Annotated in this window: 53 protein-coding genes and 1 pseudogene (1 of these 54 cut by a window edge); 25 read left to right on the top strand and 29 right to left on the bottom strand. The window is 66.9% G+C overall.

Annotated elements, in window-relative coordinates; all coding sequences use genetic code 11:
• Positions 1-5: 5 nt before the first annotated feature.
• From DN771_RS12190 to DN771_RS12175, 4 genes are all read left to right on the top strand, one after another.
• A complete protein-coding gene (locus DN771_RS12190) occupies positions 6-854 on the top strand; it encodes a GNAT family N-acetyltransferase (protein ID WP_116997651.1) in 849 nt (282 codons plus the stop codon).
• Positions 855-1,395: 541 nt separating this feature from the next.
• Entirely contained in the window at positions 1,396-2,010 is a 615-nt protein-coding gene (locus DN771_RS12185) for a class I SAM-dependent methyltransferase (RefSeq protein WP_162941854.1), read from the top strand.
• A gap of 114 nt (positions 2,011-2,124) precedes the next feature.
• A complete protein-coding gene (locus DN771_RS12180) occupies positions 2,125-3,066 on the top strand; it encodes a phosphotransferase (protein ID WP_116997649.1) in 942 nt (313 codons plus the stop codon).
• Positions 3,067-3,267: 201 nt separating this feature from the next.
• Positions 3,268-3,753: a VOC family protein gene (locus DN771_RS12175; protein WP_116997648.1), complete on the top strand. Its 486-nt coding sequence runs from the start codon at positions 3,268-3,270 to the stop codon at positions 3,751-3,753.
• Between the two features lie 51 nt (positions 3,754-3,804).
• Here DN771_RS12175 and DN771_RS12170 read toward each other — a convergent pair whose 3' ends face one another.
• The 6 genes from DN771_RS12170 to DN771_RS12145 form a co-directional block, all read right to left on the bottom strand.
• Positions 3,805-4,182 carry an MmcQ/YjbR family DNA-binding protein gene (locus tag DN771_RS12170; RefSeq protein ID WP_162941853.1) on the bottom strand — a complete coding sequence of 126 codons (378 nt, stop codon included), beginning with the start codon at positions 4,180-4,182 and terminating at the stop codon, positions 3,805-3,807.
• A 323-nt stretch (positions 4,183-4,505) separates the two neighbouring features.
• A complete protein-coding gene (locus DN771_RS12165) occupies positions 4,506-5,123 on the bottom strand; it encodes an arsenate reductase/protein-tyrosine-phosphatase family protein (protein ID WP_116997647.1) in 618 nt (205 codons plus the stop codon).
• A gap of 263 nt (positions 5,124-5,386) precedes the next feature.
• On the bottom strand, positions 5,387-6,007 hold the full coding sequence (locus DN771_RS12160) for a dihydrofolate reductase family protein (RefSeq protein WP_116997646.1): 621 nt from the start codon (positions 6,005-6,007) through the stop codon (positions 5,387-5,389).
• A complete protein-coding gene (locus DN771_RS12155) occupies positions 6,007-6,513 on the bottom strand; it encodes an SRPBCC family protein (RefSeq protein ID WP_116997645.1) in 507 nt (168 codons plus the stop codon). Before DN771_RS12155 ends, DN771_RS12160 begins: the two co-directional genes overlap by 1 nt.
• 3 nt (positions 6,514-6,516) lie before the next feature.
• Positions 6,517-6,867: an ArsR/SmtB family transcription factor gene (locus DN771_RS12150; protein WP_116997644.1), complete on the bottom strand. Its 351-nt coding sequence runs from the start codon at positions 6,865-6,867 to the stop codon at positions 6,517-6,519.
• A 51-nt stretch (positions 6,868-6,918) separates the two neighbouring features.
• Complete coding sequence (locus DN771_RS12145; RefSeq protein ID WP_116997643.1) at positions 6,919-7,311, bottom strand: VOC family protein; 393 nt, start codon at positions 7,309-7,311, stop codon at positions 6,919-6,921.
• An 87-nt stretch (positions 7,312-7,398) separates the two neighbouring features.
• Between DN771_RS12145 and DN771_RS12140 the strand changes: the two genes are divergently transcribed.
• A complete protein-coding gene (locus DN771_RS12140; RefSeq protein ID WP_162941852.1) occupies positions 7,399-7,602 on the top strand; it encodes a hypothetical protein in 204 nt (67 codons plus the stop codon).
• A 97-nt stretch (positions 7,603-7,699) separates the two neighbouring features.
• Here the strand turns inward: DN771_RS12140 and DN771_RS12135 are convergent, their stop codons facing one another.
• Positions 7,700-8,545, bottom strand: a complete 846-nt coding sequence (locus tag DN771_RS12135) for a TIGR03619 family F420-dependent LLM class oxidoreductase (protein WP_116997641.1) — start codon at positions 8,543-8,545, stop codon at positions 7,700-7,702.
• A gap of 114 nt (positions 8,546-8,659) precedes the next feature.
• Here DN771_RS12135 and ku point away from each other — a divergent pair, with 114 nt between their 5' ends.
• From ku to DN771_RS12120, 3 genes are all read left to right on the top strand, one after another.
• The gene (gene ku / locus DN771_RS12130) at positions 8,660-9,532 is read left to right on the top strand and encodes a non-homologous end joining protein Ku (protein ID WP_116997640.1); all 873 of its coding nucleotides are present in this window, start codon (positions 8,660-8,662) and stop codon (positions 9,530-9,532) included.
• 49 nt (positions 9,533-9,581) lie between these two features.
• On the top strand, positions 9,582-9,767 hold the full coding sequence (locus DN771_RS12125) for a hypothetical protein (protein ID WP_116997639.1): 186 nt from the start codon (positions 9,582-9,584) through the stop codon (positions 9,765-9,767).
• 186 nt (positions 9,768-9,953) lie between these two features.
• A complete protein-coding gene (locus DN771_RS12120) occupies positions 9,954-10,790 on the top strand; it encodes an LLM class flavin-dependent oxidoreductase (protein WP_116997638.1) in 837 nt (278 codons plus the stop codon).
• 26 nt (positions 10,791-10,816) lie between these two features.
• Here the strand turns inward: DN771_RS12120 and DN771_RS12115 are convergent, their stop codons facing one another.
• From DN771_RS12115 to DN771_RS12080, 8 genes are all read right to left on the bottom strand, one after another.
• The gene (locus DN771_RS12115; RefSeq protein ID WP_116997734.1) at positions 10,817-11,023 is read right to left on the bottom strand and encodes a helix-turn-helix domain-containing protein; all 207 of its coding nucleotides are present in this window, start codon (positions 11,021-11,023) and stop codon (positions 10,817-10,819) included.
• Positions 11,024-11,094: 71 nt separating this feature from the next.
• On the bottom strand, positions 11,095-12,108 hold the full coding sequence (locus DN771_RS12110; protein ID WP_116997637.1) for a hypothetical protein: 1,014 nt from the start codon (positions 12,106-12,108) through the stop codon (positions 11,095-11,097).
• A 46-nt stretch (positions 12,109-12,154) separates the two neighbouring features.
• Positions 12,155-12,718 carry a GNAT family N-acetyltransferase gene (locus DN771_RS12105; RefSeq protein WP_116997636.1) on the bottom strand — a complete coding sequence of 188 codons (564 nt, stop codon included), beginning with the start codon at positions 12,716-12,718 and terminating at the stop codon, positions 12,155-12,157.
• Positions 12,719-12,834: 116 nt separating this feature from the next.
• On the bottom strand, positions 12,835-13,584 hold the full coding sequence (locus DN771_RS12100; protein ID WP_116997635.1) for an SDR family NAD(P)-dependent oxidoreductase: 750 nt from the start codon (positions 13,582-13,584) through the stop codon (positions 12,835-12,837).
• A gap of 145 nt (positions 13,585-13,729) precedes the next feature.
• Positions 13,730-15,616, bottom strand: coding sequence for a 1,4-alpha-glucan branching protein GlgB (glgB, locus tag DN771_RS12095; protein WP_116997634.1), 1,887 nt, complete (start codon positions 15,614-15,616; stop codon positions 13,730-13,732).
• On the bottom strand, positions 15,613-18,834 hold the full coding sequence (gene treS / locus DN771_RS12090) for a maltose alpha-D-glucosyltransferase (RefSeq protein ID WP_227462322.1): 3,222 nt from the start codon (positions 18,832-18,834) through the stop codon (positions 15,613-15,615). The genes glgB and treS overlap by 4 nt, the downstream gene beginning before the upstream one ends.
• Positions 18,831-20,837 (bottom strand): alpha-1,4-glucan--maltose-1-phosphate maltosyltransferase, encoded by a 2,007-nt coding sequence (locus DN771_RS12085; RefSeq protein WP_420810924.1) that lies wholly within the window; start codon positions 20,835-20,837, stop codon positions 18,831-18,833. The genes treS and DN771_RS12085 overlap by 4 nt, the downstream gene beginning before the upstream one ends.
• A gap of 98 nt (positions 20,838-20,935) precedes the next feature.
• A complete protein-coding gene (locus DN771_RS12080; protein ID WP_116997633.1) occupies positions 20,936-21,136 on the bottom strand; it encodes a hypothetical protein in 201 nt (66 codons plus the stop codon).
• A 210-nt stretch (positions 21,137-21,346) separates the two neighbouring features.
• Here DN771_RS12080 and DN771_RS12075 point away from each other — a divergent pair, with 210 nt between their 5' ends.
• From DN771_RS12075 to DN771_RS30870, 4 genes and pseudogenes are all read left to right on the top strand, one after another.
• A complete protein-coding gene (locus DN771_RS12075; RefSeq protein WP_162941851.1) occupies positions 21,347-23,446 on the top strand; it encodes a DNA gyrase/topoisomerase IV subunit B in 2,100 nt (699 codons plus the stop codon).
• Between the two features lie 13 nt (positions 23,447-23,459).
• A complete protein-coding gene (locus DN771_RS12070) occupies positions 23,460-25,898 on the top strand; it encodes a DNA gyrase/topoisomerase IV subunit A (protein WP_116997631.1) in 2,439 nt (812 codons plus the stop codon).
• Positions 25,899-25,984: 86 nt separating this feature from the next.
• Complete coding sequence (locus tag DN771_RS12065; RefSeq protein ID WP_116997630.1) at positions 25,985-27,250, top strand: nucleotide sugar dehydrogenase; 1,266 nt, start codon at positions 25,985-25,987, stop codon at positions 27,248-27,250.
• Positions 27,251-27,329: 79 nt separating this feature from the next.
• Positions 27,330-27,455 (top strand): annotated as a pseudogene (locus DN771_RS30870) (UDP-N-acetylglucosamine 2-epimerase); the annotation flags it as partial.
• A 214-nt stretch (positions 27,456-27,669) separates the two neighbouring features.
• Here the strand turns inward: DN771_RS30870 and DN771_RS12055 are convergent.
• A complete protein-coding gene (locus tag DN771_RS12055) occupies positions 27,670-28,089 on the bottom strand; it encodes an LPXTG cell wall anchor domain-containing protein (RefSeq protein WP_162941850.1) in 420 nt (139 codons plus the stop codon).
• Between the two features lie 186 nt (positions 28,090-28,275).
• Positions 28,276-28,632 (bottom strand): LytR C-terminal domain-containing protein, encoded by a 357-nt coding sequence (locus DN771_RS12050; protein WP_116997627.1) that lies wholly within the window; start codon positions 28,630-28,632, stop codon positions 28,276-28,278.
• Between DN771_RS12050 and DN771_RS12045 the strand changes: the two genes are divergently transcribed.
• The gene (locus DN771_RS12045; RefSeq protein ID WP_162941849.1) at positions 28,622-29,125 is read left to right on the top strand and encodes a hypothetical protein; all 504 of its coding nucleotides are present in this window, start codon (positions 28,622-28,624) and stop codon (positions 29,123-29,125) included. The two genes, DN771_RS12050 and DN771_RS12045, sit on opposite strands and share 11 nt — an antisense overlap.
• A 26-nt stretch (positions 29,126-29,151) precedes the next feature.
• Here DN771_RS12045 and DN771_RS12040 read toward each other — a convergent pair whose 3' ends face one another.
• Entirely contained in the window at positions 29,152-30,759 is a 1,608-nt protein-coding gene (locus tag DN771_RS12040; RefSeq protein WP_116997625.1) for a tyrosine-protein kinase domain-containing protein, read from the bottom strand.
• A 167-nt stretch (positions 30,760-30,926) separates the two neighbouring features.
• Here DN771_RS12040 and DN771_RS12035 point away from each other — a divergent pair, with 167 nt between their 5' ends.
• The 5 genes from DN771_RS12035 to DN771_RS12015 all read left to right on the top strand — a co-directional run bounded on the left by DN771_RS12035 (position 30,927) and on the right by DN771_RS12015 (position 37,082).
• Positions 30,927-32,789, top strand: a complete 1,863-nt coding sequence (locus DN771_RS12035) for a nucleoside-diphosphate sugar epimerase/dehydratase (RefSeq protein ID WP_162941848.1) — start codon at positions 30,927-30,929, stop codon at positions 32,787-32,789.
• Between the two features lie 144 nt (positions 32,790-32,933).
• Positions 32,934-34,337, top strand: coding sequence for an O-antigen ligase family protein (locus tag DN771_RS12030; protein ID WP_116997623.1), 1,404 nt, complete (start codon positions 32,934-32,936; stop codon positions 34,335-34,337).
• Positions 34,338-34,599: 262 nt separating this feature from the next.
• Positions 34,600-35,535: a glycosyltransferase family 4 protein gene (locus tag DN771_RS30770; RefSeq protein ID WP_338032639.1), complete on the top strand. Its 936-nt coding sequence runs from the start codon at positions 34,600-34,602 to the stop codon at positions 35,533-35,535.
• Positions 35,536-35,574: 39 nt separating this feature from the next.
• Positions 35,575-36,078, top strand: a complete 504-nt coding sequence (locus DN771_RS30865; RefSeq protein WP_116997621.1) for an acyltransferase — start codon at positions 35,575-35,577, stop codon at positions 36,076-36,078.
• A gap of 161 nt (positions 36,079-36,239) precedes the next feature.
• Positions 36,240-37,082, top strand: a complete 843-nt coding sequence (locus tag DN771_RS12015) for an FkbM family methyltransferase (RefSeq protein WP_162941845.1) — start codon at positions 36,240-36,242, stop codon at positions 37,080-37,082.
• A 16-nt stretch (positions 37,083-37,098) separates the two neighbouring features.
• Here the strand turns inward: DN771_RS12015 and DN771_RS12010 are convergent, their stop codons facing one another.
• Together DN771_RS12010 and DN771_RS30860 are read right to left on the bottom strand one after the other, a co-directional pair.
• A complete protein-coding gene (locus DN771_RS12010; protein WP_162941844.1) occupies positions 37,099-38,688 on the bottom strand; it encodes an ATP-binding cassette domain-containing protein in 1,590 nt (529 codons plus the stop codon).
• 122 nt (positions 38,689-38,810) lie between these two features.
• Positions 38,811-39,572, bottom strand: coding sequence for a glycosyltransferase (locus DN771_RS30860; protein ID WP_227462327.1), 762 nt, complete (start codon positions 39,570-39,572; stop codon positions 38,811-38,813).
• Between the two features lie 1,415 nt (positions 39,573-40,987).
• On the opposite strand from DN771_RS30860, the gene DN771_RS12000 reads away from it, so the two are divergent.
• Positions 40,988-41,791: a glycosyltransferase gene (locus DN771_RS12000; protein ID WP_162941842.1), complete on the top strand. Its 804-nt coding sequence runs from the start codon at positions 40,988-40,990 to the stop codon at positions 41,789-41,791.
• Here DN771_RS12000 and wecB read toward each other — a convergent pair.
• From wecB to DN771_RS11975, 5 genes are read right to left on the bottom strand one after another with little or no spacing between them, the layout of a single operon-like run.
• Positions 41,788-42,900 (bottom strand): non-hydrolyzing UDP-N-acetylglucosamine 2-epimerase, encoded by a 1,113-nt coding sequence (gene wecB / locus DN771_RS11995; RefSeq protein ID WP_116997616.1) that lies wholly within the window; start codon positions 42,898-42,900, stop codon positions 41,788-41,790. The genes DN771_RS12000 and wecB overlap by 4 nt on opposite strands.
• Positions 42,897-44,021, bottom strand: a complete 1,125-nt coding sequence (locus DN771_RS11990; RefSeq protein WP_116997615.1) for a polysaccharide biosynthesis C-terminal domain-containing protein — start codon at positions 44,019-44,021, stop codon at positions 42,897-42,899. Before DN771_RS11990 ends, wecB begins: the two co-directional genes overlap by 4 nt.
• Positions 44,018-45,031, bottom strand: a complete 1,014-nt coding sequence (locus DN771_RS11985; protein WP_116997614.1) for a polysaccharide biosynthesis protein — start codon at positions 45,029-45,031, stop codon at positions 44,018-44,020. The genes DN771_RS11990 and DN771_RS11985 overlap by 4 nt, the downstream gene beginning before the upstream one ends.
• Positions 45,032-45,075: 44 nt before the next feature.
• On the bottom strand, positions 45,076-46,344 hold the full coding sequence (locus DN771_RS11980) for a glycosyltransferase family 4 protein (RefSeq protein WP_116997613.1): 1,269 nt from the start codon (positions 46,342-46,344) through the stop codon (positions 45,076-45,078).
• A gap of 37 nt (positions 46,345-46,381) precedes the next feature.
• Positions 46,382-47,029 carry a NeuD/PglB/VioB family sugar acetyltransferase gene (locus DN771_RS11975; RefSeq protein WP_205528551.1) on the bottom strand — a complete coding sequence of 216 codons (648 nt, stop codon included), beginning with the start codon at positions 47,027-47,029 and terminating at the stop codon, positions 46,382-46,384.
• 21 nt (positions 47,030-47,050) lie between these two features.
• Here DN771_RS11975 and DN771_RS11970 point away from each other — a divergent pair, with 21 nt between their 5' ends.
• Positions 47,051-47,689 (top strand): sugar transferase, encoded by a 639-nt coding sequence (locus tag DN771_RS11970; protein ID WP_116997612.1) that lies wholly within the window; start codon positions 47,051-47,053, stop codon positions 47,687-47,689.
• Here DN771_RS11970 and DN771_RS11965 read toward each other — a convergent pair.
• Positions 47,673-48,788: a DegT/DnrJ/EryC1/StrS family aminotransferase gene (locus DN771_RS11965; protein ID WP_276113685.1), complete on the bottom strand. Its 1,116-nt coding sequence runs from the start codon at positions 48,786-48,788 to the stop codon at positions 47,673-47,675. The genes DN771_RS11970 and DN771_RS11965 overlap by 17 nt on opposite strands.
• A 495-nt stretch (positions 48,789-49,283) precedes the next feature.
• Between DN771_RS11965 and DN771_RS11955 the strand changes: the two genes are divergently transcribed.
• From DN771_RS11955 to DN771_RS11945, 3 genes are all read left to right on the top strand, one after another.
• Positions 49,284-49,631 (top strand): DUF2510 domain-containing protein, encoded by a 348-nt coding sequence (locus DN771_RS11955; protein WP_116997609.1) that lies wholly within the window; start codon positions 49,284-49,286, stop codon positions 49,629-49,631.
• A gap of 214 nt (positions 49,632-49,845) precedes the next feature.
• Positions 49,846-50,952, top strand: a complete 1,107-nt coding sequence (locus tag DN771_RS11950; RefSeq protein WP_116997608.1) for an ATP-binding protein — start codon at positions 49,846-49,848, stop codon at positions 50,950-50,952.
• Positions 50,953-51,054: 102 nt separating this feature from the next.
• Entirely contained in the window at positions 51,055-52,614 is a 1,560-nt protein-coding gene (locus DN771_RS11945; RefSeq protein ID WP_116997607.1) for an HNH endonuclease, read from the top strand.
• Here the strand turns inward: DN771_RS11945 and vanX are convergent.
• From vanX to DN771_RS11930, 3 genes are read right to left on the bottom strand one after another with little or no spacing between them, the layout of a single operon-like run.
• Positions 52,601-53,257, bottom strand: a complete 657-nt coding sequence (vanX, locus tag DN771_RS11940; protein WP_116997606.1) for a D-Ala-D-Ala dipeptidase VanX — start codon at positions 53,255-53,257, stop codon at positions 52,601-52,603. The genes DN771_RS11945 and vanX overlap by 14 nt on opposite strands.
• Before the next feature lie 5 nt (positions 53,258-53,262).
• Positions 53,263-54,294, bottom strand: a complete 1,032-nt coding sequence (gene vanA, locus DN771_RS11935) for a D-alanine--(R)-lactate ligase (protein ID WP_116997605.1) — start codon at positions 54,292-54,294, stop codon at positions 53,263-53,265.
• Positions 54,282-55,259 (bottom strand): D-isomer specific 2-hydroxyacid dehydrogenase family protein, encoded by a 978-nt coding sequence (locus DN771_RS11930; RefSeq protein ID WP_227462321.1) that lies wholly within the window; start codon positions 55,257-55,259, stop codon positions 54,282-54,284. The genes vanA and DN771_RS11930 overlap by 13 nt, the downstream gene beginning before the upstream one ends.
• Before the next feature lie 135 nt (positions 55,260-55,394).
• Between DN771_RS11930 and DN771_RS11925 the strand changes: the two genes are divergently transcribed.
• Together DN771_RS11925 and DN771_RS11920 are read left to right on the top strand one after the other, a co-directional pair.
• On the top strand, positions 55,395-56,108 hold the full coding sequence (locus DN771_RS11925; RefSeq protein ID WP_116997603.1) for a response regulator transcription factor: 714 nt from the start codon (positions 55,395-55,397) through the stop codon (positions 56,106-56,108).
• Positions 56,109-56,110: 2 nt separating this feature from the next.
• Positions 56,111-57,094, top strand: the 5' portion of a protein-coding gene (locus DN771_RS11920; RefSeq protein WP_116997602.1) for a sensor histidine kinase. 135 nt of this gene lie beyond the right edge of the window; only the first 984 of its 1,119 coding nucleotides appear in the window; its start codon is at positions 56,111-56,113; its stop codon lies beyond the right edge, outside the window.

Here is a 57,094-nt window from a genome sequence, read left to right as displayed (position 1 = left end):
GCCAGATGGCCGTCGACGTCGAGCAGCTGGACGACCCGCACGCGGTGCTGCGGACGGCGGGGGCCTTCCTCGCCGGGGACCCGGTCCGCCACAATCTCATCCTCACGCTGCTCGAGACCCGTGCCCGCGACCCGGAAACAGGCCGCTACTGGGTGATGTCCACCGGTGCCGAGGGCTCGCGGTCGGTGATCGGGGTGGCGCTGCAGTCGCCGACGACCTACGCGGCCACGATCACGCCGATGCCGCGCGACGCTGCCGTGGCAGTCGTCGATGCCGTCGTCGACGCCGGCATCGACGTGCCGGGCGTGATGGGTGAGCCGGCGGCGGCCGCTGCATTCGCCGGGCACTGGACAGAGCGCACTCGCTCGGTCGCCGCGCCGACCGCCGGTCTACGGCTCTACGAGGTGGTCGACGTCATCGATCCCCGCCCGGCGCCCGGTGGTCCGGTGCCCGCCAAGCCGACCGATCGTGAGCTGCTCGTGAGCTGGTTCGAGGCGTTCGCCGTCGAGACGGGGTCGCCCCCGGAGGCGGCCACTGCGGCGGTCGATCGCCGGCTCCCGGCCGGCCACATCTCGCTCTGGCGAGATGGCGGCGAGGCCGTGGCGATGACGGCGGTGTCCGAACCCGTCGCCGGCGTGGCCCGCATCGCGCCCGTGTACACGCCTCGCCGGTTGCGCGGTCGCGGCTTCGCTTCCAACCTCGTCGCCCACCTGTCACGCCGAGTCCTCGACGCCGGGCAGCGCTGCATGCTCTACACCGACCTCGCCAACCCGACGTCGAACGCCGTCTACCGCGCCCTCGGCTACACCGCCGTCGACGAAGCCGTCCGCTACACGTTCACCACCAAATCCTGATTCTCAGCCGTCTCTCGTCGCGTTTCTGCAACCTCAGCAGTACAGGAATCGCTGTGCTACGGCGCGTTGGTCTGCTCCTGAGGCTGGAGTGCCGACGTCGGTCGTCGGTCGCCGGCACCTTGTGGGTGCGACGGGGCGGTTTGGATCGCCGGTTGCGGTTGCCGCACTCTCCGTCACCAACCTCGAGGTCGGCGCGGCTCGTCGGGGATGTTTCGGGGGCTGGATCGTGACGGTTTTCGTCACGATCCAGCCCTGGATCACCGAATGGCACGATCGAGCCCCAGATTCTCGACGTTGTCCAGCGTCCACCCGGCCACTGACGTCGATCACCTCACCGTCGGAGCAGCAGCCGTCACCAGCGACACGGACCGACCTGCGGCGAGGCGCGACGGCCCCGGTCGAAGTGCCGACCCAGCGCGCTCCCCGAGGCCCACCCCGTACGCACTTCCACCGTCCAGAACCCACGAACGCGACAGGAGCGCCCCAAATCGCGACGAATGACGGCTGAGAATGCGAGTTCCGGGGTTCTACGGTGAGGCGGGTGGACGTCGACATCGATCGTGACCTCGTCGCCTACTACGAGGCCGAGGCGCGAGACGGACGCCGTACCGAACAGGGCGAGCTGCGCCGCCGGCTGCGGGCCGAATTCGCCGCGCAACTCGCCGCCGAGCGGCGTGACCACCTCGTCGACGTCGGGGCCGGGCCCGGGCTCGACACGCTGGCGTGGCAACGAGACGGGTACCGCGCAGTCGGCGTCGATCTCGCTCACGCCAACGTCGAGGTGATGCGCCGCGGCGGCGCACCTGCTGTGACGGCGTCGCTGTACGCCCTCCCGTTCCGCACGGGATCGTTCGACGCCCTCTGGACGATGAGCACGTTCGTCCACGTCCCGCACGACCGCTTCGACGCGGCGATCGCCGAGATGATCCGGGTCGTGACACCGGGGGCGCCGCTGGGCATCGGCGCGTGGGGCGGCGTCGACTTCGAGGGCCGCCCCGAGGTCGGCGACCTGCGTCCGTACCGCTTCTTCTCGCTCGCCGCCCACGACCGTTGGCGAGAGATGCTGGCCCGCCACGGCACCGTCGAACGTTTCGACGCCTTCGACGTCGGCGACCGCGGCGGCTGGCACTACCAATTCGCCGTCCTACGTTCCTGACGAATCGGACCGTCGCGACCGCACCGCACCGAACCGGACTACACCGACCGAGCCGGACCGTGAGCGACGGATACCGCCGCCGGGACGGTCGACGCCGGCTGCGACGATGGCCGGGTGCCGGAACGTGTCCACGACGACGAGCCCGACACCGGCGAGACGACCGTGCGGGCGCTGTTGGAGCGCCAGTGTCCCGATTGGGCCGGTCGCCCCGTGACCTACCTCGCCACGTCGGGCACCGACAACGCGATGTGGCGGGTCCACGATCCCCGCGGCGACGTCGTCATGCGCCTGCCGCGGCGGCCCGGCGCCGCTCAGAACATCGACGTCGAGGTCGCCGTCCTGCAGCAGCTGGTGGACTCCCCGCTGACGACGGTGATGCGCACCCCTCGCGTCCGTCACGTCGGGCTGGCCGACCCCGACGTGTTCCCGTTCGGGTGGGCGATCCTCGAGTGGCTGGAGGGTGACGACGCCTGGACCGTGCGAGACACACTGGGCGACGACGAGGAGCGCCTCGCCTGCGACGTCGCGCACGCCGTGCACGCGATCGCCGCCCTCGAGGACATGCCCGTGTCCCGGCGGCGGCCCGGCGATCGCGGTGGTCCGATCGGACCAGTACTGGACGGGATCGAGGCGTGGCTCACCGAGCCACGATGGAACGCGGCGGCGATGATCGACGTCGCCGCAGTGCGCCGAGTGGTGGCAGAGGCTGTGGAGATGAGCGGCGGCGACGGGCCGATCGCAGAGGTGTTCGTGCACGGTGACCTCATCCCGGGGAACCTCCTCGTGAGCGGGGGTCGGTTGACGGCGGTGATCGACTGGGGGAGCGCGGGGATCGCCGATCCGGCCCAAGACCTCGCTCCCGCCTGGTCGCTGTTCGGGGCCCGCGGCCGGCAAGTGTTCGGGGATGCGGTCGGCGCCGACGAGCCGACGTGGCAGCGGGCCCGCCTGTTCGAGGTGCTGCACGCGGTGGGTGGCGTCCTCTACTACGTGCCGCGCGGCCATCCGCTGGGCGACGTGATGTCGCGCACGCTCCACCGGCTCGTCACCGGCGAATGACGGTGCCGGGCGCGCCGAGCCGGTCGCGGATCGTCCCCAAAGTTGGTGACGATCGCCGACATGCTCGTTGCGGCTCGGATGCCACGAGCACGATCTCGCCGGGTCGGACGATGAGTCGCCGGCTCCCGCGTCGTCGGTAGTCGTGACGGCGACGGACCTCGTCGCCGCGTCCACGTCCGACCGCTCACCCGAGGAGTCACGATGCCCACCCTTCGACCGCACCTCTGGTTCGGCAACAACCGGGCGGCGGAGGCCGCCGCGTTCTACGCCGAGCACATCCCCAACTCGTCGGTGACCAAGGTGACGCCGGCACCCGGTGGCCTCGGCGGCCTCGAGGAGGGCGCCGACTTCATCGTCGAGTTCGTCGTCTGCGGCCTACCCGTCGTGGCCCTCAACGCCGGGCCCGAGTTCCACCTCGACGAGGCCTTCTCGTTCTATCTCCTGGTCGACACGCAGGAGGAGGTGGATCACTACTGGGAGCTGCTCACCGCCGACGGCGGCCAGCCCAGCGCTTGCGGCTGGTGCAAGGACAAGTTCGGTGTGTCGTGGCAGGTGATCCCCAAGCGCCTCGAGGAGCTGTCGGGCGACTACACGACCGACGCCAACAAGCGCGTGATGAACGCCATGCTCCAGATGAGCAAGATCGACATCGCCGCCCTCGAACGCGCCAACGCCGACGCCGCCTGACGAGCGTTACGGTTGGTGCCAGGCACCTTCCGTAACGCGCGACGTCGCTCCTCAGACCTCGTAGGCGGCGGCGACCTTCTTCGGCACGCACATCCGCCACGCCTCGACCAGCAGCTCCCGCAGCTCGTCGACGTCGATCGCCGCGAGCCGCACGCACACCCATCGGTACCGCATCTCCGACGGCCGGGGCAGGAAGAACTTGTCCGGCTCCGATGCCACGAGCGCCTCGCGCTCTTCCCTGGAGAAGCCGAACCCCATCGTGGACTCGTCGCGTGAGAACGCGGCGTAGACGATCTGGCCGACACGGAACTTCACCTGGTCGCGCACGAGCGCCTCGTACGAGCGCGGCAACGGGGCGACGATGGCCCGGGCGTCGTCGATCGTCACGCCCACGGTCGGTGCGCCGGCACGGTTGGCAGTCGGGGACATGGGTCCATGGTCGTCCGCACCGCCGCCCGATGCGATTCCCTGCGGGGAATCAGCGCGACGACATGCCATCTGCCGGCCGGCCGCCGAGGCCGTTGGTCCCGTACGACAGAATCGCGAGGTGGACCGCGGTGAGCGCATGCTGATCCCGTGCGATGGCGGGCCCTCGACCAGTCGCCTCGTTCGGTACCCCCCGCCGGTTGAGATCGCCGAGCATGGAGGCACGTACGTCTTGGTCGACGACGGTCCGGTGGAGCACTGGCGATACCAGTTCGTGCCCGCCTCGACCTGATCCACCACCGCGACGCGTCGTGTCCCCGTCAGGTTCAGGGCATCGGCGGACGCGGCGTCCACGGACCGGCGGCCACGAGCTGGTCGATCGCCTGGGATACCTCCGTGACCATCTCGGTGTGGAAGCGCGCCGGCCGGCCGTACGGATCGCTCACGTCGTCTGCGGGATCCGGCCGCAGCATCGCGCTCGCCTGGCGGCCCTGGCCGAGACGCCGGCGCCAGTCCTCGAACGACTCGTCGGAGGTGGGTGCGTCGATAGAGATCGCCCGACGGGCGAGCTCCTTCAGCGTGAACGTGCGTGGCCATGCGCCGGGGTCGAGCGCCACGACGTCTCGCAGGTGCTCGCGCGTCATCGTCACCACGAGATCGGCCCCGTCGGTGCCGAGGATCGAGCGGTCGATGGTGCGCGACGTGTGATCAGCGAGATCGACGCCGACGGCCGCAGCAGCCGAGACGGTCCCGGGGTCCATGCCGGCGGAGTACCGACCCGTGCCGGCCGATGTCACCACCCAGCCGCGTCCGTCGCCGGTGCCCACGCCCTCCAGTGCTCGCGCCAACAGCCGCTGGGCGACGGGGGAGCGGCAGACGTTCGCCGTACACACCACCAGCAGCCGCCGCGGACCCCCACCCGACGACTCGTTCGATCCGACCACGCCGGCAGGTTACCGACGCCTCTCACTCGGCGAACGAACGCTGATCGAGGGGTGTGGATCCGCGGCCAGCCGGAGGCACGCCGAGCGGCCGGGTCTGACCCCTAGTGGTCTGTCGCCGGATTGGTAAGGGTGTCTCGCTTGCTGGATCTCGCCGCTGGCTGCGTTGCTCGTCCTCGAAAGACTGGGTGTATTCCTTCGTCCTCGCGCCTTGCCAGCGACGAGCCCAGCGGCGCGATCCACCTCACCAACTCGACGACAGACCCCTAGCGGTCTCGAACGGTGTAGGTGAGGTGGGTGACCCGGGGCGACGCCACGGTGTCGACGAGCTCGAGGGCGACGCGGGAGGCGTCCACGCCCTCGAACAGCCGGACGCCGGCACCGAAGAGCACGGGTGACAGGGCGATCGTGAACTCGTCGATCAGCCCGGCGTTGAGGTACGACAGGATCGTCTCGCCGCCGCCGGCGATGCGGACGTCGCGGTCGCCGGCTGCGTCCCGAGCGAGCCCGAGCGCGGCCTCGATGCCGTCGTTGACGAAGTGGAACGTGGTCCCGCCCGGCCGCTCCCACGGACCCCGTTCGGTCTGGGTGACGACGAACACCGGCGTGTGGAACGGCGCCTCGTCCGGCCACGCCTGCTCGCCAGCGTCGAAGAGGTGCTTGCCCATCACGCTGGCGCCCGTACGTTCGAACGTCGCCCGGACGATGTCGTTGTCGCGCCCTTCCTCGCCGCCGTCTCCGAGCTTGAGGTTCTCCCGGAAGAACCGCAGCGGGAAGACCCACTGCTGCAGCTCCATCCACTGCTCGCCCATCAGCTCCTCGCTGGACTCAGGGGCGATGTATCCGTCGAGCGACATCGACACGCTAAAGAACACCTTGCCGGCCATCAGCCCGCATCCCCCTTCTCGAGAAGCTCGCCGACGTAGTCCGCGAGATGGCTCAGTGTCTGGTGTCCGCCCTCGACCGCGTGGTACTTCTCGACCGCTTCGTCACGGAGCTGCTTGGTGGGGAAGACCGTGCGCATGTCGATCCTCGTCGCCGAGCCATCGGGCTCGAACGTGAGGACCGTCTCAAAGGCGTTGGGGTCCCCCCGACGTTCGCCATGCAGCATGGCGATCCGTTCCGGCACGGCGATGTCGGTCCACGAGATCCACTCCTGGTAGTCCGTGCCGTCGGGGCCGTGCATCACGAAGTCCCACTCGCCGCCGACGCGGAACTCGAACGACGCCGTCGTCGTCGTGAATCCGTCCGGACCCCACCAGTGCGACAGGTGTCCGACGTCGGTGAACGCTTCGAACACCAACTCCCGAGGGGCGTCGATGACGCGGGAGATGTTGACCTCGCGGTCGGTGGTGTCGATCGTGTCGGGGGCTTGTCGTCTTGTCGTGTTCATCGACTAGTCCTTCTCTTCTTCCTGTCTCTTCTGTCTCAGGTCTTGCACGTAGTTCTCGAGGCGGTCGAAGCTCTCGTTCCAGAACTGCTCGAACCCGCCCGTCCACTCGTGGACCGGTCGCAGCCCGCGGGCGTCGAGGCGGTACAGCGACTGCTTGCCGGACCGGCGGTCTTGCACCAGTCCGACCTCCCGGAGCACCCGCAGATGCTTGGAGGCGCCCGGCTGCGTGATGCCCAGCTCCCGGGCGACCTCGGTGACCGGCCGCTCCCCGCCGCGCAGCAGCGTCAGGATCTGCCGGCGCTGCGGCTCGGCGATCGCATTGAAGACGTCCGACGTCGTCGCAGCCCGTGCCATGCGGAGATCATATGCCCATATCGGCATGCGTCCAACATGCCGTAGCAGGATTCAGGTGGGGCCGAGGAGATCCCAGCGGTTTCCGGCGATGTCGAGGAACACGGCGAGACGCCCGTACGGCTCGCGGCGCGGCTCGGTCACGAACTCGACGCCGGCGGCGGTCATGCGGGCGTAGGCGGCATCGAAGTCGTCGACGCGGAGGAACAGTCCGACGCGGCCGGCGAACTGATTCCCCACGGCGGCGGCCTGCTCCTCGCCGTCCGCTCGGGCCAACAGGATGCCGGTGGTGGCGCCGAGCGGGCGGACGACGACCCATCGCTTCGGTCGTCCGTCGTTGGTCAGCGAGGGGGAGTCCTCGACGAGGTCGAAACCGAGCGCGTCGACGAAGAAGCGGATCGCCGGGTCGTACTCCTCGACGATGACGGCCACGAGCTCGATGTCCACCGGCCAAGCGTAGGGTTCGCCCTGTATCGGCGATGTATGTCCGCCCCGAACTTGCGAACGCCTGTTCGCCGCGCGAGGCTGGTGGAGATGCTCGCGCCACATGAGATCGAGTCCCTCCGACGGTCGGCGGCGATGGCCCCGTTGAAGCCCAGCGACCTCGACCGCCTCTTCACTGCGGCGGCCGAGATGGCGGCCGAACGGGCCGCCATCGCCAAGGTCCTCGACGAGCTGCCCGCGTCGTTCGGCGCCGTTCGCGCCGCCCTCAACGAGCTCAAGCGCATCGTCGGCTGAGCCGACAAGTCCGATCGTCGGCTGAGCCGACAAGTCCGATCGTCGGCTGAGCCGACAAGTCCGATCGTCGGCTGTGTGAGGCAGGCCGGGGGCTGCGTCAGATGCTGGCGACGGCCGCGACAGCTGCGCCCATCAGCGCGTCGAAGTCGGCTTCGCTGGCCCCAGGTCGCGGTGTGGGTACGAGGCGGTGTACCCCGAGCTCGGCGAAGGCGTGCACCGTCTCGTCGGTGAGCTCCACGCGTGGGGTCACGCTGATCTCCAGCTCGCCGAGGTGGTCGGGCCGTTCCACTTCGTCGGCCGCCCGGCGGAGGCCTTCGATCGACGCCGCGGTGTCCTCGGGCTTCTGGGCGAACCCGTACCACCCGTGGCCGCTCGTCACCGCCCGGCGGTACGCCGGCGCGCTGTGGCCGCCGATGACGATCGGAATCGGCTGCTGCACCGGACGCGGGTGGGCGTCGATGCCGGCGAAGTCGCTGAAGCGTCCGTGGTGTTCGGGGTGCTCGTCGTACCACAGGCTCGTCATGGCGGCCAGATGGTCGTCGGTGACGGCGCCTCGTTCGTCGTAGTTGGCGCCGATGGCGGCGAACTCCGGTTGGAGGTAGCCGACGCCGATACCCAACGTCACCCGTCCACCGGACAGCACGTCGAGGCTGGCCACCTCCTTCGCCAGCACGAGCGGGTTGCGCTGGGGAAGGATCACGATGCCCGTGGCGAGGCGGATCGTCGACGTGGCCGCGGCGGCCCAGGTGAGGGCGAGCACGGCGTCGATGCACGGGTCCTGCGGGGCCATCGGCGACGGTGGCACCTGCGGGTCGGGTAAGACGATGTGCTCGCCCGCCCACAGCGACTCGTAGCCGAGCGACTCGGCCGTGCGGGCCACGCCGGCGATGCGCTCCGGCGAGGCGTTGGCCCCGATGTTGATGTTGAACAGGCCGAGCTTCACGCTCGCCAGTATTGCCCAGCCGGTCCCGACAACACTCGGCCACACCGAGAGAGTGCTTGGCTCGTCGGGCGGCGCGGTGGTTCGCGCGTCGGACAGGCAGTAGCGTCGTGACCCATGGCACGCGCACGCGCGGTGTGGACGGGGACGATCGTCGTCGGGCTGGTCCAGGTGCCTGTGCGCCTGCTCACCGCCGTTCGCCACAAGGACATCTCGTTCAACCAGATCGACGAGCGCAACGGCGCCCGCATCCGCTACCGCAAGGTCAGCGAAGCCACGGGCGAAGAGGTGCCGTCGGAGCACATCGTCAAGGGCGTCGAGATCGAGAACCGCGGCTGGGTCGTGCTCGACGACGACGACCTGGCGGCAGTGGCGCCGGCCAAGTCGAAGGAGATCGACGTCTCGGTGTTCGTGCCGGCCGACCAGGTGCCGGCGGTGATGTACGACAAGCCGTACCTGCTGGCGCCGGGCAAGTTCGGCCACAAGCCCTACGTGCTGCTCGCCGAAGCCCTTGCCGAGTCCGGGCGGGTGGCGATCGGGCGGTTTGTGATGCGCCAGACAGAGAACCTGTGCGCCATCCGTTCCGACGGCCAGCGGCTCACGTTGACCACCCTCGTTTTCCCGGACGAGATCGTGAACATTGCCGACGTCGACGACGATCAGAACGTGTCGCTCGACGAGGTGTCGGTCTCCGACCGCGAGGTGGCGATGGCCCGTGGCCTCGTCGATGCGCTGTCGGACGACTGGGAGCCCGCCAAGTTCCGCGACACCTATCGCGGCGAGGTGATGGCGCTGATCACCGCCAAGGCCGAAGGCAAGGCGTTCGTCGCGGCCGATGCGCCCGAACGCGACGACGTGGTCGATCTCGCGTCCGCGCTCGAGGCGTCGGTGGCTGCGGCCCAGGCCGCCCGCCAGCGCCACCCCACGGCCCGCAAGGCGTCAGCCGCCCAGGCCAAGAAGCCGCGCGCCCGCGCCAAGAAGACGGCCTGACGATCCCCATCCCGGCCTAGTCCCGTCGATCGGCGGGTACGCGCCCGGCATGACGAAGCGTGAACTGATCGAACCCCACGAGGGCGACAAGCGCTACGTGCGACGTGACAGCAAGGGCCGGTTCTCCAAGGTCGCCGACGTCGGCCGGTCCCTGGCCCGTGACGTTCGCTCGAAGGCCAAGTCGGTGGTGAAGTCCGGTCAAGGCGACCGGGGCGACCGCCAGAGCAAGAGCTGACGCCTGGCGACCGGGGGGCGCCCACCCCGACGGTGGGCGCCGTTGCGCGCCCGGGTTGGCGTCACCGATGAGTTGTCTCGGCCCGACCCGTCTCCACGTCGTCGAGGTGTGAACGCAGCGTGCTCAGCGGGCTGTCCACCCTCACTGCCCTCGATCAACCCGCAGAGCCCGGCACGGAGGACGACGATGGAGACCGCACGACCCGACACGACATCGACCGCAACCCAGCCGTTCCGGTTCGGGGTCGTTGCGCCGGTGCAGTCCGACCTGACGTCGTGGCGCGAGCAGGTGCCTCGCATCGCCGACCTCGGCTACTCCACGCTGCTGATGCCCGACGTGCCGCGCTGGCAACCGGCGCCCGGACCCACCCTCGCCGTCGCCGCGATGGCCGCCGACATCCGCGTGGGCACGTGGGTATATGCCTCGGCGCTGCACGAGCCGTGGCGCGCCGCGTGGGAGGCGCATTCGCTGACCGAGCTCACCGACGGCCGGTTCGAGATGGGCATCGGCATCGGCCGGCCCGGCATCGAAGACCTCGGTCTGCCGGTGGCCCCACCGACCGAGCGGCTGGCCCGGATTCGCGAGACGGTGCAAGAGCTACGTGACCTCGACGGTCCCGACGTGCACACGCCGCTGGCGATGGCCGTGCGCGGGCCGAAGGCGTTGGCCCTGGCCGCCGAGCTCGCCGACACCGTTGCCATCGCCCTCATGCCCGACGACGAGAGGGCCGAGACCACCCGCGTGGTACAGGCCTTCCGAACCGATCACGACAGTGGCCAGCTCGAGCTGGCGCAGCACGTGGCGGTCGTCGGCGACACGATCGCTCCGTTCATGGCGGGACCAGGCATCGATCCCGCCGCCCTGCGCGCCGCCGACTCGCTGGCGGTGCTCCCCGACGACCCCGCCGCGGTCGTCGAGGAGCTCCACCGTCGCCGCGACGAGCTCGGGTTCTCCTATTTCGTCTTCGGCTCCATCTCCGCCGGAACGCTCGCGCCCGTCGTCGCCGAACTGGCCGGCACGTAGCGGCGCACCGTCTGCCGAGCCGGCGATCAGGCCGCCGGCTCGGCAGGCGAGATGCCCAGGGCGATGCGGTCCAGCGACCCCATGCTCGGCCGGGCCTGGCCCCGCTCGATCTGCGAGAGGAACGGTTGCGACACACCCGCAACGGCCGCGAGCTGCTGCATCGTCATGTTGCGCGCCCGGCGCCATTTCCTGATCGCCACACCGAGCCGAAGGGCGAGCTCGTCCACGGCCATGGCGGCATCGTACCGAGCCGTGCTTCCACCGAACGGGTTTCCGGCCATCGCCGAACACCGGTGATCGATGGTCACCGTCCGAGGAGCCGGCGGATGAACGTAGCGTCGATCGTGCGACGTGGTGGAAGGGGCGGGTGGTGGGAGTTCGACGACAAGTCCACTCCGGGATCGGGAGCAGGACGCGGGTCGCCGAAGACATCGGCGAGCCAGAGCGTGCGCTCGCTGAACCAGTATCGGAGCATCGTCACGTCGCCGTCACCGAGGTCCGAGATGCAGCCTTCGGCGGTGACGAATCCGGCCCACGAGAGATGCACGCCGTCGTACTGCTCGGCGACCGACCGCCAGTCCGGCACGAGATGCCGACCGACGGCGGTCCGTGCCGCGCGCTGGCCCGTGACGCCGAGCAGCGGAGCGACGTCCTGGCGGTGTTGGTTGACGCCGGGCAGCTCCCAACCCGGATGGGGAGCAGCCCGGCGCGGATGGTCGCTCACGAGTCGTGCCCAGTCGGCGGGCCGGCGGATCTCGAAGACGCGAGCCTCGGGCCGTACCGGGAGCCACCACCTCGAGACGGGACCGGTCTCGTACTCCCATGCTCCCAGCATCTCCACCACCGCCTCTGGCGGCGGATCGGCGGAGGTCCAGAGACCACTGAACGTGAACTCGCCCGCGCCGTACACCTCGTCGAGGCGCTCGAACAGCGGCGCGCAGGACTCCAACCAGCCAGCGCCGTCGGTCCACCACAGCTGGCCGGAGCGGTCGAGCGGCGCGTCGAGGTCGTCGCTGAACCGCGTCGCGATCGCCTCGGCGATGGGTACCCGCCGTTGAGCTTGCCGGTAGCCCTCGGCGATCCTGGCGGGTGCGTCGCCGATCCACGGGCCGGCCTCGACGACGACCGCGAAGAGTGCGGCGTCGACGAGGGCGCCGAACGTCATCGATGCGACCGCCTCGACTGTTGCGTCGACCGATTCCCGTTCCGTACCGCGCGCTGTCGGATCTCCCGAGCCGGCGGCGCGCGCCTCGAGAACGTTCAACCAGCACACGCCGAGCGGCGAGGCGAGCACAGAGTCCACGAGATCCTCGTCCACGTCGAGCCCACCGTAGGAGGGGCGGGCCGGTGGTCGATCGTCGAAATCAGTCCGTGGAGGCCGGCGAGATCTGGAGCACGAACTGCCGGCAGACGTACACGCGGTGGTAGCGGGCACGCAGCTCGGCCTCGTGTTCGATCGGTGCGTGGCAGAAGGCGATCACCGGAGCCGACAGCGGCGGGGGAGTCGTGAAGCCGTCGTCGGGCTCGTGGTAGCCCTTGTACACGTGCAGGTACCGGTACTCCTCGGTGAAGCCATTCGCGGTGTACCACCGAAGCGCCGCCTCGTCCTCGCGGGTCCATGCGTCGAGCGTGGTCACACCGGCTGGGAGACGGGCCAGTCCTTCCCGGAGCAGCGCTGTGGCGAGACCGGCGCGCCGGTGGTCGGGATGGACGGCGATGGAGTCGATCGTCGCAGCCGCGCCGTCGACCTCGATGTCGATCAGACCGGCGATGACGCCGTCCACATCGGCGACGAGCCGGATCGCATCCAGCACGAACGGCGTCCGCTCGACCTTGACGTCGTCGTAGTAGGCGGTGTCGAAGAACGAGAGCAGCCGGCATCTGAGCCAGCCGGCCTCGTCATCGTCGTCGTAGTCACGGATGATCATGGGTGCCCTGCATCAGCCTCGCGCGACCGCGTGACGACGCGACGCGAGCAGCAGCGCGATCGAGGGCTGCGCCCGCGGCGTGGCTGCACCGTGGCGCTGGTGACGGCCTCGAGTGCTCAGAGCACCTGGGTCAAGGCGCCGTCGATGGTCAAGATGGCGCCGGACATGTAGGTGTTCGTCACGCAGGCGAGGACGGCGTGCGCCTGATCTTCGGGGACCGACGAGCGGCCCAGCGGGCTGGCGGCCTCGACGGCTGCACGTTGCGCGGTCCACGACTCCGTCCACGGGGTGTCGACGAATCCCGGCGCCACCGCGTTGAAGCGGATCGGTCCGTACGACTTGGCGAGCAGCTTGGTCATGTGGTTGAGCGCGGCCTTCGACATGGCGTAGGCGACCGAGCTGCCGATGGGCCGCAGTCCGGCGACCGACGTGATCGTCGTGACGCTCGGATCGGTGCCCTTGCGCAGGTGCGGGATGGCCGCCTTGGTGACGGTCCATGTGCCGGTGACGTTGGTACGGATCGTGCGCTCGAAGATCTCGTCGGTGAGACCGTCGAGGTCGTCGTGGCGGATCGCCGTCGTCCAGCCGGCGTTGTTCACCAGCACGTCGAGCCGGCCGCAGCGCTCGACGACCTCGTCGATCAATCCGCGTGCCGACTCCCGGTCGGCGATGTCGGCCTGCACGTAGATGCTCTCCGGGCCGAGCTCGGCGGCCAGCGCTGTCCCCGCCTCGACCGATTGCACGGAGTTGACGACGACCGTGAAGCCGGCTGCCGACAGAGCCCGGGCGGTCGCCGCTCCGATGCCGCTCGACGAACCGGTGACGAGCGCAACGCGGCCTGCGTAGGTGCCGTCCGAGTCGGGCATCTCAGATCACCTCATCCGGCAAATTCGACGGTTGGCTGGCGCAACGTTCCGGGTTCATGCCCGGCCGATCGTAGGTGATCCACCGCTCTTCGATGAGGCCGGAGACGACGCGAGCAAGTCATCCGCGGCGGACCGGTCGAGCTCTTCAGGCTCGATCCGTTCCGCTTGGCGCGAGCACGAGTGCGCCGAGCGGCGGCAAGGTCAGCACGACCGAGCGCTGCCAGCCGTGCGAATCGACCGGCACCGTCGTCACCCCACCGAAGTTGCCGATGCCGTTGCCGCCGTAGGCCTCGGCGTCGGTGTTCAAGAGCTCCTGCCACACGCCGTCGGCGGGCACGCCCAAGCGGTAGTTGTGGCGCGGCACCGGAGTGGCGTTGAACACGGCGAGCACAGGACGGCCATCGCCGGTCGGATCGAGACGCAGATAGGCGTACACGCTCTGGTCGGCGTCGGCGCTCTCCACCCACCGCATGCCGTTGGCGTCGCAATCGCCGCGGTGCATCGCCGGCTCCGACGCGTACAGGTCATTGAGGTCCCGCACCAGACGCCGCACGCCTTCGTGATCCGGGGCGTCGTGAAGGTTCCAGTCGAGCGTGCCTTCGTGGGCCCATTCCGTCCGGGCCGCCAGCTCACCGCCCATGAACAACAGCTTCTTACCGGGCTGGGTCCATTGCATGGTCAGCAGGAGCCGTAGGTTGGCGAACTGCTGCCACGGGTCGCCGGGCATCTTGCCGAGCAACGAGCCCTTGCCGTGAACCACTTCGTCGTGGCTGAGCGGGAGCACGAAATGCTCGGAGGCGGCGTACACCGAACGGAACGTCACGTCGCCGTGGCGCCACTTTCGGTGTACCGGGTCGATTCCGAGGTACTCCAGCGTGTCGTGCATCCAACCCATGTCCCACTTGAAGCCGAACCCGAGACCCCCGATGTAGGTCGGTCGGCTCACCATCGGCCAGGCGGTCGACTCCTCGGCCATGGTCGCGACGTCGGGGAACTCGGCATAGACCGTCTCATTGAGCTGGCGGAGAAAGGTGATCGCGTCGAGATTCTCGCGACCGCCGAGCCGGTTGGGGATCCACTCGCCCTCGGCTCGCGAGTAATCGAGGTAGAGCATCGACGCCACGGCGTCGACTCGCAGCCCATCGGCGTGGTAGCGCTCCAACCAGGAGATTGCACTGGAGAGCAGGAAGGATCGCACCTCGTTGCGCCCGTAGTTGAAGATGGCCGACTGCCAATCGGGATGGAAGCCCTGACGCGGATCGGCGTGCTCGAACAGATGGGTGCCGTCGAAACGGGCGAGACCGTGCCGGTCGGTGGGGAAGTGTGACGGCACCCAATCGAGGATCACTCCGACGCCACGCTGGTGCAGGCGATCGATCATCGTCATCAGGTCGGCCGGGGCACCGTAGCGAGCGGTCGGGGCGAAGTAGCCCGTGGTCTGATAGCCCCACGATCCGTAGAAGGGGTGCTCCATGACCGGCAGCAGCTCGACATGGGTGAAGCCGTCGGACAGAACGTGATCGGCCAGCGGCTCGGCGAACTCGTCGTAGCGGGGAAACCGTCCGCTCGACGAGACCGTGCGACCCCACGAACCGAGGTGCACCTCGTAGATCGACACCGGTGCGTCCAGTGCCAGTCGGGGGCCGCGTCCGGCGATCCACTCCTCGTCACCCCACTCGTGGTCCAGGTCGGCAACCACGGCGTCGATCGATGGCGGCTCGCACGTCGCGGCCGCCACGGGATCGCTCTTGTCGATCCACTCGCCCGCCTGCGTCTCGACGTGGAATCGATAGCGGTCGCCGGCTGCTGCGCCGGCGACCCACCCGCTCCAGATCCCCGAGGAGTCGACCTGATGCAGGTCGGCCGGCCCACCATCGAACGTGCCCGTCACCCGCACGGATCGCGCGTTCGGGGCCCAGACGGCGAAGCGCACACCGCCGCCGATCACGTGGGCACCGAGGAACCCGTGCAGCCTCCGGTGCGTACCCTCGGCGAAGAGGTAGATGTCTTGGGATGAGAGTTCGGCGCTCATCGGACGGTGACCGGAGCGAGCATCTCGCCCACTGCGGCGAGCGGCCAGCCGACCCACTGCGGCCGGTGGGCCAACTCGTAGCGGATCTCGTAGAGGCCCTTCTCCAGGGTGAACAGGTTCAGCAGCAACTCCACGTCGTCGCGATCGGGCGGCACGAGCCCGGACGGGGCGATCTCGGACACGTACTCGTCGACGACCCGGCGCTGCAGGCTGGTGGTCCACTCTTGCAGCCACTCGTCGAGCAGCTCCACGCCCCCCTCGGGGACCACACCACGATCAGCCGCGGTGACGGCGGCGTGCCGTCCTGCGTAGTCCAACGATCGCAGGATGCCCGCCACGTCCACGAGCGGGGAGTGCTTGATGAGCCGCTCGGTCATCGGTCGGGCCGGCTCACCCTCGAAATCGATGAACACCACGTCGCGGCCGGTCCACAGGACCTGCCCGAGGTGAAGGTCGCCGTGGACCCTGATGCGAGAGGCCGACAGCTTGGTGGTGCGTAGCCGTTCGAACCGGGCCAGCACGTCGTCGGGCGGCTGACGGAGCGTGGCGACGTGGGCGGCGCCCGACTCGCCCATTCCGTCGAGGGCCGCCGGCGACGGGCGGTTCAACGCCCGTTGCGTGGCGCGCAGCGCAGCACGGACACGTTGCAACAACGACCGCTGATACAGGAGCGTGTACGGCTCGGGAACGAAGGCAGGACCGTCGAGCTGGGCCAGCGCGACGTGGAGCTGCGCGATGCGCCGCCCGAGCAGCCCGGCGAGCGCCCACAACGGAGAGTCGTGGGGGTCGTCGCCGCCCGGCTCTGCTTGACCCCGACGATCGATCTCGCGCGAGAGAACGTCCTGCACCCATGTCCACAGATCGCCCTCGTTGGAGATCGCGTCGTGCACGATCAGCGCCGACGCCGGCTCGTCACCACCGGTGAGGTCCACGTCGAGCGTGGCAACGACTCCTGGAACGTGGGCGAAGCCGGCACGCGTGAGCCGTTCGGGCAGGTCGACATCGGGATTCCGCGATGGCTCGAGGCGACGGATCAGCTTGGCGATCAGCCGGCCGTCGAGGATGGCCGAGGAGTTCGATTGCTCGGTGCCGAGGATGTTGACATGCTCGGCCGCCGGTAGCGCACGCGAGAGTCGCTGGCGCCGCGGCGCTCCGTGGAGCTTGCCGTGCCGGCCCGAGCCGACACGCTTGCGGAACGCGGCCGCGGTGAGCGCGAGCACGCCTTCGGGCACCGCCATCGCGTCGACCATCAGTCCGTCGCCGACGCGGGCGATCACCGCACCGGGTGACGTGTTGGTCAGCGTCGCCGCCAATTGTCCACGAGCGTGCATGACGGGAACCGAGTAGCGCTGGTCGTCGCCTGACGTGAACGACACACGGCCGACGATCACGGCGACGTCAGCGTCCGGGTCGACCGGATTCACGTCGTCGACGGTGACGTCGGTCACCGTGCGCTCCTTGGCGGCGAACCATCGCCGATCGGGCAGCCACGCGGCGATGGCGCGTGTGAGCGTCGGTGTCCGGCGCAGGGCCTCGGACCATTCCCCACTCAGCTGTGGGAGCGGCTTCTCGTCGGCCGGCGGCGTCGGCGCGTCGAGCACGAACCAGAAGAAGCCGTAGGGGGCCAGCGTCACCGACCAGCTCCCTTCGCCGACCGGCGCGAACCTCGTACGGCCGAACACCTCGACCGGAGTGCTGCCGATGTGGTCGCGCAGGTCGAGCTCGACCTGCTGGGCGAGGCGTGACAGGTTGGCGACGCACATGAACGGTTGCTCGCCCGGCATCGTGCGGACGAACGCCAGCACGTGCGGGTTGTCGGGGTCGAGCAGGGTGAGGTCGCCCCGCCCGAGTACCGGCAAGCGCTTGCGGAGGGCGATCATCTGGCGCATCCAGGACAGCAGCGAGGCGTTGCTCTGGGACTGGACTTCGACGTTGACGCTCTCGTAGTGGAAGCCTTGCTCGGTGACGAGCGGCAGGTACAGCCGGTGCGGATTGCAGGTGGAGAAGCCCCCGTTGCGGTCAGCCGACCATTGCATCGGCGTGCGCACTCCGTCGCGGTCGCCGAGATAGACGTTGTCGCCCATGCCGATCTCGTCGCCGTAATAGACGACGGGGGTCCCCGGAAGGGAGAACAGCAGTCCGTTGAGGAGCTCGATCTTGCGGCGATCATTGCCGAGCAGTGGGGCGAGGCGCCGGCGAATGCCGAGGTTGATCCGCATCTGCGCGTCGCGCGCATACGCCCGCAGCATCAGATCGCGTTCCTCGTCGGTCACCATCTCGAGCGTCAGCTCGTCGTGGTTACGCAGGAACGTCGCCCATTGCGCGTCGCCAGGAGGATTCGGCGTCTGCTCGAGGATGTCGACGATGGGCACCCGATTCTCCGTCTGCACCGACATGAACATCCGTGGCATCAGCGGGAAGTGGAAGTTCATGTGGCACTCGTCGCCGTCGCCGAAGTAGGCCGCAGCGTCCTCGGGCCATTGGTTCGCTTCGGCGAGCAGCATCCTGTCGGAGTATCGACTGTCGACGCGCGCTCGTAGCCGCTTGAGGAAGGCATGCGTCTCGGGGAGGTTCTCGCAGTTGGTGCCTTCCCGCTCGTACAGGTACGGCACCGCGTCGAGACGGAGGCCGTCGACGCCGAGGTCGAGCCAGTGGTCGAGCACATCGAAGATGGCTTTCTCGACGGCAGGATTGTCGAAGTTGAGGTCCGGCTGGTGGGAGTAGAAGCGGTGCCAGTAGTACTGACCGGCGACCGGGTCCCAGGTCCAGTTGGACGTCTCGAAGTCCTGGAAGATGATCCGGGCGTCGCTGTAGCGCTGAGGATCGTCGGTCCACACGTAGAAATCCCGTTCCGGCGATCCAGCAGGGCAGCGGCGAGCTCGCTGGAACCAGTCGTGCTGATCGGACGTGTGATTGATGACGAGCTCGGTGATCACCTTCAGATTGCGAGCATGCGCGGCCGACAGGAACCGCCTGAACGAGCTCATCGTGCCGTAGTCGGGGTTCACGACGCGGTAGTCGGAGATGTCGTAACCGTCGTCACGCAGGGGCGACGGATAGAACGGCAGGAGCCACAGCGCGGTCACCCCGAGATCGGTCAGGTAGTCGAGCTTGCTGGTCAGGCCGGCGATGTCGCCCGTGCCGTCTCCGTTCGAGTCGGCGAACGCACGCACGTGCAGCTGGTAGATCACGGCGTCTCGGTACCAATCGGCACTCACGGCGCAACCTCGCCCGATTCGGTCGGGTGGCCCACCGGCCGCACCTCGAACACGTGAGCGTTGGCCGACCACGGCGCGAGGTCGACGTAGTTACGATTGGCGACCCAGCGGTACGTGCCACCGCCGAGCAGGTCGACGACGTCGTACTCGGTCCCGTACGGAAGACCGATGCGAGCGAGGTCCAGGTCGACGAAACCGGCCTGGCGGTTGCTCCCATCGAGATTGATCACGACCACGATCGCCGGCCCCACCCCGTCGGGATCGGTCTTGGAGTAGCAGAGCAGGTTCGGGTTGTCCGCGAGGTGGAACCAAACGGTGCGCAAGTGGTGCAGTGCCGGTTGTGCCCGGCGGATCTCGTTCAGGCGGGTCAGGAGCGGGGCCAGGCTGTGCTCCGCGTTCAGGTCCCACTCACGCAACTGGTACTTCTCCGAGTCGAGGTACTCCTCCGAGCCCTCCCGCATCGGTCGGGACTCCTGCAGCTCGAACGCCGGTCCGTACACGCCCCAGCTCGGCGACAACGTCGCCGCCAGCACCGCTCGAGTGATGAAGACCGGGCGACCGCCGTTCTGGAGCTGTTCGGTGAGGATGTCAGGCGTGTTGGGCCAGGCGTTGGGCCGGAAGTAGTCGACGGTGCGCGACGCGAGATCGGTGAAGTACTCGCGGAGCTCCCATGCCTCCTGTCGCCAGGTGAAGTACGTGTACGACTGGTTGAACCCGACCTTCGCGAGACGCTCCATCACCCGAGGCCTGGTGAACGCCTCGGCCAGAAAGATCGTCTCAGGATGCTCGGACCGCAGTTCGCCCAACGCCCACTCCCAGAACGGCAGTGCCTTGGTGTGCGGGTTGTCGACGCGGAACACGGTGACGCCCTTGTCGATCCAGAAGCGGAAGACGTCGGCCAGCGCCGTCCACAGACCGGACCAGTCGCTCGATTCGAAGTTGAGCGGGTAGATGTCCTCATAGCGCTTGGGCGGATTCTCGGCGAACTGGATCGACCCGTCGGCTCGGCGGCCGAACCATTCCGGATGTTCGGTTACCCACGGGTGGTCCGGCGAGCACTGGAAGGCGATGTCCAGAGCGAGGTGCATGCCGCGCCGTCGGCACTCCTCGGCCAGGTGGGCGACGTCGGCGACGGTTCCCAGGTGGGGGTCCACCGCGTCGTGTCCGCCGGCAGCCGCGCCAATCGCCCACGGGCTGCCGACGTCGTCAGCCGCGGCGAGCACGGAGTTGTTGCGACCCTTGCGGTTCGTCTCGCCGATCGGGTGCACGGGAGGGATGTACACGACGTCAAAGCCCATCGCGGCGATGTCATCGAGTCGATCGACGGCATCGCGCAAGGTCCGATGACCCGTGGCCGGAGCGACTGACGAGCGCGGGAAGAACTCGTACCATGCTCCGAACCGAGCCAGCTCGGGATCGACGTCGACCCGGAGCGGTCGCGGCAAGCGTGCAGCCGGTTCGCGATCGCCGTACCGCCAGAAGATCTCCGTCCACGAGTCATCGCCGAGCGACGAGCCGTCACCGGCGGCGAGCTGCGTCGCCAATTCGCCCAATCGGGCCACATCGGCCTGCGTTCCGTCAGCGGCGGCCTGCCGCAACAGGCCTTGGACGATGTCGACGCCACCGCGGAGGTCGACGTCGACCGCGACACCGGCGGCGACCTTCAGACTGGTTCCCCGTCGCCACGTCTCGGCGCGATCGATCCACCCCACCACCTCGTACTCCCATCGGCCCAGCCGATCGGGTACGAAGGTCGCCGAGAAGCGATCGTTCGTCGTCAGCGTCATCGGCACCTCGCGCCACGGCCGCACGGACCTCGGCGACGGCCGGAAGCGCCAACGCAACGCGGCATCGACCACCTCGTGACTCGACGAGAAGACATCTGCGACCACGTGAACGGTCTCGCCGAGTGTCGCCTTGGCGGGAAAGGCGCCCGCATCGACGACAGGAGCGACAACCTCGATGCTGACGTTCGAAGGCCGGGTCGCCGGCAACCGCGACACCTAGGGCCTACTCGCCGGCCGACCGAGGGCGTTGCGGTGGCATGGCGGCGAGCTGGCGGACTGCGGCGGGATCGAGCGCATGCCTGACCGCGTACCCGTCACCCGACAGCGACAAACCGGTCGCTCCACCGGCTCGCGGGATCGATGGTGCGCCATCTCCCGTCGGTGGATGACGACTGGAGCGAGCGGCTGGAGTTCATCGACGGCGCGATGCCGGTGCCGCCGTATCCCGACTGGAGCCAGACCGACGGCGCGCGGGCGACGATCGCCCGGCTGCTGCGTGCGATCGACGACGCCATCCACCGCATCGAAACCGCCGCCCTTCGCACCGAGTCGGCGCGTGGCGGCGTCAGGGCGAGCTCGTCAACCGTTCGCCCCGAGTCGCGAGAGCGCAGGCACGCGACGCGACGGGTCATGCCGGCGGAGAGTTGTCACCATCACCCCGCGCGGCGACCTCGTCGTATTGAATGTTCGACGCCCGACCACCCCCGCCTGCACGAACGAGAGCGATGTCCCGCGCACCCAAGTCCCTCAGCTACGACGCCGACGACATCCAGGTGCTCGACGGCCTCGAACACGTCCGGCTGCGGCCGGGCATGTACATCGGGTCCACCGGTTCGGCCGGGCTCCACCACCTCTTGTGGGAGGTGATCGACAACGGCGTCGACGAGTTCATGGCCGGCTACGGCGACCGCATCGACGTCACGTTGATCGAGGACGATCGCGGCGCCCCCGGTGTCGTCGTGCGTGACAACGGCCGCGGCCTGCCGATCGACCCGATGACCAGCGGACCGCACAAGGGCAAGTCGGCGGCCGAGGTGATCGTCTCGGTGCTCAACTCGGGCGGAAAGTTCGCCGACGACGGGGCCTACAAGACGTCGGGTGGACTGCACGGCATCGGCATCAAGGCGACCAACGCACTGTCGACGGCGTTCGACGTCGAGGTGCGCCGCGGCGGCAAGGTGTGGGCCCAGTCGTTCCGCCTCCGGGGCGATCAGCCGGCCGTGCCCGAGGGCAAGCTGGCCGTCGTCGGAACGTGCAAGGCCGGTGACACCGGCACGCAGATCACGTTCTTCCCCGACCTGTCGATCTTCGTCGACGACCACGGTGAGCACCTCACGGGCTTCAAGGCCTCCACGATCGTCGAACGGCTGGAGAACACGAGCTACGTGAACCCCGGCCTCTCGCTGGTGTTCACCGATCGCCGTCAGGGCCGCGACCACACCCCGCAGACGTTCGTGTCGCAGCGGGGCATCGTCGATCTGGTGACCAAGATCGGCGAGTCCCGCGAGCTCGTCGCGCCGCCGATCTCGATCACCGGCGCCAACGAGGAGGCCGGCATGCAGGTCGACGTCGCCCTCGCCTGGTCCGGGTCGGCGACCGAGACGGTCGTCGGCTTCTCCAACTCGATCACCAACTCGGGCGGCGGCAAGCACGTCGAGGGGATGCTCAAGGCGACCACGCGGGCGGTCAACCGCTATGCCCGTGATCGCGGTGTGCTCAAGGAGAAGGAGGACAACCCGACCGGCGCCGACGTGCGCAGCGGCATCGTGGCGTGCGTCTCGCTCCGGCTGCCCAATCCCGCCTACGACTCGCAGGCCAAGACGACCCTGACCACACCGACGGCGAGCGGCGTCGTCGAGTCGATCGTCTACGAGGCGCTGACGAAGTGGCTCGACGAGAACCCCAGCCGGGCCAAGCGCATTGCCGACAAGGTCGTCGCGGCGATGCGCGACCGCCGCAAGTCCGACGAGGTGCGCGCCGCCGACAAGGCGCTCGCCCGCAAGACCGGCCTGCGCTCGGCCGGCATGCCGGACAAGCTCTACGACTGCCGGCTCACCCCGGGCCAGGCCGAGAACGTCGGTGGCACCGAGCTGCTGATCGTCGAGGGCGATTCCGCCGGCGGCACGGCCGTGTCGGCCCGTAACCCCGAGACCCAGGCCGTGCTCCCGCTGCGCGGCAAGGTCCTCAACGTCGAGACGGCCAACGCGCTCAAGGTGGCCAAGAACGACGCCCTCGCCTCGCTGATCACCACGCTCGGCTGCGGCCGCGGTGTGGACTGCGATGTCGACAAGCTGCGCTACTCGAGGATCGTCGTGCTCACCGATGCCGACGTCGACGGCGCTCACATCACGGTGCTGCTGCTCAACTTCTTCTGGCGCCAGATGCCCGAGATCGTGTCGGCCGGTCGGGTGTTCATCGCCCAGCCACCGCTGTACTCGACGATCGTCCGCAACGAGAAGATCTACCTGCGCGACGACGCCGCCAAGGACGCCTTCCTCGCGGCGAACCCCAACCACAAGGCGCCGTTCGGCCGCATGAAGGGTCTCGGCGAGATGGACTCGGCCGAGCTTCGCAACACCACCGTCGACCCGACCAAGCGCAACCTGCTGCAGGTCGGGGTGGAGGACGTGCTCCGCCTCGATCGGCTGTTCGCCCGGCTGCTCGGCTCGAAGGCGTCCGAGCGCCGAGCCTGGCTCGCCGAGGGCGGCGCCCTGGTCGCCGACGGCGCCGCATCGAACGGCGTCGACGACACGGCCGACACAGCCGACACGAGCGACGCAGCCGACACCGGCGACACGAACGACGCCCGCGACTCCGAGGACTGAGAGGACCGACACCATGGCCCGCCGCAAGAACGCCGCCCCCACGCTCGACCTGACCGCGATCGTCCCGCCGACGCCGGTCGATGCCGCCGAGCTCGTCGACGGCAACTACCGCGACTACGCCCTCTACGTCATCGGCGACCGAGCCGTGCCGTCGGTTGCCGATGGGCTCAAGCCGGTCGCCCGCCGCATCCTGTGGGAGATGTTCGAGGGTCAGCGCGCCACGCCTGACCGCCCCCACGTCAAGTGCGCCCGAATCAGCGGGGCCGTGATCGGCCGGTGGCATCCCCATGGCGACGGCGCGGCGTACGAGGCGCTGGTTCGCCTCGCCCAGCCGTACTCGCAGCGGGCGCCGCTGATCGACTTCCACGGCAACTACGGGTCGCCCGACTTCGCCGCCGCCAGCTCGCGCTACACCGAAGCGCGCCTCGCCGACCTCGGCATGGTGCTGCTCGACGAGGTGCGCGACGGCACGGTGGCGATGGTCCCGAACTACGACGAGACCGAGACCGAGCCGGCCGTGCTGCCGTCGCCGGTGCCCAACCTGCTGATCAACGGCTCCTACGGCATCGCCGTCGGCATCGCCTCGTTCATCCCGCCGCACAATCCGCTCGAGGTGGTGGCGGCGGCGCGCCACCTGATCGCCCGCCCGAAGGCGACCGTCGACGAGCTGCTCGAGATCGTCACCGGCCCCGACTTCCCCGACGCCGCGGTCGTCGTCAACGGCGACGAGCTGAACGACATCTACCGATCCGGCGAGGGCACCGTCCGCGTGCGTGGCACGTGGGAGATCGACGAAGGCAAGCGCGGCGAGCGCATCGTCATCACTTCGCTGCCGTACTCCGACGGGTCGACCGCATCGTCCAAGACGTTCATCGAGAAGGTCGTCGCCGGTCTCGGCGAGGGGACGATCTCGGGGATCGAGGACATCGTCAACGAGACCGCCGACGACAAGCTGCGCATCGTCATCGAGCTCGCCCGGGGCATCACCGCTTCTCAGGTCGTCCCGATGCTGCTGCGTCCCGGCGTCGGGTTGCAGACGTCGAACTCGGTGCGCCTCAACGCCCTCGACGCCGACGGCAACCCCCAGCGCTACAACATCCGCACCATCCTCGAGGCGTGGGTTGCCCACCGGGTCGCCTGCATCACGTCGCGTTCGTTGCGTCGCATCGACGTTGCGACCGACCGGCTCCACGTGTTGACCGGCCTGCTGGCCGTGCTGCTCGACATCGACCGGGCGATCGCCATCATCCGTGGCGCCGACGACGTGGCCGAGGCTCGCGCCGGGCTGATGGAGGCGTTCGAGATCGATGAGGTGCAGGCGAACTACGTGCTCGACCTGACGCTGCGCCGGCTCACCAGGCTGGCTCGGATCGAGGTCGACAAGGAGTCGGCGGCACTCCAGGCCGAGCTCAACCGCCTGACCAAGCTCCTCGCCTCACCGACCCGTCTGCGCCGCCAGGTCGGCGTGGAGATGGACGCCGCGGCGAAGCGTCTCGGCTGGACCGACGATGCCGAACGCTGGCAGCGGACCACCGAGATCACCGTCGAGTCGCCAGTCACCCCGACGGTCGCCGTGCTCGACGAGCCCGTCGAGATCGTCGTCGCCACCGACGGTTACACGCAGGCGTTCCGCAACGGTTCACGGGCCAAGGAGATCAAGGACCACCAGGAGATGCTCCGCGTCTCAACGTCGACGGCCACGCAGCTGGTCGTCATCGGCAGCTCGGGCCAGATGCACCGGTCCCTCGCGGCGTCGTTCAGCGGCGATCGGGCCACGCCGATCCAGAACGTCGTCGCCGTCGATCCCGCCGAGCGCCTGTTGTGGTTCGGCCAGTCCGACGACCTGCCGAGCGACGTGCTGCTGGTCACGTCGAGCGGCACGATCAAGCGCCTCGCTGGTGACGATCTCACGGGTGGCGACCGCAAGGGCGGCGTGTCGCTGATCAAGCTCGACGCCGGCGAGCGGGTCGTGGCGATGCTGCCGTTCGACGACGCGACCCCGCTGCTGATCGCCACCGCCGGCGGCCAAGGCATCCGATTCGTCCCGACCGACGTGCGGCCGATGGGTCGCAACGCCGCCGGCGTCCGCGGCATCAAGCTCGCCGACGGTGACTCGGTGATCGGCGCCGGCGCAGCGCCCGACGGCGCCGAGGTGTTCGTCGGCCACGAGAAGGGGGCGGCCAAGCGGGTCGACGCCGCCGAGTTCCCGGTTCAGGGCAGGGCCGGCAAGGGTGTCCGCCTGTCGGTGCCCGGCCGCCACGGCAAGGTCTCGGCCCTGTTCCTGCTCGACGACGATCCCCGGTTCACGGCGGTGACGACCGACGGGAATGTCGTGGACGTCAACCGCCAAGCCGTCACCGCGGCAACGCGCGACGCCGGCCCCGCCAAGGTGCGCAGCTTCGGCAGCGTGATCGCCTTCCGCCTCGACCGGACGGAGTCCGGAGCCGACTGACTCCCGCGATGCAGACTGCAATACCAGGGGATCGCCGCATCGCGCTCGGTCCGTGCCTCCGCCCCGGTGGTAGCGTTCCGTCCGGTATGTCGCCTCCTCGCCGAGTCGTCATCCTGGGTCAGGGCTATGTGGGCTTGCCGTTCGCCATGCGGGCAGCGGAGGTGGGTTTCGAGGTCGTCGGTTTCGACGTCGATGCCGAGCGCGTGGCACTGCTGGCTCAGGGTGAGTCGTTCATCGAAGACGTTCCTCACGACGAGTTGAAGCGTCATCTGCATTCCGGCAAGTACCGGCCATCGGCCGATGTCACCGATCTGGCGGAGTTCGACGTGGCCGTCATCTCGGTGCCGACACCGCTGCGAGACGGACTTCCCGATATCGCATATATCGAGCGGGCGACCGAGATGATCGGGCCGTATGTGCGGCCGGGGTGTTGTGTGATCCTGGAGTCGACGACGTATCCGGGGACCACGGTCGACGTGGTGGCGCCGCGGTTGGCCGAGCTGTCGGGTCTGGAGCCGGGCGCCGACTTCGCGGTCGGCTACAGCCCCGAGCGGATCGATCCGGGCAACCCGCGGTGGACGTTCCGCAACACGCCCAAGATCGTGTCGGGGATCGATGCTGCGTCGTTGGACGTGGTCGACGAGTTCTACTCGGCGGTCGTCGACACCACGGTGCGGGTGAAGGGCACCAAGGAGGCCGAGCTGGCCAAGTTGTTGGAGAACACGTTCCGGCATGTGAACATCGCGCTGGTCAACGAGCTGGCGGTCAGCGCGCACGACCTCGGGATCGACGTGTGGGACGTGATCGATGCCGCGGCGTCGAAACCGTTCGGGTTCATGAAGTTCACCCCCGGTCCCGGCGTGGGCGGTCACTGCCTGCCGGTGGATCCGTCATACCTGTCGTGGCAGGTGCGACGCACGCTCGGTCGGGCGTTCCGGTTCGTGGAGTTGGCCAACGACATCAACGAGCACATGCCCGATTACGTGGTGCAACGCGTGACCGACCGTTTCAACCGTCAGGGTCGGGCGGTCAACGGGTCGCGGGTCGTGGCGATCGGGGTGACCTACAAGAAGAACACGTCCGACGCTCGCGAGTCGCCGGCGCTGGTGGTGATCTCCCGTCTCACGGCGTTGGGGGCCACCGTCGTGGTGGCGGACCCGCTGGTCGATCGCCGGCATCTGCCCGCCGGGGTCGACCCGGTCGAGCTCACCACCGAGCAGCTCGGGGCGGCCGACTTGGTGTTGGTGCTCACCGACCACGACGACATCGACTGGGACGCCGTCGCCGCCGTCGACCACAAGGTGTTCGACACCCGACGCCGCCTCGCTTACACCGACGCCGAGGTCATCTGAACCGATGAGGGTGGTGTGCATCGGGGCGGCTCGCCCCAACCTCACATCTCGACTTCATGGGCTGATGTCCTGTTCCCAACTGGTCATGACGGACTCGGGGGGAGTCCAGGAGGAGGCCACCGCCCTTGGCATCCCGTGGATCACGCTGCGCGACAACACGGAGCGGCCCATCACCGTCACCGAGGGCACCAATGAGGTCTCGGCCGATCGGCTCCCGACATCCTGAGAGGCGCCCAGCGTGCCCTCAACGGCGAGATCCCGAAACGCCGCCCGGCGCTGTGGGACGGCCATGCGCGGCGACCGCGTCGCCGACGTGATCGCAGCCATCTCCGACGACCTCCCCCATCCGTCCGACTGCTGACGCGACAACGTCCGGGTCGTCGACCCGGACGTTGGTCAGAAGTGTGGAGAATCTTGCGTCAGGCGGCTGCTGTCGCCTTGCGGCGGCGAATTCCTGCAACGCCGGCGAGGCCGGCACCGACCACGACGAGACCGCCGGCGATCTGGGCGGCCGGGATGCTGGAGTCAGAGCCGGTCTCGGGGATCTGACCGCCACCGGCAGCTGCGGCGACGACGATGGTCGTCGACGCATCGGCGCCGCTGGTCAGGCCGACGGCGACGAGTTCGTAGGTTCCGGGTGCAGTTGGAGCGGTCAGCGTGGCGGTCGCCGTGGCAGCGCCCGTTGCCGACGGCAACCGGCGGGCACCGGCAGCGCCATTACAAGCGGCCTGCACCGTGGTGCCGTCGAGCGTGAAGTTCACGGTCTCGCCGAGCTGACATCCGGTGAATGTGGCGGTGAAGCTGGCTCCCGGGGCGAGCGTCGAATCCGACACGGTCACGGTTGCCTCGGTTCCCGGTGGGTACGCCGAAACGCTGGACGCGCCCGCAGCCATCGAGACAGCCGCAACGACCGCACCCAAGATCAGTCCGATCCTCTTCATGCCCAACCACACTCCTTTTGAGGCGTACCTACCCCCGGGCCCACACGCGATTTCACGTCGGATCGTAGATATACAACTGTCAAGCTATCGGATCGGGAGTACCCCGATCAAGCCTTGTGCAATCCCCGGTGGTTGGACGTCCACCATCGTTCCCAGTTCCGTCACGTCGTACCAGTCGTTGCCGAGCAGTAAGAGGACCTGAAACTCCTGCGTACCGGTGGTGAGCGGCTCACTGGGGCGGGGCTCGACACGTGCGGGATCGAGGCCGATCGACTCGGCCAGACGGAGCGCTTCGCCCTCGAGTCCTTCGCTGAAGTACACCCTCGTCTCGCGGATCTCCCGGACGCCGTCGGCTCGGTACACGAGTTCGTAGCCCATCTCCCGAAGGGCCGACGCGGTCTGGGTGGCGAGCCCGAACGTGTTCGATGCATTGCCGACCATCACATACAGCGTGGCGATCGGCGCCAGGGGCGTGGTGGTCGTCGGCGCCGCAGTCGTGCGTGGGATCGTCGATGTCACCGGGGCTGGTCTCGTGGTCGTCGTTGGCGGCCTCGTGGTCGTCGGCGGCCTGGTAGTCGTCGGTGGTCGCGTCGTGGTCGGCGCGTCGGTGGTGGTGGGCGGCTCGGTCGTTGTCGGTGCGTCGGTGGTCGTCGGTTCCGGCAGCGTGGTCGTCGTTGTCGTCGAGCTCGTCGTCGACGTGGTCGACGTGGTCGACGACGTCGTCGTGGAGGTGGTCGTGGACGTGGTGGTTGACGTCGTGGTGGTGCGCGGTGCCGTCGTGGGGGCGATCGTCGACGTGGTCGGCCGAATGTCGACTGCGCGGATGTCGCGGGTCACGGTCTGCGGGCGGCCGGTCACGATCGCGCCGGCGACCAGCCCGATGAGAGCCACCGTGACCAGGAGCAGGATCCGCCTCACGGAGCTGGGAGATTAGTGGCGCGGTGACCCACGGCAGAACGTTTACGACTGGCTCTCGCCGGCCGTGGTGCTCGACTCGACGGGAGGTTGGAGCTCCTGCGGAGCGGGCGAGCGCCGTCCGTTCCGGCGTGTCGTCGCCGCCTCGGGTGCGTTGTCGTAGCCGTACGCGTAGTCGTAGCCGTAGCCCTCGCTCACTCGAGCTGACGCCTTGTTGAGCACGAGGCCGAACACGGGAGCGCCGACCTGTTCGAGCTTGGCGAGGCACGACTCGAGCGTCCGGTTCGATGTACGGCCGGCCTGGCCGACGACCAGAACGCCGTCGACCGAGTTCGAGACGGCAAGCGCGTCCGAGACGGGGAGCGCTGGTGGAGAGTCGATCACCACGTAGTCGTAGCGCTCGGCGAGCTGACGAACGAGCGACTTGAACCGGCTGCTCGAGAGCATCTCGCTCGGGTTGGGCACGAGCGAGCCGGCCGCGATCACCCTCAGGCGGTCGAAGTCGACCAGCACCATGTCGACCGCTTCGCCAGCCACGAGCGTCTCTGTGAGGCCGGGCCGCACCGGAATGCTGAACACCTCGTGAACTCGCGGCTTCCGCAAGTCGGCGTCGATCAGAACCACATGATGGCCGGCCTGCGCCAGCACCACAGCGAGGTTGGTTGCCGTCGTCGTCTTGCCCTCGCCGGGCAGCGAACTCGTCACCTGGATGGTCTTCAACGGTTTGTCGAGCCCGAGGAACTGGATGCTCGATCTGAGCCCTCTGTAGACCTCCACAGCGAACTCGTACGGCTCGCTGATGGCGATCGGTCGGTTGTCCGGTGGCGGTTCGATCGGCACCACGCCCAGCACCGGAAGCCCAGTCGACGCCTCGACGTCCTCGGCTCGACGCAGCGAGTCGTCGAGATAGTCGATCAGGAACGCCGCGCCGAGGCCGAGGAGGAGTCCGACGAAAGCAGCGAGCACCGCCGACCGGAGGGGTCGCGGTTCGACGGGATCTGTCGGAAGGTCGGCCTCCTTGACCACCGATGCGCCGCCCGTGGTCAGGGCGGCGTCCACCTCGAGCTGGTCGAGCCGCTCCTTGAACGTGTTCTGGCGGTTGAGCAGACTCTGACGCTCCGCCGACCCCGCTTCTGCGCCGTCGATCTGGACCTGGAGCTCGTCGATCTTCGTCTGCAGTTCGGCGCCCGTGGTGTCGAGGCTGTCGATCGCCTGCTCCCGCCGTGTCTCGATGTAGGCCTGGATGTAGGCGTCGGCGACGAATTGGGCGGTGCGGGGATCACCGCTGCGGACACTGACAGCTACCACATCGGTGCCGCCAAGCGAGCGTGCCGAGGCCGTGGGGGGCAGGTTGTCCAGACCGAGATCGGTCTGGACCCGATTGCGCACCATCTGCCCTTCGAGCACCTGAATCTCGGTCTGGATGGCGCGCTCGAGGTTGGGGACGGCCAGAGTCTGGTCCTGTTCGAAAACGGCAGCGCTGGAGCGCGGCTCAACGAACATTTGAGATTCGGCTTCGTAGATGGGGTCCTGCAGGATCGACATCACCAGCGAACCGCCGAGCGCCATGATCAGCGCGGCGAGCACGATCCACTTACGGCGCCAGACGACGCGGGCGTAGTCACGGAGAGTCAGCTCACGTCGTTCGCTCATCGCGGGCCGGACGTTAGCTCGCCGCAGGCTCTCAACGCGCGGCAGCGGATATTCGTTCGCGGGAATCCCGCGCCGCACCTGGACACTCGGCTAGATTTCGAGACGCCTGGTGGTAGGGCGCACGGGACAGAGAGTGGGCCGCCTCTCATGAGGCAAAGGATCAAGGGTTGGGAAGCACACAAAGTCGCGACGCGTCCACCGTCGGTGACGGAGAGCTTGCAGAGCACGACATGGGCACGAGCCAGAGAGTGGTTGAACGGCTAGCCGCCTTAACGCGACGCCGCCTTCCCCTCGTGCAGTTCGCCCTTGATGCGATGGCGTGGATCATCGCGATCCCGCTCGCCGCCTCGGCCCGCTACGACATGAGCATCGGACCGGTCGATGAGGGCGGGGCACTGCGACTCACGCTCGTCGTTGTCTTGCTACAGGGGGTGATCGGTCTCCTACTCGGGCTGTACCGCCGCCACTATCACTACGGCAGCTTCGAGGAAATGCGCGCGCTGGCGCTGAGCATCGCCGGTGTCGCCGTCGTCGCCCTCGCTGTCTGTCGACAGTTTCCGGATTGGGTCCCTCGAACCGTCCCAGCAATCGCCGCCTGCTTCGCCCTCGTGGTCGTTGCATTGGTGCGCTATCTGGCCCGACTGGCCGAGGATCGGGGCCTCCGTCCTGTGGAAGGCGAAAGCGAGCCCGTGGTGGTCTTCGGCGCCGGCAATGCCGGTCGCCAGATCGTGCGAACGATGCTGCGCACGCCCGACAGCAAGTATCGGCCTGTGGCGCTCCTGGACGACGATCCGCACAAGTCGAGGCTCCGAGTCGACGGCTTGCGCGTCCAGGGAACTAGCAGCGACCTGCTTGACGTGGCGACAGGGCACAATGCCACGGCTGTGCTCGTGGCTATCCCTTCCGCGACAGGTGAGCAGTTGCGTGCCGTGACTGCCCCGCTCACCAGGGCAGGCATCCGGGTACTGGTGCTACCGCCCGTCTGGGAGCGTCTCGGCGAACTTGAGATCTCGGACATTCGGCCCGTCACGATTGAAGATCTATTGGGGCGACATCCCGCGGAAATCGACGTCGACGCGATCGCCGACTACATCCGCGGTAAACGAGTCCTTGTGACTGGCGCGGGCGGGTCGATCGGATCGGAGCTTTGTCGACAGATTCACCGCTACGGACCGGCAGCTCTCTTCATGCTTGATCGTGACGAATCCGGACTTCATGGGACCGAGTTGTCGATCCACGGGAGAGCCCTGCTCGACTCTCCCCACCTGATTCTCGCCGATATCCGGGACTCGGACCGTCTTCGAGAGGTCTTCGAGCAGCACAGGCCGCAGGTGGTGTTCCATGCGGCAGCCCTTAAGCACCAACCGCTCCTTGAGATGCACCCTGGCGAGGCCTGGAAGACCAACGTTTACGGAACCCACAATGTCCTGGAGGCGGCGGCAGCGGTTGGTGTCGGATCTTTCGTGAACATCAGCACCGATAAGGCAGCCGATCCAATCGGAGTCCTGGGCCTCTCAAAGAGGATCTGTGAACGGCTTACGGCGCAGGCTGCCGTGGAAACGTCGTGCAACTACGTGTCAGTCAGGTTTGGCAACGTGCTCGGATCGAAGGGATCAGTACTCGGTACGTTTCAAAGGCAAGTACAGGTAGGAGGACCAATAACGGTTACTCATCCCGATGTCACTCGCTACTTCATGACAGTGAACGAAGCTGTGGCCCTTACGATCCAAGCTGGTGCAATTGGCGGCGACGGACACGTCATGGTTCTCGATATGGGATCGCCCGTGCGAATAGTCGATGTGGCGGAGCGCTTGGCCAGCCAGAGCGGACGGCCCATAAAAATCGTCTTCACTGGTCTACGTGCAGGTGAAAAGCTTCACGAAGTCCTCCTAGGGGCCGACGAGGTCGATGTGCGACCTCACCATCCTCTGATAAGCCAGGTCGAGGTTCCGCCCCTCTCGTTCGAGTCAGCGATCGGGCTCGAACCAGATCGCCACTCGTCAGCCGGCCTAGATTCAACGCGTGGCTAAAGTCAAGGAGGCGGCTCTGGACTCCAGGAATTCGTTGACAGCTGTCTTTGCCGGATTCCCCGGGCGGATCGAACGGTCTGGCAGACCGGCGGTCGAGGAGCGATCGTCAGCGCTGTATGCGGGCGATCGGTCGCGTGGTCGTCCATGACAGAGCCCTCGATGCTGCGGGCCCGCGCCATTGACCCGGTAGCCGCGCTCGGAAGCGTCGGTTCCGAGGCCAGGATGAGACGGAGGCCGGTTGCTCCCGTCCTCGTTTTGCCCGTTGGTGCGCTAGCTGTGGCTCTCTGGGGGGAGACGACGTGGCGCGCGGCTGCAATAGTTGCTGCGTCAATCGGGCTCGCGGTGCTGGCAACGAGGCTCACGTCGTGGGAAGCGCTCTTCGCCGGCTATTACGGATTGCTCATCGCAAGCACCTCCGATTTGACTCTGCCCGGCCCGCTGTCGCAGCTCAGGTTTCTTCTTGGGCTTCCGCTTCTCATCTGGACTGTTGCCAGTTATCCGCGGAGTATCCCACTGCGCGGCCGTCCTGCAATGGGTGCTGCGCTTCTCATTGCTCTGCCTCTAACCGCCGCCGCATCGACAATCTGGTCGCCCACTCCAGCAACGACTCTGATGCAGTCTGCGGCGCTTGGGATCTCAGTCGTCCTGCCACTGCTCATGGTGTCTCGTCGATGGCCTGTCATCGGGCATCACCGGGATCTAGGTCTCGTCGGCCTCTATCTTGGCGGCTTTGTCGTGGCAGGCACTCCGCTCGCAATTCTGGAGGTGGCGCGTGGGGATCGGGCGTCCGGACTGTTCCACAATCCGAACGGCCTCGGCCAGGCTGCGGCACTGTCCATCTTGTTGACGCTCGCGTGGCCAACGTCCCGCGCTCCTGTCGTCTCCCAGTTCGCGCGCGCTGGATCCCTGATGCTGCAGGTCGCCCTTCTCGTGATGTCGGGCTCGCGAACGTCGCTGCTTGCAGCGCTCGTTGGCTCCGTGTTCTTAAGGCTTCGCTTGGGCTCGACGTCCAGATCTCTGCGCCTGGGGCGCGCCTTGGTGATGTGCGTCCCGCTGCTCTTTGCGCTCCGTTTGGTCGGTGTGGACCTTGCCGGGCCAATCCGATCCGTCATAGGACGCCTCGAAGAAGCTTCGACGGATGACTTCTCCGGGAGGAACATTGCATGGGAGTTCGCGTTGGACTCCTGGCGCGATAGGCCTGTTCTTGGGCACGGCTATCGGTCCGCGGGCGCGGTATATAGCGAGTGGTCGGGGCGGAGCAGTAACGGTCCGCCCGAGATTGATGCAGTGCACAACGGCTACCTGCAGCTACTCGTTGAGCTTGGGCTCGTCGGACTGACGATATTTGCCCTCGCGATGTACTTCGTACTGGGTAACACGACACTGACGCGTCGTCACGTCAGTGTCGTCTGTGCCCAAGCGGTCGTGGTCACCGGACTCGTGATGCAGATTGGTGAGTCATCGGTCGTCGGAGCGGGTACATACGTGCCGTTGACGCTATTCATCTGCTGCGCAGTATCGCTTCGCAACCGGGCGGGTTGGGTGTAACGTGACGCGCACCACAGCCGTGATACTCACACTAGCCGTTCCACGACAACCGGGTGATAAACACGGGCTCTTCAATATCCGCCAGGCGCAGGCAATCCGAGAGATTCCTCCGTGGAATGCTATCGTCGTCACAGTCCGGCCAACTGGCTACGACCTTCTATTCACGTTGACTCGCCTACGCACGTTCGCGCCGCAGGCGCCGGCGATCGACGGAGTGGACATCCTGGCCGTGAAGTGTCCCTACTACTACTTCCACCCTGTGATGCGGCCGCTGCAGAATCGCTTTCCCAGGTTGGCGGCGTTCGCTACGGATCTGCTCTGCCGACGACCATTGCTCCGGGCGATCGCTCGCATCGGGCCGAACCTGGTTGTCGCCCAGGGGATGACACCGCTAGGGCGCGTCGCGAGCTCCATTAGCCGGCGAGTCGGAGCTCGGTTGGTGTTCATGGAAAGAGATGGCCGGCTACTTAGCAACAGGTGGGTGGAGGAGCGACGAACCTACGTGAACTCGTTCGCACAGCGAGCGGATACCGTCTTCGTCGTTGGAGGGCCGTCGGCTGAAGTACTTCGGCGAAACGGTGTACGTAACGCAGTGCATCTTCCGAACGGGGTTGACTACGAGCAGGTCAACTGCTCAGTTGAAGCACGACCTTCGGACGAACAGGGACGCTTCGTGATCTTGTGGTCTGGGGGTTTGCAGCCCGAGAAGGCGCTCGCCGAGACGATTCAAGCCGCGGCACGTCTAGCAAGCGAAGGACCCGTGACATTGCTAGCTGTCGGCGCATCCGGGTACGTACACCACCAGACTCTCCCGCCTACTCTGCGGCTGCGAATACTACCGTTGATACCTCAGCCCTCACTGTTCGCGATGATCTCCTGGGCTGACGTGATCGCAGTGCCAAGCTGGCAAGAAGCATGGGGGAACGTAGCGGTCGAGGCAATGGCGGCGGGTCGTCCGGTGGTCGTTAGCACCGACTCAGGCGTAGGTGCTAAGGTCACTCATCAGGTTAATGGCTGGGTGGTGCCACCGCGAGACATTGAAGCGCTGTGCGGCGCGCTTCGTTATATACGAGATCATCACGTCGAGGCAGAGAACATCGCCAGCGCCGGGCGCACGTTTGCGGAGAGCCTGAGCTGGCGCAACCACGCACTTCAATTGCTCAGCTCCCGACGGGAACTCGAACTCGAGCCGGACTGAAGAATATGACGTGAGAACCCAACTCTCCCTGGGGGAATTATGCTCCAACGTTGGCTCCTGGCTGCTGTAAATATAGTCAATATGCTGACGCCCACCACGAGATGGTTTGGCGTGCGGCGCGTTGCCTACCGAATCAGTGGAGTATCTGTTGGAGAAGGAGTGCGGATCTGTGGACGGAGCGTCGTGCAATATCCGAACGTCTCAATCGGACCCGGAACCTGGATCGGCGCCCGAACGGAAATGATCTCCACGCCGGACGCGCGGATAAGGATTGGCGCCAATTGTGACATATCGGAGGATGTCATCATCTGCTGCGGTAGCCATGTTCTTGGAAACGCATCTCGACGTGCTGGCGAGCCTTCCAGCCGCTCTATCACGATTGGCGACGGCTCTTGGATAGGGCTTCGCGCTACCATCCTAGGCGGGGTCTCGATCGGCGAAGGGAGTGTGATTGCTGCGGGGGCGCTCGTCCGGGACTCGTGTCCACCCGACTCGGTGCTCGCAGGGGTTCCGGCAAAGCTCGTCCGAACGCTCGCCGAATGATTCCTACAGTCGTCATGCGCGTTTCAGTGCCAGCGTTCCCGCGGACGTCGGAGTCGGCAGCTGGCGGTGTCCTTACTCGGACACAGACCCTGGAACGGTGCCGAATCTTCTAGAGTCTCGCCATCCGAGGTGGTAAAATTTCTGTCCAGGGGAGGGGCGCTGTGAGCAAACGACGGCTTCCGATTGCGTCCTTGACATCCATGCGGCGGAGAATCGCCGGCAGCTGGCTGAATGAGGTTCGACGGGGCGTGCGCCGCCGACGAATTGACAGACGCGGCGGGTTCGTTGTGAATGCGGCTGGCAGCAGGATCTATGTAGACTCCAATGATCCGCGCGGTCAGGCCCTGTTCTTTTCGGGCGGTGTCGTCGACGTCGACGTCGTTCGGACCTGGTGTAAACTTGTTCGAGAGATCGAGCCGACAGTTGCGTTAGACGTCGGTGCTAACTACGGCGAAGTAATGATGTCCACCGTCATGCCTGAGAACTGCACCATGCTGCTGGTCGAGCCCAATCCAATGCTGCTCGGGTGCCTAAGCCGCACGTTTGGAGACCAGATTGCTTCCGGCGCTGCGACACTAGTTCCGGCGGGCGCCTCGGACAGCGCTGGAAGGGCTCGCCTGTACCTCGCTTCACATTCCGGCCTGAGTTCCGTCTCGAAGCCGACTGATCTATTCGTGGAGATCCAGCTCGTCCGCCTCTCGGATATTGTTTCCTTCGCCCCGGAGGATCGTGTCGTCTTCAAAGTTGACGTTGAGGGCCATGACGTGCACGCGATCCGTGGAATGCCGGATATGCCCTCTATCTTTGCTGGAATATGCGAGGCCGAGAGCCTCTCAGACTCAGACCTTGCGGATCTCAGCACCCGCTTCAGTTTGTTTGCGGTAACCCGGGACCTTGCGGAGATCCCTGTGCGCGTGCAGCCCGGAGACACCTGGTCAACGATCGAAGCCAGGTTGGCCGTGCCGATCTTTAAGGACGTCGTCTTGCGCCCGATCGGATCGTGATCCGCCTTCTGGTGCCTTAGTCTCGATTGGACACAGTGGTGGTGATCTTACCGCCATCTATTGTCAGTATGGAATCGCAGATCTGAAGCGTCGTAGGTCGGTGGGCGACGATGAGAATCGTCATAGTGCGTCGGAGCGCCGCGATCGAATCCCTGATGGCCGTCTCTGAGCGCCTATCAAGTGCACTTGTGGGTTCGTCCATGACCAGCACATCCGGGTTGCCGACCAGCGCTCTGGCAATGGCAAGTCGTTGCTTCTGCCCCCCCGAGAGGCCCCCACCCCGCGGTCCGAGCATTGTCTCGAACCCCGCAGGCATCCGAAGCACCTCTTCGAGGACGTTCGCCTGGCGAGCAGCGCGCTGAACCTCGTCATCCGAGATCTCTCTGAAGAAGCGGATGTTGTCCGCGATCGTTCCCTCCATGAGCCGTGGTTCCTGTGGAACGCACGCCACCAGCCTCGACCAGTCAGCAGGCGCTAGTTGCGTTTGGGGAATCCCGTTCACAAGGACTTGCCCTGAAGTAGGAAGACGAAGACCGGTTAGGACCTGAAGAAGAGTTGACTTTCCACCGCCAGAGGGACCGGCTATTCCAATAACTTTAGATCTCGAGATCTTCAGGTCGATTTCCGCAAGCGCCTGTGACTTGCCGTCGTAGGTGTATCCGACTCCCAGGAGCTCGATCTGCCTGATCTGCGGAACCGGCGTCGTACCCCGCTGGTCAAGCGACGACGCGAATGACTCGACCCGCTTCTTAAGTTCGATCAGGCTGGGGTGCTGCTCGTGGAGCGCTTGCAAGTTGCCTTGAATTTGCTGGGCATAGGAGATGGAACGAATGACGAGTATCAGCGCAGTGCCGACTCCTCCAAGGTGCGATCCTTCCGCAGAATCGAGGAGAATGAGTGCCGCAATGAGAAGGAGAATCGCGATGTCCTGGTGCAGAGTGGCTGCGAATCTGCTCAAGGCCCGGGTGTGGAACAGGTCATTGGTGACTCTCCTATTGCTGGTCGATAGGGTCTCTTGGACCCTCGCCGCAGTACCGAAGAGACGGTGCTCCATCGACATTCCAGCGGCTCTGGCAATCTCCTCGGCGAAGTACGAGTTCCCATCGACGAACTGCGTAGCGCGCCGCCGGGTGAGCCTCGCAAGAGGCCGAAGGGCTGTGAAGATCAGTGCACCCACAGCGACCGTGAGGACTGTGACGACTGCGTTCTGCGTGAGGGCGGCGGCAAGCAAGGCCAGAAGGCCAAGTGCAGCCACGCAGGCATTCACAAGCGTCAGCGCGAGAAGCGAAGCCTGCTGGCTCAACGTAGAGATTGTCTCCTGGAACGCGCCTTCCTTGTCGGCGGCCTGGCGCGGCCAGGTGGCAGAAAAGTAGGCGCGTATCGCCGAATCTCTTGTTTGGAAGAGGACTTCAGAGGAAATTCGCGCATTCATGTTGGCAACCAGACGGTGAAGGGCGATATTCACTACGGCGAGGCAGGCTGTCGCTGAGAGCACCTGCGTAGGGTCAAGCGTTCCGAGCAGCGGAAGATGCATACTCGATGCTGTCTGGTCGGTGATGGTGAGGGCCGCTCGCACCAGCAGGATGAGTGTGGCTGCGTCGGCCACGGCTGCCGCAGCGGCAGTGCAGACTAACGACAGCAGTGCCCGCCGAGCATTCGGCACATATGGTCGCAATTGCCTCCAGGCTTGCATGGCCGACGATGGTGAGCGAGGCGTGGCGGGATGAGTCATTGGCTTCCGGGCTTGGCCGGTTCGTTGGGAGGGGCGGTAGTCGGGGCAGCAGGATGCGACTCCCGGAAATGCTGTGACGAGGGAACGGCCCTCGCGTCTGTGGCTCTCTGTCCGTGAGTGCCGCACGTTGGTGTCTCTCGCAGCGCCCGCTCCCAGAGGTGGTTTGGGCGTGGAGCCGCTGCCCACTCGTCGTACGAGGCCCCTGATTGGTGCCGTCTCGCGTGCAGTTCGTCATCCGTCAACACGGCCAAGGATTCGATTGTCGCCGCCCATCGGTGCGGAGATCGGTCTGGGACGAGCGCTCCACCTCCTGCCAGGATCGTGTCAGACCACGGGGTGGTTGGTGTAGTGAGAACGATTGTAGACACGGAGAGCGATTCGGCGATGACGTGGCCAAAGTTTTCGCTCCGTGTAGGTAGGCAAAGGGCATCCCGCGCGGCCAGTATTGGGCGCACCTCTTCAGGCCGAAGGTCGCCGCACCATCTGAGCGCAATTTGTTTAGGGGTGAACTCGGCGATCTCCTTGCATCGCTCGAAGTATTTCGGGTCCTCGATTGGGCCGAAAATGTCTAGTGAGAGTGGTGAGCGCACCTCCTGCAGCGCCTGCAGGAGGACGTGGAGGCCCTTGTGCTCGACCACGCGGCTAACGAAGACCAGTCTCAATGGCCCGGCCTGTCGGGCAGGGCGCGCAGCGAATGCCGGCAACTCATGCTCATCGGGGTGTTCAAGAATCCGAGCGTGATTCCCCCAAAGGCGCATCAGGTCCGCCGACTCATGCGGCGCAGTGGTGTGCCAGGTGAACGTAGCGCGTGACATCATTGTCCGGAAGACCCTCAAATAGACTCGCTTGCGAAGGCCACTCCGCGAGAGCGCGGCCTGGGCAAACTCGCCTCGGGGGGAGAGAAGCAACCTTGCGCGCCCGAATAGTCCGAGCCGCCAGAGGAGACAGGGCACTATCGACAGCGTCGGGTGAAAGAAGCTATTGACGTGGATCAGGCGTGGCGATGCCCGCCGGATCCCGAAGGCTGAGCGGACTAGCATCTGGAGCGAGTCCGTCGACAAATAGAGGACCTGGTGGCGGCCGAAGCTGATCCACTGGTTCAATTTGACTGGGAGCCGGTCAGCGGAGCCAATGTCCCTATCAGACGTGACCACACCTGCCGATAGCTGGTCTGGAGCGCTGGCGACAAGAGCTGCAGCGGATCTTATGGGTCCGCCCCCGCGGAATGCTGGTGGGAACAGTGGAACGATCAGTATGACGTCGCAACTGCTTTCGGTCCGGGCCACTGCGCCTCTCACGACCCCACCACGGTATTCCTAGTAGACCGCGACTCTACCAAAAGCAACACTTCGGCTCGACGATCATTGGCAAGGACGATCTGTGGTGCAGGCGGTTTCGGATTCCTTGGCGGTCAGCAGTCCGAGACAGCGCTGCCCGTCCAATCTCGGTGGCTCGATGCGGCGGAGACAGCCTGATTCCGACCCTATGAGGGCCTCGCCCCTGCGCCAATGTTCCAGGATCCGCGATTGGCACGTATCAATGCGTGTGCGGGACATCTAGGTGGCGCAGCTTTCAAGCGAGTCGGCATGGGGGTGGTCGTGTCCGTACGTCGTGGACCTTTGCGAGGCCCCGCGTGGAGTGTACTGCAGGTGGTCCTTGTAAACCCTTCCTCTGGATACATCGTCGCGCTGCCCTGAGGGTCGGGCCCGCGCATGCCAGGTGACAGGTTCCGGTTCTTGCGGTGCGCACCAGGCGGGTCGGCGGCGATGGTGGGGACTCAGGGTGCACGCCCCTTCGAGGATGGGGCTTTCGGATGTGAGTCGGGACCATTAATATCTCTCGTGTGGATGGACGGAGGCGCGAGATATGGATCTGGCAGCAGATTGTTACTCCACACATGACCGCACTTGCTGCATCTCTGGCGAATGCGGGTTGCCGAGTCGTCTACGTCGCTGAACGGATGATGTCCGCCGAGCGGGCTTCGCTTGGATGGAGCCCCGATGGACTAGGCAATGCAGAACTCGTTGTGGCTAGTAGCCCAGATGAAATTCCGTCGCTCGTGCGCGCAGCGTCGGAGGACTCCATACATATTTGCTCTGGAATCCGCTCGAATGGAATCATTCGCACTGCGCAGCTCGCATTGGTTGAGCGCGGATTGCGGCAATGGATTATCATGGAGACTGTCGACGATAGGGGAATGAGGGGGCTTGCGAAGCGGCTCATTTATCGTTGGAAGCTCTCGAGGATGCGGGGCGTGACGCAGGGTACACTCGCGATCGGTAGAAACACGGGGAAGTGGCTCGCCGGCCTGGGCGAGCCGACCTGCCGCATCTATGAGTTCTCATACTTCTTGCCGACGATTGGAGAGCTGCCGGGAGGTGACGGGCTGGATGGCGACTCTGCCTTCAGGATCGGGTTCGTCGGGCAGCTCATTAAACGGAAGAATTTGACGTTGCTTTTGGAGAGTCTGGCGAAGCTTGGTGATGATGGCGTTGAACTAAGTGTCGTCGGAGTTGGACCGATGGAGGAATCTCTGCGCTCCGAGGCCAGGCGCCTGCTGGGAGAGCGTGTCCGCTGGATCGGCAGGCTTCCACAGAAGGCGGTACCTGGGTTCCTTCGCTCCGTTGACGTACTCGTGCTTCCTAGCTTGTATGACGGCTGGGGTGCCGTCGTTTCAGAGGCACTCTTGGTGGGAACGCCGGCCATCTGCTCCGACCGCTGTGGTTCGTCGGGCGTCGTGGCTGCGAGCGGATACGGAGGTGTCTTTCCTTCTGGCGACGCCTCAGCTCTAGGTATCGCGTTGCGGCGAGTCGTGGCTTCTGGCAAATTGACTCTTGACGCGCGGGCCGATTTGCGAGACTGGGCGACATGTCTCGGCGGTGACGCCGGTGCTCAATACCTTCTGGCGATCCTGGATCACGCCGATGGCGACGCAGCTCGGCCCGCCCCGCCGTGGAGCACAGAGCTGTTCGGCTAATGTGGTTCGCGGATTCCGGACCAGTCAGCGTGTCGGCCAGCTGTCGACATCATGTAGGACACGACCCTTTGCGAGGTATTCAGAATCTGATATTCAAACGGCATGCTCGATGACTGTTGAGTATCTTCGCGCTCAATTGCGGCCAGCGTTTCGGCAACATTAAGATCCGTCATAATGATTGTGCCAGCTTCGAGCGCTTCCGGGCGTTCAATCGAGCCCCGCAGCGTGATGGCACGAAAGCCGACAATTGCCGACTCTTCTGAGATCGACCCGGAGTCGGACAGGACGACCTTTGCGCTGAGTTGGAGTCGATTGTAATCGAAGAAACCGAATGGCTCATGGAGCATAATGTTGCCGCCCGTGGCGATGCGATGCTGACGCAGGCGCTGTCGCGTACGTGGGTGAGTCGAAACAAGCACGGGCAGCCGCCACTCGGCAGCGACTGCCTCGAGGACCTCTACCAGCTGTGCGAGGCGGTTCGGTGAGTCGACGTTCTCCTCTCGATGGGCGCTGACGAGGAAGTAGCTGTTCGCAGTAAGTCCGAGCCGCTCAAGGACGGTTGAGGCGTCGATCTGAGGCCGGTACATCTCGAGCACCTCGCGCAGCGGGGAGCCGATGAGGACGATCCGGCGGGGGTGGAGGCCCTCGGCGAGCAGGTTGCGCCGTGCGTGTTCGGTGTAGACGAGGTTGAAGTCGGCGACGTGGTCGACGAGGCGGCGGTTTGTCTCCTCTGGCACGTTCTCATCGAATGAGCGGTTCCCGGCCTCGAGGTGATACACGGGGATGTGCATCCGCTTGGCGATCACGGAGGAGATCGCACTGTTCGTGTCGCCGAGGACGACGAAGGCATCCGGCTGCTCGAGACGAAGCACCTCCTCGGTCTTGATCAGCGTCTCGCCGAGGACGTGACCGAGTGACGACGTATCCACGTTGAGGTAGTGATCGGGCCTGCGAAGACCGAGCTCGTCGAAGAACACCTGATTGAGCTGGTGGTCCCAGTTCTGGCCGGTGTGCACGAGGACGTGCTCGAAGGTTGCGTCGAAGCGCTTGATGGTGGCGGCGAGACGGATGATCTCGGGCCGCGTCCCGACGACGGTGACGACTTTCATTCGGTCTGTTCTCCTGGACACACGGTGTCGTAGTACTGGTCGGGGTTGGACGGGTCGAGGAGCTGGTCTGACCAGAACCAGGTGATCAGCTCGCCGCTCCCGACGTTGCGGAGGTTGTGCACCCAGAGCGTGGGCATGTCGAGGATCACCGGCTCGTCACCGCTCACTCTGAAGGTGATCACGTCGTCGTGGAGGAGGCGGCGGAAGCCGATCTCCGCTTCACCTTTCAGGACGACGAAGCGCTCGACCTTGTGCAGGTGGTAGTGCTCCCCGCGCGTCGCTCCGGGAACTGTGGTGGAGGCGTAGGCCTGGCAACGGCCGCCGTGGAAGCGGATCGTCTCGAAGAGTGCCCCGCGGGCGTCGGCGTGAACGGTGGGACGGATGGGGAATCGCTCCGGGAAGACGTACGAGCGATAGGTGTTGAACAGGTCGAGATCGAACGGCTCGGCAATCTCCGGAATCTCGCCGGTGCGGTAGAGCTCGTCGAAGTGCTTGAGCTTGTCCAGCACTTCCGTGACCGTGGCCGATGCGGCTGAGGGTTCCGTGCGGCCATCGACGCGTCTATCGGCCGCCTCGATGAGGGCTCGGGCCGCCTGCTGGACGTGCAGCAGCGGCACCTCGCGGTCCTCGATCACTGTCGGAGTCTCACCCTTCGCGATGCGCGACGCGAAAGTGGCAACGAACGAGTTGTAGTCGGGCCGTCCGTGTTCGCCGAAGAGATTGGGAAGGACGACATCGGCGAACGTCCCACCACACTTGGTGGTGGTGTCGGCAAGCATCTGTGCCGCGGCGGCCTTGCCGCGCCCGTAGGGATTGTCGAGCGACGACTGGATCGAGTTCGCGAACACGACGTGGAGAGGTTTGCCGACACTCAGAATCGCGTCGGAGAGCTTCTGGGCGAGTCGTTGGTTGCCGGTCTCGACGTCCTCGTCTGAGCTCGCCCGGTTGACGCCGGCGATATGGAAGACCACGTCGGACCGCTCGATGGCGGCGCGGAGTTGCTCGACATCGTTGAATTGAGCACTGTCGAGGCGCACCGGAGTTGCTCCGGCGAGTGCCACGAGCCGCGCGGCGAGGTGCCATCCGAGAAAGCCATACCCACCTGTGATGACCGCCTTCATCCGTAGTGCTCCAGTTCAGCGCGGACCGCGGGGACGGTCACCAACAGCTCCTTGACCGCCTCGACATCGAGGCGGTCGGCGTTGTGCGAGTTGAAGTCGGCGATCTCGATGTCTTCACCCGTGCCCTCTTCGAAGAAGAGCTCGTATTCCAGGCCACGTGCGTCGAGTGGGACGCGGAAGTAGTCGCCTTCGTCGATGGCGCGTGCTCGCTCCTCCCGCCCCAGGAGTGACTCGAAGAGCTTCTCTCCGTGCCGTGCCCCGAGGACATTCAGCTTCGGGTCGTCGTTGCCGAAGAGACTGGCGACAGCCCTGGCGAGTACCTCCACCGTGCTCGCCGGCGCCTTCCGCACGAATAGGTCGCCCGGTTGCGCATTGGTGAAGGCGTACTTCACCAACGAGACCGATTCGTCGAGCGACATCAGAAAGCGGGTCATGTGGGGGTTGGTGACCGTGAGCGGTAGGCCGCGCTTTGCCTGATCGACGAAGACCGGGATCACCGATCCTCGTGAGTACATCACGTTGCCGTAGCGCGTGATCGACGCAATCGTGCCGGAGCCCGGGTTGTTGCGTGCGAAGGCCTGCACGACCTTCTCCATCATCGCCTTCGAGATGCCCATGGCGTTGATGGGATACACCGCCTTGTCCGTGCTCAGTGCCACGACTGACTGCGCCCCCGCCTCGGCGGCCGCGTGAACGACGTGATCGCTTCCCTGCACGTTGGTCTGCACGGCCTGCAACGGGAAGAACTCACAGCTGGGCACCTGCTTCAGCGCAGCTGCGTGGAAGACGTAGTCGACGCCTCGCATCGCCTCGGTGACGCTGGGCCTGTCGCGAACGTCGCCGAGGAAGCAGCGAAGGCGCTTGTCTCGAACCGACCGCCGCAGGTCATCCTGCTTCGCTTCGTCACGGCTGAGAACGCGGACCTCCGCGACATCCGTCCCGAGGAGATCCCGTACCACTGTGTTGCCGAACGAACCTGTGCCCCCAGTGATGAGCACGACCCCGGACATCCCGGGGTCAGGGTGCGGCAGAACTGCCGGGTCAACGATCGGGTTCACTGCGCTCCTTCGTGTTTGGGTGCGGTCAGCGTCAATCGGCCTTGCCACCGTGCGCCGTCGAGAACGTCCTCGATCGCGGACACCCCGGCACTCAGCGAGAGTTCTCGCTCGTAGAACGCTCGCGCACGCTCACCACGGGCGATGAGCTCGTGCTGGGATGAGGCGACGAATTGCTCGAAGGCCGCGACGAAGCCGCCGACGGTCGGCTCGCAGGTCCAACCGGCGTCGGCCCGTGACACCAGCTCGGCAGCATCGCCTCGGACGCCCATGATCAGCGGCTTGGCTGAGGCCATCGCCACTTGAGTCTTGCCCGGAATGGTTGCCCGGAAGAACGACAGGTCCTTCAAAGAGACAATGTGCACATCCGCCGCGGCGAGGATCGGCGGCATCTGCTCCGGTGGCACCCTCGGCACGATCGTGATGTTGTGAGCACCGCAGTGTTTCACGAGCAATTCGAGCCGTTCCCGCGCGATGCCTTCGCCAATCAGGAGTAGGTGAAGTCGAGAGCCGAATCTCGACGCCGCCTCGACGACGACCTCGAGGTTCTGGTAGTCGCCGAGGTTGCCCGCGTACAAGGCGAGTGGCTGGTCGATCGGCGCCAGTCCATCGCGCACACTCCGGTCGGCTGTCCTTGGTGCGAAGACGGCCTCGTCTGCCCAGTTGAACACGACCGAGATCTTCGACGACGGCACGCCACGCTCCACGAGGAGGCGCTTGAAGCCTTCGGACAGAACGACGATGTGCGCCGCGGCCCGGTACGCGGAATGACACGCCCGATCGAGTGCCGCCCGGAGGAGGCGTTGCCCGCTGGAGTTCCGAACCATCTCTGCTTCGAGAACGCTCTCCGGCCAGAGATCTTGGATGTGGAGAACGAAAGGTGTTCCTCGCACGAGGCGTTGTAGCTGCGCGGGCCAAGCAGACGTCATCGGCGGGTGGTAGACGTACGCAACATCCGGTCGATGTGCCGATGCGAGACCGATCGCGGAAGCGCTCGCCGCGAAGCTGAGGTAGTTCGCTGCCCGTTTCACGGCCGACTGGTCATGGCTGGGGAACAGGGGCACTCGTATCGTCCGGACGCCAGCGGATCTGTCGCTCACGTCACGGAGGCGCTGGCGATACCCGTCGAAGACCACACCCATCGGATAGTTGGGAAACCCGGTCACAACGTCGACGTCGTGACCACGTCGGCCGAGTTCGGCCCCGAGCGCCCCGACGACGTTTGCCGGTTCAGGGGGCCACCACTGGGTGATCATGGTGATTCTCATCGATCACCAACTGTCCAGGCCGCTCGTCGATTCGAACTCATAGGCATCGCGCCGGTGAGCCGACGACGGTTGAATCTGGCTCGACATCTCGGGTTACGACGGCACCGGCGCCGACCATCGAGCTGGCTCCGACCGACCTACCCGGCAACACGTTGGCACCGGTACCTATCGTCACGCCGTGCGCCAACGTGACGTTTCCGCTCACCGTGGCACCGGGGTAGACGGATACGAAGTCGCTCAGGGTCGAGTCGTGACCGACGGTGGAGTTCACGTGCAGTTGGGTGTGGCGTCCGAGCCGGATGTTGGTGGTGACGCGAGCACCGGCGGCGACGATGCAGCCGGGGGAGAGGTGGGAGTCGCCGCCGATCGTGGCCGCCGGATGCACCAAGATTGCTGCTTCAGCGCCGAGTGAGTCGAACTCGGTCGCCAGCCTTCGGCGGATCTCTCCGCTACCGATCCCGATCACGTACTTGGCTGCGAGGTGAACGACGATCGACGACGGCCCAAGGAGCTTGGAGCTCCGACGGTGCAACAGCCCCTCGTCGACGTCGCCGTCGTCGACGAATCCGAGGAAGTCGATGTCCCCGCCGCTGACGTTGATGGCCTCGACGATGTCGAGGACTTCTCGCCCGAATCCGCCGGCTCCGACGATGATTATGGGACCTGATGTGGTCGGGGATCTCATGCCGGTCGTACTGTGCGGACCATGCGTGAGACACGTGAGGCACGTGAACCGCGTCTGGTGGGTCGAGCGGCGAAGCGCACGGTCGATGTCGCTGGCGCCGTGCTCAGCCTGATTGTCTTCTCGCCGTTCGCTGGATTCGTTGCCGCAGCCGTTCGCCTACGACTTGGTCGGCCCGTGGTGCTGCGCCAGGAGCGGGCGGGACGCGGCGGCGTGGCGATTGTGGTGCCCAAATTCCGAACGATGACGGACGAGCGGGGGAGTGACGGTGAGCTGTTGCCGGATGCCGATCGGCTGACGCCGCTCGGTTCGAGGCTGCGATCGTTGAGCCTGGACGAGTTGCCGCAGCTGTGGTCGGTGTTGAAGGGGGACATGAGCCTGGTTGGTCCCCGTCCGCTGCCGATGAAGTACGTCGAGCGGTACAGCGCAGAGCAGCGCCGCCGGCTGGACGTGAAGCCAGGCATCACCGGCTGGGCACAGGTCAGCGGACGCAACGCGCTGAGCTGGCCGGAGAAGCTGGCCCTCGACGTGTGGTACGTGGACAACGCATCGGTGTGGCTCGACATCCGCATCCTGGCGCGGACGGTCATGTCGGTCGTGCGGCGAGACGGCGTGAGTGCCGACGGCCATGCGACGATGCCGGAGTTCATGGGCGAGACCTGACGGTCGACGCGACGATGTCGGCGACGCGGGCGACGTCGCTCTCGCTGAGGATGCTTCCGCTGGGGAGGCACAGACCGTGCTCGAACAGATCCTGGCTGGTGCCGTCTTCGACGACGGGCGCGCCGGCGAAGACGGGCTGGAGGTGCATCGGCTTCCACAGTGGGCGGCTTTCGATGTCGGCGGCGTCGAGGGCGGCGACGATGGCGTCGCGTGTCGTTGTGTCGTCGAGCACGACGCAGGTGAGCCATCCGTTCCAGCCACTCCACTCAGGCACCGGCATGAACGTCAGACCGTCGACGTCGGAGAGGACGTCGCGGTACTGCTGATTGATCTCCAGCCGGCGCTTCGACATCTGCGGGAGTCGCTCCAACTGAGCCCGGCCGAGGGCGGCGAGCAGGTTGCTCAGCCGGTAGTTGAAGCCGATGTCGGTGTGCTCATAGTGCACGGCGGGCTGGCGGGCCTGCGTGGCCAGGTAGCGCACCCGGTCGGCGGCGTCGGCGTCGGGACTGACGAACACGCCGCCGCCGCTCGTGGTCATGATCTTGTTGCCGTTGAACGAGAACACCCCCACGTCACCGAGGGCGCCGGCCGGGCGATCCTTGTACGTGGCGCCGAGGGCCTCGGCGGCGTCCTCGATGAGGGCGATGCCGTGCTCGGCGAGCAGCGGCGCGATGGCGTCGTAGTCGGCGGTCTGGCCGTAGAGATCGACGACCACCGCTGCCTTTGGCAGGCGACCGGCGCGGCGACCACGGTCGATCGCCTCGGCGAGCAGCGCCGCGCTCATGTTCCACGAGGTCGCGTCGCTGTCGACGAACACGGGGTTGGCGCCGCAGTAATTGATGGCGTTGGCGGAGGCGGCGAACGTGAACGTCGACACCAGCACGTCGTCGCCGGGTCCGACACCGCAGCCGAGGAGGGCGAGGTGGAGCGCTGCCGTGCCGCTGGAGAGGGCCACCGCACCCGGCCAGCCGGTGATCGCTGCGATGTCCGACTCGAACGCCGTCAGGTCGGGGCCGGCGGGGGCGATCCAGCCGCTGTCGAAGGCGCGCAGCAAGTAGTCGCGCTCCAGCGGGCCCACGTCGGGGGCGCTCAGGTACACCCTCGTCACCTGACACCCTCGGAATCTCTTGTCGTCATGACCACCACGATCATCGGAATGGACGCTTTGAACACCACGTCGGCCCTGTTCCGGAAGGCCCACCCTGGTTCGAGCGGCGTCGCAGCTTCGATCGTCACAGTAGCCAGACCGGTACCCGTTCGCGGCGATCCGGATGAGCGTCGCGAGACGGTTGGGCCGCTGGGTCGGCGCCGCATCAGGTCATCTGGTGACGGGAACGTCGGTCGCATGTGACGTCGCCGTCGAGGATGTCTACGATCGCGGGCGGTCGAGCGCGGCGGAGCCTCGGCCGGAAGGATGGTGATGGCGGTGACGGCGGAGACCACTCGAGGCGGCCTTGTTGCGCGGTTCGCGCAGTGTTCCGGACATGGCGGCGATCGGTGCGATGGTCGACGGGGATGGCGTGATGACGAACGGTCCCGACCACGACGGCATCAGACGCAGGGCGTGGTGACGACGCTCGAGGAGGGCTGACCGATGGGAGCTCTCGCCAACCTGACCCGGAGCGTGTTCGGTCGCAGCGCCAGGTCGAACCAGGAGACGAGCGGCCCGTCCGGCGCAGACGGCGCCGACTGGGCGCCGACCGGGGTGCCCGTGTGGCCGGTCAAGTCCGCCGTCGCCGCGTCGGCGGTTCGATTGCCCGTCACCGTGGAGCCGGCCAACGTCAAGCTGCCAGCGGCGACGCCGCGGGCCGCACCCGCCGGATGGATGACTGATCCCGCCGGCCGCCACGAGGCTCGCTACTGGAACGGCGTCATCTGGACCGAGTACGTGATGAACGGGGGCCAGGTGTCGGTCGACTGGCAGCGGCCTCGCGCATCCTGACGGCGGGCGCCGGTCGGACCGCGCGCGGCCGGCACGATTCGCGCGACGCTTCGTCCTGGTCGCGGCGTCGAGGGCGGCCTGGAAACCCAGTGACAGGGCTTGTTCATACTGGCCACATGCCCAGCGCCCGATTCCCCGTCGTCGCCGTTGCCGTCGACCGGTCTCGCCTTGTACTTCGTTATATCGCGGGCCGTACTTATAACAAGGTGCACTGATGGCGGCCAACCCCTTCACGCCCGGGTTCGGCACGTCGCCGCGGATTCTCGTCGGTCGCGAAGAGGTGCTGGGAGAGATCGGCGCGGCGTTCGGTTCTGTGCTCGACCCGCACCGGACCACGTGGCTGCGGGCGCCGAGGGGGAGCGGGAAGACGGTCTTGCTCAACGAGATCCAGGATCTCGCCGCCCATGCCGGATGGTTGGTGGTGCAGGAGGACGCGCAGTCGCCCGGGTCGCTCGCCGAGCGGGTGGCGAGGCGCTTGCTGACCCAGGCCGATGAGCGCGCCCAACCGCGTCGCCGTGTGCAGGCCGCCGGTATCACCACGCCCGTGGTCGGCGCGTCCATCGAGTTCGCCGCCGGCGAGCGGGGCTCCCCGCTCCTCAGGGATGCGATCGCCAGGGTGCTCGATCGTCGCGGAGCTGCGGCGGCGGGCGTGCTCGTCACCGTCGACGAGATCCACACGGCGCCACGATCCGAGGTCGCTCATCTCGGCAACGCCATCCAGCACCTCATCCGCGAGGACCGCCCGGTGGCCATCGTGGTGGCCGGGCTGCCCGTCGCCGACGTCGACGACCTCGCCACCTTTCTGCGCCGCTGCACCAAGCCGCGCATCGACGAGCTCTCGGCCAGCGCCGTCCGGGTGGGCCTGCAGCGGACGGCCGCGCTCGAAGGCGGCGGCTTCAGCTCGGCCGCCCTCGACCTCGCCGTCGCTGCGACGGCCGGGTATCCCTACATGCTGCAGTTGGTGGGCTACTGGTCGTGGCGATCGAGCGGCGACGGGGACATCGACGAGGCCGCGGTCCGGGACGCCTTGCCGCGCTGCGAGCGCGAGCTGCTCGAGGGCGTGGTCGGACTGCGCGAGCTCGCCGTGTCGCCGGCCGCCCAGCGATACCTCGAGGCGATGGCCGTCGACGAGGCGGCCAGCAGCACCAGCGAGGTCGCGGCCCGCCTCGGACTCAGCATCACCCACGCCGGCGTCTACCGCCGGCGGCTCATCGACGCCGGGGCCATCCAGGCCGCCGGGCACGGCTACGTCACGTTCTCCATCCCCGGTCACCGGGCGCTGGTCCGGCTGCGTCGGCTGCACGAGGTGGCCGTTGCCTGAACGTCGCGTGTGCGCCCTTCGGAGCCCCGTTCGCGTCGCACCTGGTCAGAGCGTTGCGGGACCGTCGGAAACCCTGTAACAGGGGATCGTCATACTGGTCTCATGTCCGCTTCGAGCACCACCACCGACACCCCGACGGGGTCGTTGACGGCGGAGCTCGGCGCGCTGGTCGACGAGTTCATGTCAGGGGTCACCGCGCGGATCGAGCGGTTGGCCGATTGCGGCACGAACCGAGAGTTGATCGATGTGGTGCAGAACATCGAGCGGGCCGTGCGGGCGGCCGGGCACGCTTCGGCCGCGGTCGTGGCCGCCGTCGAGCGCCGAGGTCTCTACCACGTCGACGGTCATGCCGACGCCAAGTCGTGGATGCGGGCGGGTGTCCGTACGCATCCCGACGACGTCGTGCGAGCCCACAGGGTCGGGCGGCTCGGTCGTGAGTTCCCACAGGTCGCCGAGGCGCTGGCATCGGGCCACATCAGCCTGGCCCACGCCAACAAGCTGGCCCAGGTGTGGTCTAACCGCCGCATCTCCCGCGAGTTCGCCGACAACATCGATGTCGCGTTGTGGGCGGCAGCCACCAAGCCGTTCAAGGAGTTCGCCCTCGACATCGACGACTGGGCGCGCCTCACCGATCAGGACGGCGGTCATCGCGACCGCGACGAGTCGCACAGCCATCGCGATGTCCGCTTCCTGACGGTCGGTGAGGTCACGCTGCTGCGCGGCCAGCTCTATGGGGTGCAGGCCGAGATCGCGCAGCAGATCTTCGAGGCGTTCCTCGACGCCGAGTACCGCTACGACGTCGACCAGGCCAAGGCCACCGACGGCGACGACTGGAGTCCCTCCCGCTTGCCGCGAACGCCGCAGCAGCGGCGCGGCGACGCCCTCCTCAAGCTGTTCGAGGCCGCTGCCTCCGCACCGCTGAACGGGTCGCCCATCAAGGTCACCGTCGACATCGTCATCGACCAGGAGACATTCGAAGAGCAGTTGCTCAACCTGCTCGATCCGTTGCATCGGCACCGCAGCGCGGCCACGATGCGTGGGCCGGTCGACGACTCGCTCGGCGCGGCCGGCCCGACGCTCAGCGAGCACGTGGGCTCGATCCGCCTCGATCTCGCCGGAGATCAGGTCGACTCCGGAGATCCCGGCGTCGACGCGGACGATTCCAGCGCCGTTCCACCGGCTCCCACCGAGGCCGAGCAGTGGATCACGGCCGCGGTCGCCGCGGCACTGGCCGCCCCCCGATCGTCCACCGGACGGCCGTCGATGTGCCGAACCACACGCGGCACACCGGTCGACCCCGCCGACGCTGTGGTCGCCGCCCTTCTCTTCAGGGTGCGCCGTGTCGTCATCGACGGCCAGGGCGTGCTCATCGACCTCGGCAAGCGCAACGCGCTGTTCACCGGGTCCGCTCGGGAGGCGGCCTTCCTGCAAGCTGCCATCGACGGCAGCCATCGATGTATCTGGCCCGGCTGCGGGCGTGCTCCACGACAGATCGACCACACGATTCCCCGCAGTGAGGGTGGTGCGACCGCGCCCAGCAATTCAGGTCCGATGTGTGCCAGGCACAACCTGTTCAAGATCGGCGGCTACCGCACGCGTCGTGACGCCTCGGGCACCTTCCACCTCTACCGCACCGACGGCTCCGAGGTCATCGCCATCTGACCGCGGTTGCGGCGTACACCGCGGACGCGATCGGGGAGTCGACCGGGAAGTCGAAGTAGGTGTCCGGGTAGGGCTCGTCGCTGAGGGTGTAGTGCCACCACTCGAGGGGATAGGCGTCGAATCCCGAGGCTTCCATGATCGCCCGGAGCTGGCGGCGACCTCTTGCTGCATCCCGGGTGATGCCCTTGGCGCCGTGATGGGAGCTCGTGTCCATCAGGTCGAAGCCGCCTCCCATCGGTACGAGATCGCCGGTCTCCAGGTCGAAGAGCGTCAGGTCGACGGTGCTGCCGCGGCTGTGCGCCGACTTGGTGGCCACGTAGCCCTGCTCGAACATCTCGCAGCGGTCGATGTGGGGATAGTGACGATGCTTGGTCCGGCCATCCTCGGGCTGCTTCGACCAGCGGACGAAGCAGTCGACTGCCCGCTGCGGGCGGTAGCCGTCCCACACGAGCAGGCCGAGTCCCATCGTCGCGGCCAGATCCCGGGCGTCGGCCAGCGCCACGCACAACGCCCTGGTGCCCATGATGCGGTTGGCCAGGTAGCCCTCCACCGGGCCTCCGGTGAAGTTGTCCCACGTGGCGTACTTGGCGTCCCAGCGCACTCCGGGCACCACCTCGTCCAGAAAGGCGAAGTCGTCGTGCATGTCGCTCAGCCCTGCAACGCCAGGGTCACGACGCGGTCGATCACGTCGCCGAGCGACAGGCCGGCGGCCGCCATCATCCGTGGGTAGCGGCTGTAGGAGGTGAGGCCGGGCAGCGTGTTCACCTCGTTGAGCACGAGGGTGCCGTCGTCGGTGAGGAACAGGTCGACGCGGGCGAGTCCCCGGCAGCCGAGGGCGCGGTAGATCGACATGGCCGTCTCCCGCACCCGCTCGCGTGCCTGGGCCGGGATGTCGGCGGGGACGACGAACGTGGAGTTCTCCGAACCGGTCTCGGGCTCGGCCTCCTGATGGATCCGGAAGAACCCGTGCGACAGGCGGACCTCGTCCACCTCGCCGGCGAACAGCTCGCTCCCGTTGCCGAGGATCGCGCACCCGACCTCGGTGCCGACCACCGCCTCCTCGATCATCACCTTCGAGTCGAACTTGCCCGCCACCTCGATCGCCTCCGCCAGCTCCTCCTTCGTCTCCACTCGGGTCACGCCGAACGACGAGCCCGAGCGGGCCGGTTTGACGAACACCGGATAGGCGAAGCCGTCGGGATCGATCGGCTCGGTCGGCGTCACCGTCCGGAAGTTCGGCGTCGGGATGCCGGCGCTGCCGACGACGAGGTTGGTGAGCGACTTGTCCATGCACAACGCCGAGCTCTGGATGTCGCAACCGACGTAGGGGATGCCCGACATCTCGAGCAGGCCCTGCACGGCGCCGTCCTCACCGAAGCGGCCGTGGAGAACCGGGAAGACGACGTCGATGCGGATCGTGGTCGAACGGCTCCCGTCGTGCACGACCACGCCATGCGTGCTCCGGTCGGGCGACACGACCACGAGCGGACCGTCGCCGTGCTCCCAGTCGTCGCCGGGCTCGTCGCACAGCTTCCAGACCCCGTCGCGTGTGATGCCGATGAAGAACGGCTCGTAGCGGTCGCGGTCGATGGCCTCGGCGACCTCTCGTGCCGACTTCACCGAGATCGGATGCTCCTCGCACGTGCCGCCGAAGATGACGGCCAGGTTCAGCTTGCCCATGCTGCGTGGTCCCTCTCGAAGTTCAAGCAGTTGACGATGGAGTTGGTGACGGTGTCGCGCAGCGCCCGCTCGGTGTAGTAGGCGGTGTGCGGCGTGACCACCACGTTGGGCAGCGACTGCAGCCTGGTCAGCAGGCTGCGCTCGACCGTGGTCTGGCGGCAGTCGACGTAGAACACGCCCTCTTCGCCCTCCAGCACGTCCAGTGCCGCACCGCCCAGCCGGCCGCTCTCGAGCGCGTCGGCGAGTGCCTCGGTGTCGATGAGGGCTCCTCGCCCGGTGTTCACCACGTAGGCGCCGGGCTTCATCGTCGCCAGGCGCTTGCGGTCGAGAAGATGAACCGTGCTCGCGTCGAGCGGCGTGTGCAGGGTCACCACGTCGCTACGCCGCAACAGCTCGTCGAGACCGACGTGGGTGGCCGGCGAGGTGGGGTGGCGGTCGTGGGCGAGCACGGCGCAACCGAAGCCGCGCAGGCGATCGATCACGGCGCTGCCGATGCGCCCGGTGCCGACGACGCCCACCGTCATGTCCCGGAGCTCCCGGCCGCGGGCCTCGTCGAGCCGGAAGTCGTGCTGCTCGGCGCGGTGGAGGATCGATCGGGCGTTGCGTAGGGCCATCAGCATCAACATCAGCGTGAAGTCGGCGACGCTGTCGGGGGAGTAGTGCACGTTGCCCACCTCGATGCCGAGGCCGGCGGCACAGCTGGTGTCGAGGTGGTCGTGGCCGCTGCTGCGCGTGGAGATGTAGCGCACACCGACCTCGCGAAGCGCCGCCAGCGTCGGCCCGGCGATGCGCGACTTGTGGCCCACGCTGATGCACCGGTTGCCGGCGGCCAGGGCGACGTTGGTGAACTTCACCGGCTCGGCCGTCATCGTCACCTCGACGTCGAGCTCGGTGGCCAACTCCCGGAACAGCGCCGCCTCGTCGGGCGCGCAGCCGTAGGCGGTGATGCCAGTCGCAGCCGTCACGTGATCGCCATTCGGTCGCCGTCGTTCATGGCGGCCAGTCAGACGGCCGCCGTGTTGCGCCGGCGTCGCGGATTTTGCATACGCCCGCAATAGGCGACCCCCCATACGGTGGGTGCGACTCCTACTGTCGAATCCATGCGTGTGTTGATTGTCGAGGACGAGCCGTTGCTGGCCGAAGCGGTCCGCGACGGTCTGCGCCTCGAGGCGATCGCCGCCGACATCGCCGGCGACGGCGACGCCGCGCTCGGGTTGCTCGACGTCAACGCGTACGACATCGCCGTGCTCGACCGCGACGTTCCCGGGCCGTCGGGAGATGAGATCGCCCAGCACATCGTCGCCTCGGGGAGCGGCATCCCGATCCTCATGCTCACCGCTGCCGACCGGCTCGACGACAAGGTGTCGGGCTTCGAGCTCGGCGCCGACGACTACCTCACCAAGCCGTTCGAGCTGCGCGAGCTCGTACTGCGCCTCCGCGCCCTCGATCGTCGCCGCGCCCACCGCCGTCCGCCGGTGCGGGAGATCGCCGGCCTGCGCGTCGATCCGTTCCGCCGCGAGGTGTACCGGGACGGCCGCTACGTCGCCCTCACACGCAAGCAGTTCGCCGTGCTCGAGGTGCTGGTCGAAGCCGAGGGCGGCGTGGTCAGCGCCGAGGAGTTGCTCGAGCGTGGGTGGGACGAGAACGCCGACCCGTTCACCAACGCCGTGCGCATCACCGTGTCGGCGCTGCGCAAGCGGCTCGGCGAGCCCTGGCTGATCGCCACCGTGCCGGGCGTCGGCTACCGCATCGACGTAAGCCCCGAGATAGTGCCAGGCACTATCTCGGGAGGCGGCGCGGGCGAAGGAAGCTGACGGTGGAACGGTCGCCGGGGCTCAGCGTCCGCCTCAAGCTCACCCTCAGCTATGCCGGCGTCGTCATGGCGGTCGCCGCCGGCCTGCTCGCCGTCGTGTGGGTCTTCCTCCTGCGCTATGTCCCGGATCCGAGGGAGGGGTTCGAGGTGGTCGCTCCCGGCGCCAGCCCGGTGCCCGTCCTGCGCAGTCCCAGCCGCTCCGACCTGCTCGACGCGTTCGTTCCGAAGGCGTCGATCGTGCTGGCCGTGCTGCTGGTGCTCGGCCTCGTCGGCGGATGGCTGCTGGCGGGCCGCATGCTGGCCCCGCTGCGCCAGATCACCAAGGCCACCCGTCTGGCGGCGACGGGCTCGCTCTCGCACCGGGTCGAGCTGGAGGGTCGCAACGACGAGTTCCGCGAGCTCGCCGACAGCTTCGACGCCATGCTCGCCCGGCTCGAGGCCCACGTCGCCGAGCAGCAGCGATTTGCGGCCAACGCCTCGCACGAACTGCGCACGCCGCTGGCCATCACCAAGGCCCTCCTCGACGTCGCTCGCGACGATCCATCATGCAACACCGGCGTGCTCGTCGACCGACTGCTCGCCGTCAACGCCCGCGCCATCGACCTGACCGAAGCGCTCCTCCTGCTCAGCCGCGCCGACCAGCGGTCGTTCACCCGCGAGCCCGTCGACCTCTCGCTGATCGCCGAGGAAGCCGCCGAGACCCTCTTGCCGCTCGCCGAGGAACGGGGTCTCACCATCGAGACCTCCGGCGACGTGACGCCGACCGTCGGCTCGCACCCGCTGCTGCTGCAGACGACGACGAACATCGTCCACAACGCCATCGTGCACAACCTGCCCGAATCAGGCCGGGTGTGGGTGACCACGCGGGCCGACGCCGATGCCGTGGAGCTGACCGTGGAGAACACCGGAGCGGAGCTGGCGCCGCAGCTCGTCTCCCGCCTCGTCGAGCCGTTCCAGCGGGGCAGCGAGCGCGTCCGCACCGGGCAC

The organism is Desertimonas flava, assembly GCF_003426815.1.
GTDB lineage: Bacteria > Actinomycetota > Acidimicrobiia > Acidimicrobiales > Ilumatobacteraceae > Desertimonas > Desertimonas flava.
The sequence above is the reverse complement of the archived record's forward strand: the minus strand, read 5'-3'. Positions and strand labels throughout refer to the sequence as shown.

What these genes read in the sequence shown, in the direction of transcription:
- DN771_RS11980 (WP_116997613.1), bottom strand. Translation starts at nt 46,344, where the DNA reads ATGAGAATCACCATGATCACCCAGTGGTGGCCCCCTGAACCGGCAAAC.
- DN771_RS11970 (WP_116997612.1), top strand. Translation starts at nt 47,051, where the DNA reads ATGCGTGAGACACGTGAGGCACGTGAACCGCGTCTGGTGGGTCGAGCG.
- DN771_RS30860 (WP_227462327.1), bottom strand. Translation starts at nt 39,572, where the DNA reads ATGCGCCTTTGGGGGAATCACGCTCGGATTCTTGAACACCCCGATGAG.
- DN771_RS12040 (WP_116997625.1), bottom strand. Translation starts at nt 30,759, where the DNA reads ATGAGCGAACGACGTGAGCTGACTCTCCGTGACTACGCCCGCGTCGTC.
- vanX (WP_116997606.1), bottom strand. Translation starts at nt 53,257, where the DNA reads ATGCACGACGACTTCGCCTTTCTGGACGAGGTGGTGCCCGGAGTGCGC.
- DN771_RS12150 (WP_116997644.1), bottom strand. Translation starts at nt 6,867, where the DNA reads ATGGCACGGGCTGCGACGACGTCGGACGTCTTCAATGCGATCGCCGAG.
- DN771_RS12000 (WP_162941842.1), top strand. Translation starts at nt 40,988, where the DNA reads ATGGAGACTGTCGACGATAGGGGAATGAGGGGGCTTGCGAAGCGGCTC.
- DN771_RS12175 (WP_116997648.1), top strand. Translation starts at nt 3,268, where the DNA reads ATGCCCACCCTTCGACCGCACCTCTGGTTCGGCAACAACCGGGCGGCG.
- DN771_RS11985 (WP_116997614.1), bottom strand. Translation starts at nt 45,031, where the DNA reads ATGTCCGGGGTCGTGCTCATCACTGGGGGCACAGGTTCGTTCGGCAAC.
- DN771_RS11945 (WP_116997607.1), top strand. Translation starts at nt 51,055, where the DNA reads ATGTCCGCTTCGAGCACCACCACCGACACCCCGACGGGGTCGTTGACG.
- DN771_RS30865 (WP_116997621.1), top strand. Translation starts at nt 35,575, where the DNA reads ATGCTCCAACGTTGGCTCCTGGCTGCTGTAAATATAGTCAATATGCTG.
- DN771_RS12170 (WP_162941853.1), bottom strand. Translation starts at nt 4,182, where the DNA reads ATGTCCCCGACTGCCAACCGTGCCGGCGCACCGACCGTGGGCGTGACG.
- DN771_RS11955 (WP_116997609.1), top strand. Translation starts at nt 49,284, where the DNA reads ATGGGAGCTCTCGCCAACCTGACCCGGAGCGTGTTCGGTCGCAGCGCC.
- glgB (WP_116997634.1), bottom strand. Translation starts at nt 15,616, where the DNA reads ATGAGCGCCGAACTCTCATCCCAAGACATCTACCTCTTCGCCGAGGGT.
- DN771_RS12105 (WP_116997636.1), bottom strand. Translation starts at nt 12,718, where the DNA reads ATGATCATCCGTGACTACGACGACGATGACGAGGCCGGCTGGCTCAGA.
- DN771_RS12075 (WP_162941851.1), top strand. Translation starts at nt 21,347, where the DNA reads ATGTCCCGCGCACCCAAGTCCCTCAGCTACGACGCCGACGACATCCAG.
- DN771_RS11975 (WP_205528551.1), bottom strand. Translation starts at nt 47,029, where the DNA reads ATGAGATCCCCGACCACATCAGGTCCCATAATCATCGTCGGAGCCGGC.
- DN771_RS12080 (WP_116997633.1), bottom strand. Translation starts at nt 21,136, where the DNA reads ATGGCGTCGTCGATCGCACGCAGCAGCCGGGCGATCGTCGCCCGCGCG.
- ku (WP_116997640.1), top strand. Translation starts at nt 8,660, where the DNA reads ATGGCACGCGCACGCGCGGTGTGGACGGGGACGATCGTCGTCGGGCTG.
- DN771_RS11990 (WP_116997615.1), bottom strand. Translation starts at nt 44,021, where the DNA reads ATGAAGGCGGTCATCACAGGTGGGTATGGCTTTCTCGGATGGCACCTC.
- DN771_RS12115 (WP_116997734.1), bottom strand. Translation starts at nt 11,023, where the DNA reads ATGGCCGTGGACGAGCTCGCCCTTCGGCTCGGTGTGGCGATCAGGAAA.
- DN771_RS12140 (WP_162941852.1), top strand. Translation starts at nt 7,399, where the DNA reads ATGCTCGCGCCACATGAGATCGAGTCCCTCCGACGGTCGGCGGCGATG.
- DN771_RS11950 (WP_116997608.1), top strand. Translation starts at nt 49,846, where the DNA reads ATGGCGGCCAACCCCTTCACGCCCGGGTTCGGCACGTCGCCGCGGATT.
- DN771_RS12050 (WP_116997627.1), bottom strand. Translation starts at nt 28,632, where the DNA reads ATGGTCGGCAATGCATCGAACACGTTCGGGCTCGCCACCCAGACCGCG.
- DN771_RS12125 (WP_116997639.1), top strand. Translation starts at nt 9,582, where the DNA reads ATGACGAAGCGTGAACTGATCGAACCCCACGAGGGCGACAAGCGCTAC.
- DN771_RS12190 (WP_116997651.1), top strand. Translation starts at nt 6, where the DNA reads ATGGCCGTCGACGTCGAGCAGCTGGACGACCCGCACGCGGTGCTGCGG.
- DN771_RS12100 (WP_116997635.1), bottom strand. Translation starts at nt 13,584, where the DNA reads ATGCCCGACTCGGACGGCACCTACGCAGGCCGCGTTGCGCTCGTCACC.
- DN771_RS30770 (WP_338032639.1), top strand. Translation starts at nt 34,600, where the DNA reads ATGCGGCCGCTGCAGAATCGCTTTCCCAGGTTGGCGGCGTTCGCTACG.
- DN771_RS11925 (WP_116997603.1), top strand. Translation starts at nt 55,395, where the DNA reads ATGCGTGTGTTGATTGTCGAGGACGAGCCGTTGCTGGCCGAAGCGGTC.
- DN771_RS12070 (WP_116997631.1), top strand. Translation starts at nt 23,460, where the DNA reads ATGGCCCGCCGCAAGAACGCCGCCCCCACGCTCGACCTGACCGCGATC.
- wecB (WP_116997616.1), bottom strand. Translation starts at nt 42,900, where the DNA reads ATGAAAGTCGTCACCGTCGTCGGGACGCGGCCCGAGATCATCCGTCTC.
- vanA (WP_116997605.1), bottom strand. Translation starts at nt 54,294, where the DNA reads ATGGGCAAGCTGAACCTGGCCGTCATCTTCGGCGGCACGTGCGAGGAG.
- DN771_RS12120 (WP_116997638.1), top strand. Translation starts at nt 9,954, where the DNA reads ATGGAGACCGCACGACCCGACACGACATCGACCGCAACCCAGCCGTTC.
- DN771_RS12160 (WP_116997646.1), bottom strand. Translation starts at nt 6,007, where the DNA reads ATGGCCGGCAAGGTGTTCTTTAGCGTGTCGATGTCGCTCGACGGATAC.
- DN771_RS12030 (WP_116997623.1), top strand. Translation starts at nt 32,934, where the DNA reads ATGACAGAGCCCTCGATGCTGCGGGCCCGCGCCATTGACCCGGTAGCC.
- DN771_RS12155 (WP_116997645.1), bottom strand. Translation starts at nt 6,513, where the DNA reads ATGAACACGACAAGACGACAAGCCCCCGACACGATCGACACCACCGAC.
- DN771_RS12065 (WP_116997630.1), top strand. Translation starts at nt 25,985, where the DNA reads ATGTCGCCTCCTCGCCGAGTCGTCATCCTGGGTCAGGGCTATGTGGGC.